The 51,757-nt window shown below is 62.9% G+C and carries 59 protein-coding genes, 1 tRNA gene and 4 pseudogenes (2 of these 64 running past the window's edge); 31 read left to right on the forward strand and 33 right to left on the reverse strand.

Annotated elements, in window-relative coordinates:
- Positions 1 to 12 (forward strand): annotated as a pseudogene (locus tag ACHMW7_RS08610) (EthD family reductase) (it extends 304 nt beyond the left edge of the window).
- 64 nt (positions 13 to 76) lie between these two features.
- Here ACHMW7_RS08610 and ACHMW7_RS08615 read toward each other — a convergent pair.
- The gene (locus ACHMW7_RS08615; RefSeq protein ID WP_395449856.1) at positions 77 to 1,075 is read right to left on the reverse strand and encodes a DUF2125 domain-containing protein; all 999 of its coding nucleotides are present in this window, start codon (positions 1,073 to 1,075) and stop codon (positions 77 to 79) included.
- A gap of 56 nt (positions 1,076 to 1,131) precedes the next feature.
- Here ACHMW7_RS08615 and ACHMW7_RS08620 point away from each other — a divergent pair, with 56 nt between their 5' ends.
- A complete protein-coding gene (locus ACHMW7_RS08620) occupies positions 1,132 to 1,656 on the forward strand; it encodes a gamma-glutamylcyclotransferase (RefSeq protein ID WP_395449857.1) in 525 nt (174 codons plus the stop codon).
- 68 nt (positions 1,657 to 1,724) lie between these two features.
- Entirely contained in the window at positions 1,725 to 2,780 is a 1,056-nt protein-coding gene (locus tag ACHMW7_RS08625) for a bifunctional transcriptional activator/DNA repair enzyme AdaA (RefSeq protein ID WP_395449858.1), read from the forward strand.
- Positions 2,781 to 2,787: 7 nt separating this feature from the next.
- On the opposite strand, the gene ACHMW7_RS08630 is transcribed toward ACHMW7_RS08625, so the two are convergent.
- The 4 genes from ACHMW7_RS08630 to ftsE form a co-directional block, all read right to left on the reverse strand.
- A complete protein-coding gene (locus ACHMW7_RS08630; protein WP_395449859.1) occupies positions 2,788 to 3,579 on the reverse strand; it encodes a lysophospholipid acyltransferase family protein in 792 nt (263 codons plus the stop codon).
- Positions 3,580 to 3,674: 95 nt separating this feature from the next.
- The gene (locus tag ACHMW7_RS08635; protein ID WP_395451291.1) at positions 3,675 to 4,382 is read right to left on the reverse strand and encodes a YdcF family protein; all 708 of its coding nucleotides are present in this window, start codon (positions 4,380 to 4,382) and stop codon (positions 3,675 to 3,677) included.
- An 83-nt stretch (positions 4,383 to 4,465) separates the two neighbouring features.
- Entirely contained in the window at positions 4,466 to 5,482 is a 1,017-nt protein-coding gene (locus ACHMW7_RS08640; protein WP_395449860.1) for a cell division protein FtsX, read from the reverse strand.
- A complete protein-coding gene (gene ftsE / locus ACHMW7_RS08645) occupies positions 5,475 to 6,134 on the reverse strand; it encodes a cell division ATP-binding protein FtsE (protein WP_067957659.1) in 660 nt (219 codons plus the stop codon). Before ftsE ends, ACHMW7_RS08640 begins: the two co-directional genes overlap by 8 nt.
- Positions 6,135 to 6,366: 232 nt before the next feature.
- Here ftsE and ACHMW7_RS08650 point away from each other — a divergent pair, with 232 nt between their 5' ends.
- The 4 genes from ACHMW7_RS08650 (at position 6,367) to ACHMW7_RS08665 (ending at position 8,016) form a co-directional block, all read left to right on the forward strand.
- Entirely contained in the window at positions 6,367 to 6,660 is a 294-nt protein-coding gene (locus tag ACHMW7_RS08650; protein ID WP_395449861.1) for a hypothetical protein, read from the forward strand.
- Positions 6,661 to 6,695: 35 nt separating this feature from the next.
- Complete coding sequence (locus ACHMW7_RS08655; protein ID WP_395449862.1) at positions 6,696 to 7,007, forward strand: hypothetical protein; 312 nt, start codon at positions 6,696 to 6,698, stop codon at positions 7,005 to 7,007.
- A 9-nt stretch (positions 7,008 to 7,016) separates the two neighbouring features.
- Positions 7,017 to 7,559, forward strand: a complete 543-nt coding sequence (hpt, locus tag ACHMW7_RS08660) for a hypoxanthine phosphoribosyltransferase (RefSeq protein WP_184773976.1) — start codon at positions 7,017 to 7,019, stop codon at positions 7,557 to 7,559.
- A gap of 61 nt (positions 7,560 to 7,620) precedes the next feature.
- Positions 7,621 to 8,016 carry a response regulator gene (locus ACHMW7_RS08665; RefSeq protein WP_395449863.1) on the forward strand — a complete coding sequence of 132 codons (396 nt, stop codon included), beginning with the start codon at positions 7,621 to 7,623 and terminating at the stop codon, positions 8,014 to 8,016.
- On the opposite strand, the gene ACHMW7_RS08670 is transcribed toward ACHMW7_RS08665, so the two are convergent.
- Positions 7,983 to 8,927, reverse strand: a complete 945-nt coding sequence (locus tag ACHMW7_RS08670) for a DMT family transporter (protein WP_395449864.1) — start codon at positions 8,925 to 8,927, stop codon at positions 7,983 to 7,985. The genes ACHMW7_RS08665 and ACHMW7_RS08670 overlap by 34 nt on opposite strands.
- Before the next feature lie 382 nt (positions 8,928 to 9,309).
- Between ACHMW7_RS08670 and ACHMW7_RS08675 the strand changes: the two genes are divergently transcribed.
- Together ACHMW7_RS08675 and ACHMW7_RS08680 are read left to right on the forward strand one after the other, a co-directional pair.
- Positions 9,310 to 10,170 (forward strand): LysR substrate-binding domain-containing protein, encoded by an 861-nt coding sequence (locus tag ACHMW7_RS08675; protein ID WP_395451292.1) that lies wholly within the window; start codon positions 9,310 to 9,312, stop codon positions 10,168 to 10,170.
- A gap of 415 nt (positions 10,171 to 10,585) precedes the next feature.
- Entirely contained in the window at positions 10,586 to 11,212 is a 627-nt protein-coding gene (locus tag ACHMW7_RS08680; RefSeq protein ID WP_395449865.1) for a glutathione S-transferase family protein, read from the forward strand.
- A gap of 285 nt (positions 11,213 to 11,497) precedes the next feature.
- Here the strand turns inward: ACHMW7_RS08680 and ACHMW7_RS08685 are convergent.
- The 4 genes and pseudogenes from ACHMW7_RS08685 to argH form a co-directional block, all read right to left on the reverse strand.
- Positions 11,498 to 14,090 (reverse strand): annotated as a pseudogene (locus ACHMW7_RS08685) (TIGR02302 family protein).
- Positions 14,091 to 14,269: 179 nt separating this feature from the next.
- On the reverse strand, positions 14,270 to 15,538 hold the full coding sequence (gene lysA / locus ACHMW7_RS08690) for a diaminopimelate decarboxylase (protein WP_395449866.1): 1,269 nt from the start codon (positions 15,536 to 15,538) through the stop codon (positions 14,270 to 14,272).
- A gap of 30 nt (positions 15,539 to 15,568) precedes the next feature.
- Positions 15,569 to 15,775: a lipoprotein gene (locus ACHMW7_RS08695; protein ID WP_395449867.1), complete on the reverse strand. Its 207-nt coding sequence runs from the start codon at positions 15,773 to 15,775 to the stop codon at positions 15,569 to 15,571.
- Between the two features lie 70 nt (positions 15,776 to 15,845).
- Positions 15,846 to 17,246: an argininosuccinate lyase gene (gene argH, locus ACHMW7_RS08700; RefSeq protein WP_395449868.1), complete on the reverse strand. Its 1,401-nt coding sequence runs from the start codon at positions 17,244 to 17,246 to the stop codon at positions 15,846 to 15,848.
- 33 nt (positions 17,247 to 17,279) lie between these two features.
- Between argH and ACHMW7_RS08705 the strand changes: the two genes are divergently transcribed.
- The 6 genes from ACHMW7_RS08705 to ACHMW7_RS08730 all read left to right on the forward strand — a co-directional run bounded on the left by ACHMW7_RS08705 (position 17,280) and on the right by ACHMW7_RS08730 (position 23,616).
- Complete coding sequence (locus tag ACHMW7_RS08705; RefSeq protein WP_395449869.1) at positions 17,280 to 17,972, forward strand: TlpA family protein disulfide reductase; 693 nt, start codon at positions 17,280 to 17,282, stop codon at positions 17,970 to 17,972.
- A 379-nt stretch (positions 17,973 to 18,351) separates the two neighbouring features.
- Positions 18,352 to 19,662: a sn-glycerol-3-phosphate ABC transporter substrate-binding protein UgpB gene (gene ugpB, locus ACHMW7_RS08710; RefSeq protein WP_395449870.1), complete on the forward strand. Its 1,311-nt coding sequence runs from the start codon at positions 18,352 to 18,354 to the stop codon at positions 19,660 to 19,662.
- A 190-nt stretch (positions 19,663 to 19,852) separates the two neighbouring features.
- Positions 19,853 to 20,737: a sn-glycerol-3-phosphate ABC transporter permease UgpA gene (gene ugpA, locus ACHMW7_RS08715; RefSeq protein ID WP_395449871.1), complete on the forward strand. Its 885-nt coding sequence runs from the start codon at positions 19,853 to 19,855 to the stop codon at positions 20,735 to 20,737.
- A gap of 40 nt (positions 20,738 to 20,777) precedes the next feature.
- On the forward strand, positions 20,778 to 21,626 hold the full coding sequence (gene ugpE, locus ACHMW7_RS08720) for a sn-glycerol-3-phosphate ABC transporter permease UgpE (RefSeq protein ID WP_395451293.1): 849 nt from the start codon (positions 20,778 to 20,780) through the stop codon (positions 21,624 to 21,626).
- A complete protein-coding gene (gene ugpC, locus ACHMW7_RS08725) occupies positions 21,626 to 22,672 on the forward strand; it encodes a sn-glycerol-3-phosphate ABC transporter ATP-binding protein UgpC (RefSeq protein WP_395449872.1) in 1,047 nt (348 codons plus the stop codon). Before ugpE ends, ugpC begins: the two co-directional genes overlap by 1 nt.
- Positions 22,673 to 22,818: 146 nt before the next feature.
- Positions 22,819 to 23,616 carry a GGDEF domain-containing protein gene (locus tag ACHMW7_RS08730; protein ID WP_395449873.1) on the forward strand — a complete coding sequence of 266 codons (798 nt, stop codon included), beginning with the start codon at positions 22,819 to 22,821 and terminating at the stop codon, positions 23,614 to 23,616.
- A gap of 43 nt (positions 23,617 to 23,659) precedes the next feature.
- On the opposite strand, the gene ACHMW7_RS08735 is transcribed toward ACHMW7_RS08730, so the two are convergent.
- The 7 genes from ACHMW7_RS08735 to ACHMW7_RS08765 form a co-directional block, all read right to left on the reverse strand.
- Complete coding sequence (locus tag ACHMW7_RS08735) at positions 23,660 to 24,541, reverse strand: 3-hydroxybutyryl-CoA dehydrogenase (protein WP_395449874.1); 882 nt, start codon at positions 24,539 to 24,541, stop codon at positions 23,660 to 23,662.
- Between the two features lie 111 nt (positions 24,542 to 24,652).
- Positions 24,653 to 25,582 (reverse strand): electron transfer flavoprotein subunit alpha/FixB family protein, encoded by a 930-nt coding sequence (locus tag ACHMW7_RS08740; RefSeq protein WP_395449875.1) that lies wholly within the window; start codon positions 25,580 to 25,582, stop codon positions 24,653 to 24,655.
- Between the two features lie 152 nt (positions 25,583 to 25,734).
- On the reverse strand, positions 25,735 to 26,484 hold the full coding sequence (locus tag ACHMW7_RS08745; protein WP_395449876.1) for an electron transfer flavoprotein subunit beta/FixA family protein: 750 nt from the start codon (positions 26,482 to 26,484) through the stop codon (positions 25,735 to 25,737).
- 222 nt (positions 26,485 to 26,706) lie between these two features.
- Positions 26,707 to 27,495: a rhomboid family intramembrane serine protease gene (locus ACHMW7_RS08750; protein WP_395449877.1), complete on the reverse strand. Its 789-nt coding sequence runs from the start codon at positions 27,493 to 27,495 to the stop codon at positions 26,707 to 26,709.
- A gap of 86 nt (positions 27,496 to 27,581) precedes the next feature.
- Positions 27,582 to 28,163 carry a cob(I)yrinic acid a,c-diamide adenosyltransferase gene (locus tag ACHMW7_RS08755; RefSeq protein WP_395449878.1) on the reverse strand — a complete coding sequence of 194 codons (582 nt, stop codon included), beginning with the start codon at positions 28,161 to 28,163 and terminating at the stop codon, positions 27,582 to 27,584.
- Between the two features lie 12 nt (positions 28,164 to 28,175).
- The gene (locus tag ACHMW7_RS08760; protein WP_395449879.1) at positions 28,176 to 28,370 is read right to left on the reverse strand and encodes a twin transmembrane helix small protein; all 195 of its coding nucleotides are present in this window, start codon (positions 28,368 to 28,370) and stop codon (positions 28,176 to 28,178) included.
- 28 nt (positions 28,371 to 28,398) lie between these two features.
- Positions 28,399 to 29,241: an SDR family oxidoreductase gene (locus ACHMW7_RS08765; RefSeq protein ID WP_395449880.1), complete on the reverse strand. Its 843-nt coding sequence runs from the start codon at positions 29,239 to 29,241 to the stop codon at positions 28,399 to 28,401.
- A 148-nt stretch (positions 29,242 to 29,389) separates the two neighbouring features.
- Here ACHMW7_RS08765 and ACHMW7_RS08770 point away from each other — a divergent pair, with 148 nt between their 5' ends.
- A complete protein-coding gene (locus ACHMW7_RS08770; protein WP_395449881.1) occupies positions 29,390 to 30,241 on the forward strand; it encodes a YihY/virulence factor BrkB family protein in 852 nt (283 codons plus the stop codon).
- Here ACHMW7_RS08770 and ACHMW7_RS08775 read toward each other — a convergent pair.
- A complete protein-coding gene (locus ACHMW7_RS08775; protein ID WP_395449882.1) occupies positions 30,201 to 31,121 on the reverse strand; it encodes a DMT family transporter in 921 nt (306 codons plus the stop codon). The two genes, ACHMW7_RS08770 and ACHMW7_RS08775, sit on opposite strands and share 41 nt — an antisense overlap.
- 198 nt (positions 31,122 to 31,319) lie before the next feature.
- Between ACHMW7_RS08775 and ACHMW7_RS08780 the strand changes: the two genes are divergently transcribed.
- A complete protein-coding gene (locus ACHMW7_RS08780; protein WP_395449883.1) occupies positions 31,320 to 31,616 on the forward strand; it encodes a hypothetical protein in 297 nt (98 codons plus the stop codon).
- Between the two features lie 403 nt (positions 31,617 to 32,019).
- Here ACHMW7_RS08780 and gluQRS read toward each other — a convergent pair whose 3' ends face one another.
- The gene (gene gluQRS / locus ACHMW7_RS08785) at positions 32,020 to 32,895 is read right to left on the reverse strand and encodes a tRNA glutamyl-Q(34) synthetase GluQRS (protein WP_395449884.1); all 876 of its coding nucleotides are present in this window, start codon (positions 32,893 to 32,895) and stop codon (positions 32,020 to 32,022) included.
- A gap of 75 nt (positions 32,896 to 32,970) precedes the next feature.
- On the opposite strand from gluQRS, the gene ACHMW7_RS08790 reads away from it, so the two are divergent.
- Both ACHMW7_RS08790 and ACHMW7_RS08795 read left to right on the forward strand, forming a co-directional pair.
- Positions 32,971 to 33,624, forward strand: coding sequence for a DNA-3-methyladenine glycosylase family protein (locus ACHMW7_RS08790; RefSeq protein ID WP_395449885.1), 654 nt, complete (start codon positions 32,971 to 32,973; stop codon positions 33,622 to 33,624).
- Between the two features lie 118 nt (positions 33,625 to 33,742).
- Positions 33,743 to 34,300 (forward strand): HNH endonuclease, encoded by a 558-nt coding sequence (locus ACHMW7_RS08795; RefSeq protein ID WP_395449886.1) that lies wholly within the window; start codon positions 33,743 to 33,745, stop codon positions 34,298 to 34,300.
- A 149-nt stretch (positions 34,301 to 34,449) separates the two neighbouring features.
- Here ACHMW7_RS08795 and ACHMW7_RS08800 read toward each other — a convergent pair whose 3' ends face one another.
- From ACHMW7_RS08800 to ACHMW7_RS08810, 3 genes are all read right to left on the reverse strand, one after another.
- Positions 34,450 to 34,965, reverse strand: a complete 516-nt coding sequence (locus tag ACHMW7_RS08800) for a disulfide bond formation protein B (RefSeq protein WP_395449887.1) — start codon at positions 34,963 to 34,965, stop codon at positions 34,450 to 34,452.
- A gap of 37 nt (positions 34,966 to 35,002) precedes the next feature.
- Positions 35,003 to 35,590: a YqaA family protein gene (locus tag ACHMW7_RS08805; protein ID WP_395449888.1), complete on the reverse strand. Its 588-nt coding sequence runs from the start codon at positions 35,588 to 35,590 to the stop codon at positions 35,003 to 35,005.
- Positions 35,591 to 35,782: 192 nt separating this feature from the next.
- A complete protein-coding gene (locus tag ACHMW7_RS08810; RefSeq protein ID WP_395449889.1) occupies positions 35,783 to 36,400 on the reverse strand; it encodes a DUF6506 family protein in 618 nt (205 codons plus the stop codon).
- A gap of 99 nt (positions 36,401 to 36,499) precedes the next feature.
- Between ACHMW7_RS08810 and ACHMW7_RS08815 the strand changes: the two genes are divergently transcribed.
- From ACHMW7_RS08815 to ACHMW7_RS08835, 5 genes and pseudogenes are all read left to right on the forward strand, one after another.
- Entirely contained in the window at positions 36,500 to 37,405 is a 906-nt protein-coding gene (locus ACHMW7_RS08815) for a LysR family transcriptional regulator (RefSeq protein WP_395449890.1), read from the forward strand.
- A gap of 163 nt (positions 37,406 to 37,568) precedes the next feature.
- Positions 37,569 to 37,654: transfer RNA gene (locus tag ACHMW7_RS08820), tRNA-Leu, on the forward strand.
- A gap of 506 nt (positions 37,655 to 38,160) precedes the next feature.
- Positions 38,161 to 38,976 (forward strand): hypothetical protein, encoded by an 816-nt coding sequence (locus ACHMW7_RS08825; protein WP_395449891.1) that lies wholly within the window; start codon positions 38,161 to 38,163, stop codon positions 38,974 to 38,976.
- A gap of 10 nt (positions 38,977 to 38,986) precedes the next feature.
- A pseudogene (locus tag ACHMW7_RS08830) lies at positions 38,987 to 39,133 on the forward strand (SOS response-associated peptidase); the annotation flags it as partial.
- Between the two features lie 301 nt (positions 39,134 to 39,434).
- On the forward strand, positions 39,435 to 40,448 hold the full coding sequence (locus ACHMW7_RS08835; protein ID WP_395449892.1) for a PAS domain S-box protein: 1,014 nt from the start codon (positions 39,435 to 39,437) through the stop codon (positions 40,446 to 40,448).
- Between the two features lie 14 nt (positions 40,449 to 40,462).
- On the opposite strand, the gene ACHMW7_RS08840 is transcribed toward ACHMW7_RS08835, so the two are convergent.
- Entirely contained in the window at positions 40,463 to 40,741 is a 279-nt protein-coding gene (locus ACHMW7_RS08840; RefSeq protein ID WP_395449893.1) for a hypothetical protein, read from the reverse strand.
- 42 nt (positions 40,742 to 40,783) lie between these two features.
- On the opposite strand from ACHMW7_RS08840, the gene ACHMW7_RS08845 reads away from it, so the two are divergent.
- Positions 40,784 to 41,140 (forward strand): hypothetical protein, encoded by a 357-nt coding sequence (locus tag ACHMW7_RS08845; protein ID WP_395449894.1) that lies wholly within the window; start codon positions 40,784 to 40,786, stop codon positions 41,138 to 41,140.
- 17 nt (positions 41,141 to 41,157) lie between these two features.
- Here the strand turns inward: ACHMW7_RS08845 and ACHMW7_RS08850 are convergent, their stop codons facing one another.
- From ACHMW7_RS08850 to ACHMW7_RS08865, 4 genes are all read right to left on the reverse strand, one after another.
- Entirely contained in the window at positions 41,158 to 41,427 is a 270-nt protein-coding gene (locus tag ACHMW7_RS08850; RefSeq protein WP_395449895.1) for a hypothetical protein, read from the reverse strand.
- An 82-nt stretch (positions 41,428 to 41,509) separates the two neighbouring features.
- Positions 41,510 to 41,962 carry a YdeI/OmpD-associated family protein gene (locus ACHMW7_RS08855; RefSeq protein WP_395449896.1) on the reverse strand — a complete coding sequence of 151 codons (453 nt, stop codon included), beginning with the start codon at positions 41,960 to 41,962 and terminating at the stop codon, positions 41,510 to 41,512.
- 209 nt (positions 41,963 to 42,171) lie between these two features.
- Complete coding sequence (locus tag ACHMW7_RS08860; RefSeq protein ID WP_395449897.1) at positions 42,172 to 42,834, reverse strand: outer membrane protein; 663 nt, start codon at positions 42,832 to 42,834, stop codon at positions 42,172 to 42,174.
- Between the two features lie 165 nt (positions 42,835 to 42,999).
- Positions 43,000 to 43,245: a hypothetical protein gene (locus tag ACHMW7_RS08865; protein WP_395449898.1), complete on the reverse strand. Its 246-nt coding sequence runs from the start codon at positions 43,243 to 43,245 to the stop codon at positions 43,000 to 43,002.
- Positions 43,246 to 43,290: 45 nt separating this feature from the next.
- Here ACHMW7_RS08865 and ACHMW7_RS08870 point away from each other — a divergent pair, with 45 nt between their 5' ends.
- The gene (locus ACHMW7_RS08870) at positions 43,291 to 43,986 is read left to right on the forward strand and encodes an SOS response-associated peptidase (protein WP_395449899.1); all 696 of its coding nucleotides are present in this window, start codon (positions 43,291 to 43,293) and stop codon (positions 43,984 to 43,986) included.
- 311 nt (positions 43,987 to 44,297) lie between these two features.
- Here ACHMW7_RS08870 and ACHMW7_RS08875 read toward each other — a convergent pair whose 3' ends face one another.
- Complete coding sequence (locus ACHMW7_RS08875) at positions 44,298 to 44,633, reverse strand: hypothetical protein (protein ID WP_395449900.1); 336 nt, start codon at positions 44,631 to 44,633, stop codon at positions 44,298 to 44,300.
- Positions 44,634 to 45,418: 785 nt separating this feature from the next.
- Positions 45,419 to 45,871 (reverse strand): DUF1905 domain-containing protein, encoded by a 453-nt coding sequence (locus ACHMW7_RS08880; RefSeq protein ID WP_395449901.1) that lies wholly within the window; start codon positions 45,869 to 45,871, stop codon positions 45,419 to 45,421.
- 121 nt (positions 45,872 to 45,992) lie between these two features.
- Here ACHMW7_RS08880 and ACHMW7_RS08885 point away from each other — a divergent pair, with 121 nt between their 5' ends.
- Both ACHMW7_RS08885 and ACHMW7_RS08890 read left to right on the forward strand, forming a co-directional pair.
- Positions 45,993 to 46,211 (forward strand): hypothetical protein, encoded by a 219-nt coding sequence (locus ACHMW7_RS08885; RefSeq protein ID WP_395449902.1) that lies wholly within the window; start codon positions 45,993 to 45,995, stop codon positions 46,209 to 46,211.
- A 459-nt stretch (positions 46,212 to 46,670) separates the two neighbouring features.
- Positions 46,671 to 47,633, forward strand: a complete 963-nt coding sequence (locus ACHMW7_RS08890; protein WP_395449903.1) for a head morphogenesis protein — start codon at positions 46,671 to 46,673, stop codon at positions 47,631 to 47,633.
- Here ACHMW7_RS08890 and ACHMW7_RS08895 read toward each other — a convergent pair.
- Positions 47,623 to 48,114: a hypothetical protein gene (locus ACHMW7_RS08895; RefSeq protein WP_395449904.1), complete on the reverse strand. Its 492-nt coding sequence runs from the start codon at positions 48,112 to 48,114 to the stop codon at positions 47,623 to 47,625. The genes ACHMW7_RS08890 and ACHMW7_RS08895 overlap by 11 nt on opposite strands.
- An 87-nt stretch (positions 48,115 to 48,201) precedes the next feature.
- Here ACHMW7_RS08895 and ACHMW7_RS08900 point away from each other — a divergent pair, with 87 nt between their 5' ends.
- On the forward strand, positions 48,202 to 48,618 hold the full coding sequence (locus ACHMW7_RS08900; RefSeq protein ID WP_395449905.1) for an HK97 gp10 family phage protein: 417 nt from the start codon (positions 48,202 to 48,204) through the stop codon (positions 48,616 to 48,618).
- Between the two features lie 385 nt (positions 48,619 to 49,003).
- A pseudogene (locus ACHMW7_RS08905) lies at positions 49,004 to 49,120 on the forward strand (hypothetical protein); the annotation flags it as partial.
- Positions 49,121 to 49,192: 72 nt separating this feature from the next.
- Here ACHMW7_RS08905 and ACHMW7_RS08910 read toward each other — a convergent pair.
- Positions 49,193 to 49,480 (reverse strand): hypothetical protein, encoded by a 288-nt coding sequence (locus tag ACHMW7_RS08910; RefSeq protein ID WP_395451491.1) that lies wholly within the window; start codon positions 49,478 to 49,480, stop codon positions 49,193 to 49,195.
- Here ACHMW7_RS08910 and ACHMW7_RS08915 point away from each other — a divergent pair.
- Positions 49,445 to 49,924, forward strand: a complete 480-nt coding sequence (locus ACHMW7_RS08915; RefSeq protein WP_395449906.1) for a hypothetical protein — start codon at positions 49,445 to 49,447, stop codon at positions 49,922 to 49,924. The two genes, ACHMW7_RS08910 and ACHMW7_RS08915, sit on opposite strands and share 36 nt — an antisense overlap.
- A 373-nt stretch (positions 49,925 to 50,297) precedes the next feature.
- On the opposite strand, the gene ACHMW7_RS08920 is transcribed toward ACHMW7_RS08915, so the two are convergent.
- Positions 50,298 to 50,933 (reverse strand): outer membrane protein, encoded by a 636-nt coding sequence (locus ACHMW7_RS08920; protein ID WP_395449907.1) that lies wholly within the window; start codon positions 50,931 to 50,933, stop codon positions 50,298 to 50,300.
- Between the two features lie 322 nt (positions 50,934 to 51,255).
- A protein-coding gene (locus ACHMW7_RS08925; RefSeq protein WP_395449908.1) for an outer membrane protein crosses the window boundary here: on the reverse strand, positions 51,256 to 51,757 show its 3' portion. The gene runs 167 nt beyond the window's last position; the window shows 502 of its 669 coding nt (coding positions 168-669); its start codon lies beyond the right edge, outside the window; the stop codon is at positions 51,256 to 51,258.

The following is a 51,757-nucleotide window of genomic DNA, read 5'->3' on the forward strand; positions in this document are numbered from 1 at the left end:
GTTGAAGGCTAGGCGTAGCCTAGGGCAGCAGGGTGCTTGTTCACATACTGCCCTACTGCCTTATTCCCCTAATCCCCTAATCCACCGCCGGCACCATGCCCAGCGGAATGAAGCCCAGCGTCGCCTTGCCCTTGACGATCTTGAGCGGCAGGGTCGGCGCGTCGCCGAGCAGAGCGAGGCCGGTAAATGCGGTCTCGAACTGCTTTTTCTGCTCGGGCATGACCTCCGACAGGATGCGCGACAGTTCGCGCGGGTTCTGGATCGTCACCTTGAGGTCGGCGTCGACCAGCCCGTCCTCGGCGACCGACCATGGGCCGCTGAGTGCGACGCCCGTCGTGCCGCCCGAGGTCAGCGTCAGCGAGCGAATGGTGCCCGACTGGCCACGCAAGGCCGGCTGTTGGCTTGCGACAAGGGCAACGCCATTGTTGAGCGTGGTGTCGGCGCTGCCGTCGAGCCTGGGCAAGGTGCGCCCGCCGATCGCCTGCGGGTCGATCTGGAGGCCGGTGAAGGTGCCGGCAAGATCGATATTGGCGCCGTTGGGGCGCAGATGCGTCTGTGTTGCCTCAGCGGTGAACAAAGGCTTGGCGACGCCGTCGATGAATGCCGCCTGAGCTGAAAGCATCTTGGTCTCGACCGAGATCCGCTCGGGCAGGGGCCGGGCGATGCGGGCGCTGGCATGCAACAGCTCCCAGTTGAACTGCAACTGCGGCAGGTCGGGCGCGGTGATCCTGAGCGGCCCGTCGATCTCGAGCACCGAGTGCATCGGCTGGTAGACCTGGGCGGCGGTGCGGAAATTGCCGGCACTGGCCGAAATCCTGCGCCCCGAATCCTCATAGTCGAGGCGGTCGCAGAACAGGCCGATGCGGAACGGAAAACCCTTGATCTCAGGGTTGGCGCATTCGAGCGACACGCCGTCGCGGTTGACGCCGGCGATCGCCTTGCGCACTTCGCTTTCGGCCTTGCCGGCGAACCAGAACCAGCCGGCGCTGTAGCCGCCGAACAAAAGCACGATGAAAACACCGAGCCAGAAGAAGCGGCGGCTGGAATTCGGTCTTGGTTGCTGACTTGACGGCATGCTTGGGCTCTCGCTAACGCGGTGATGTTCACCGCGATCACCAACAGGCTGGCGATATGGGCGATTTTTGGGTTTTTGGCTACGGTTCGCTGATGTGGCGGCCAGGTTTCGCGCATATCGAGACGCGCCGCGCCCGGTTGATGGGTTTTCGCCGCTCCTTGTGCATCCGCTCCTGGGTGCATCGCGGCACCGAGCAACGGCCTGGCCTGGTGCTCGGCCTCGACCGTGGCGGCTCCTGCGTCGGCCTCGCCTTCCGCGTGCCCGGCGATCTCAGGGACGAGGTGCTGGCCTATCTGCGCGAGCGCGAACTGGTCACCAGCGTCTATCTCGAACGCCAGCTGGCGATCCAGCTCGACCAAGGCGAAAAGGTCGAGGCGGTCTGCTACATCGCCGACCGCAAGCATCACCAATATGCCGGCAATCTCGACGCGGCACATGCCGCACAAATCGTCACCGGTGCTGTCGGCCAGTCGGGCCGCAACGAGGACTATGTGCTCACAACCGTCGCGCATCTCAAGGCGCTCGGCATTCGCGACCATTGGCTCGAAGAGGTGGCGCGGCGCATCAGTCAACAGCCCTGATGTCAGCAGGCAATATCGACGCCCGATTTTCGGCGGCGCGCCAGGCGGATTGGCGCTAAGGATTCGCCATGCTGTTCCAACGCCCCGATGACGACACGCTCTACGACGCGCTGATTGCGCGTGATGCCGGTTATGACGGCTTTGCCTATGTCGGGGTGCGCACGACCGGCATCTTCTGCCGGCTGACCTGTGCCGCGCGCAAACCCAAGCGCGACAATGTGCAGTTCTTCGACACCACCGCCGAATGCCTGCATGCCGGCTTCCGGCCTTGCCTGCGCTGCCGCCCGATGATGGGCTCAGGCGAGCCGGAGCCATTGGTGGCGATGCTTATCGAAGCGCTCGAACGCACGCCGGAGCGGCGCTGGCTCGAAGCCGACATCGTTGCCATGGGTCTCGATGCCTCGACGGTGCGTCGTGCCTTCAAGCGCCGCTTCGGCATGAGTTTCCTCGAAATGGCGCGGCTGCGCCGGCTGGGGCAGGCGGCGGAACGGCTGACATCAGGCGACAGCGTGCTCGAAACGCAGGTCGAGGCGGGTTTTGATTCCGGCAGCGGTTTTCGCGCCGCGGTGACAAGGCTGCTTGGCGAGGCGCCGGCCAAATTGCGCGGCAAGACCATGCTCAAAGCCGACTGGATCGAAACGCCGATCGGGCCGATGATCGCCATTGCCGACCAGCATGCGCTGCACATCCTCGAATTCCTCGAACGCAAGGCGCTGGCGAGCGAAGTCGCCAAGCTCAAGGCTGCCACCGGCTCGGCCATCGCCTTCGGCCGGGCGCCACCGATCGACCAGATCGAAGCCGAACTCGGTGCCTATTTCGCCGGCAATTCGGCTGCGTTCGCGACCCGGCTGGCGCCGCAAGGCACCGCCTTCGAACGCCAGGTCTGGGATGGCTTGCGGCGCATCCCGGCGGGGATCTCGGCGACCTATTCCGGCCTTGCCGCAGCGATCGGCAATCCGGCTGCGGTGCGTGCCGTCGGTCGCGCCAATGGCGCCAATCCGATCGCCATCGTCATCCCATGCCACCGCGTCGTCGGGGTCAGCGGCGATCTGACTGGTTATGGTGGTGGCCTGTGGCGCAAGCGCTGGCTGCTCGAACACGAGCGGCGGATGGCCGCTGCGTAAGCGGCCGCTAGCTGGCGACCTCTATGCCCAGTTGCTTCAGCCGCCTGGCGGCCGTCGGCGGCATCGGCGGCGGGTTCGCCGAGGTCGCTGCCTCGATCAGGAATGCGTCGCAGGCGGCCTCGGTCTCCGAGATCAGGCGCTGCATGAATTCCTCGCGCGTCAGCCCCGCCGGGATCGGCTTGAGGAAACGCGCCTTGATGGTGCCGGGGAAGCGCAGGAACTTGCGGCGCGGCCAGTACAGGCCGGCGACATGGGCGACCGGCACCACCGGCATGTTGAGCGCCTGATAAAGCTCGGCGATGCCCCATTTGTAGGCCGGCTCGTCGCCCGGGGCACGGCGGGTGCCTTCGGGATAGATGATCAGCTGGCGGTCGTTCTGCATTTCCCGGCGCGTCGCCACCACCACGGCCTTCAGTGCCGCCGAGCGCTTGCCGCGGTTGACCGGGATCATCTTCATCTTGGCGATGTACCAGCCGAAGAACGGGATCCACATCAGCTCGCGCTTGAGGATGTAGAGCGGGTCGCGCAGATAGGGGAAGAAGGCGATGGCATCCCAGAACGACTGGTGCTTGGGCGCCAGGATGAACGAGCCCTCGGGCAGGTTCTCCTGCCCGGTGATCTCGCTTTTGGTGCCGGCGATCTTTTCCTGCAGCCACAGGCTCGAACGCGCCCAGAATTTCGGCACCAGCCAGGCGCGGTGCCTTGGCGACAGGAAATAATAGGGCGTCCACAGGATCATCTGGACGATCAGGCTGACATAAAAGGCGAAGTTGAATGCCAGCGAACGGATTTGGAGCATTGGTGAGGAGCGCCTGAGGACGGGATTTCGCCGTTGGTTACACCAAGCCGTCCAAAAAGGAAAACCAGCGTCACGGCTTTTGTGCGGGCGAGCCCCTATTCGGCGGCGGCCTGGACCACGACCACGCCGTCCGCCGACGGCTTGACCGGTACGATGCCGCGGGCCAGCGCCAAAAGGTATTTGTTATATTCGGTGAACAGCACGCGGAACGCTTCCGGCTTGGTCAGCCAGCGACCGTCGTCGAGCTTGGAGTTGACGACCGGGTAGGGCTCCAGGCTGGCGTTGCGCAGCAGGCGGCCCATCTCCAGCATGCTGCGCGGCATGTGGTAGTTGTTGGTGACGAGGATGACGCGGCCATAGGCGTGGCTTTCGACCCATTTGGCGCTTTCCTCGGCATTGCCGATGGTGTCGAGCGCGGCGCGGTCGATGTCGACCCGGTTGAACAGCGACTTGTCGCTGCCGGTTGCCAGTTGCAGTTGCCGCCGTGTCGCCGACGGGTGCACGCCGCTGATCAGCAGGCGTTCGCCCTTGCCCGCCTTGAGCAGGCCAAGGGCTGCGTCAAGCCGGGCCTGGCCGCCGGTCAGGACGATGATGGCGTCGGCCTTGGCAGGGTTTGCCGGTGTGCTCAGGCCGCTGACATGGGTCGCAAACAGCGCGAAGCCGCCGGTGAAGATGAAGGCGGCGGCGACGAGGATGAACAGGATGCGGCGCAAAAAAATCAATCTCCGGCGCGGCTTGAGCCCGGCCGGGTGGAATTTCGTTGCTGAAACTGTCCCCGATGCGGCGAGCGCGTTCTGTCCCATCACGAAACCATGGTTAGGCAGGGAATGCGGCTTTTGCAGCGCCTATTTAAGCACATTCTGCAACAATGTGACATCATCCGTGATTACATCCTTTCCGGATGCTGCACGTCGATGTCGCCAAGGTAGTTGACGACGGTGATATGCGAGGTCGCAGCCGTCAGCGCCCCGATCACCGCGACGATGACAGCGACGCCGAGATAGCCGTTCACGCCGATGGCGAAGTTGCCGAACAGAGCTGTCGCCTGGTCGGCCTCAGGTGTCGCGAGATTGAGCGACGACCACCAGGAAAAGATGATGAACACGATCACCGCGGCAACCCCGCCGGCGGCAGCCCCCTTCATGCCGGTGAGCAGGAAATGGCGGCGGAACTCGCTGGCGATGAAGCCGGCTTCGGCGCCGACGAAATGCAGCACCTCGATGATGTGGCCGTTGCCGGCCATGGCGCCGCGTGTCGCAAACACCACCGACAGCACCGTGGCGGCGAGCATCAGCACCAGCACGCCGGTACCGATGGTGACAGTGGTGCGCGCCATCGCCACCAGCCGGTCGACCCAGGTGCGGTGATCGTCGAGCGTGGCGGTCGGCACCTTGGGCGTGATCGCTGCGCGCATCGCGCCAAAATCCGGTGGGCTTGCCTGGTCGATGGTGACGATCACCAGCCGCGGCACCGGCAATTCGTCGATGTTCAGCCCCGAGCCGAGCCAGGGTTCGAGCAGCCGGGCGGTCGCCTCGCGGTCGACGATCTTGGTGCTGGCGACGCCGGCGAACTCGCCGGCGATGCGGGCGGCGGTCTCGAGCGCCACCTCCATGTCGAGCCCGTCGGCCGGCTTGATCTGGATCGTTGCCTCGCGCGAAATCTGGTTCTCCCACACCGAGGCGGTGTCGCGCACCAACGTCACCGCGCCCAATGTCAGGCACGACAGGAAGGTCATGATGGCGATGACCAGCACCAAAGCGCGGCCGGCGATGTTCTGCGACGGCACGATCGGCGCGGTCTTGCGCTGCAGCCGCGGTGCCGGCTGCTGTTGTGGGCTTGCGTCTTCGAACTCGTCCTCGAACTCTTCGTCAGGGGCGCGTGCGCCAGCGGCGGCCTCAGTCATAGATGTCGAGCCTCCCGCCGGCGAGAATCATCCGTCGCGCGTCGACCTGGTCCATCAGGCCGAGATCGTGGGTGGCGATGACCACGGCGGTGCCAAGCCGGTTGAGCTCGATGAACAGCCGGAGCAGGCGCCGCGCCAGCGGCGGATCGACATTGCCGGTCGGCTCGTCGGCGAGCAGGATCTCGGGTTGTTCGATCAGCGCGCGGGCGATCGCGGCGCGCTGCTTTTCGCCGCCCGACAGCACCGGCGGCAGCACATGCATGCGCTCGCCGAGGCCGACCCACTTCAACAGCTCGGTGACGTCGGTGCGGTAGCTCGCCTCCTCGCGGCCGCGCACGCGCAGCGGCAACGCCACATTCTCATAGGTGGTCATGTGGTCGAGCAAGCGGAAATCCTGGAACACCACGCCGATGCGGCGGCGCATCAGCGGCAGTTCGGTGCGCGAGATGCGCGAGCGGTCCTTGCCGAACACGCTGATCAGGCCGCGTGTCGGCTTGAGCGACAAAAACAGCAGCCTCAGCAAGGTGGTCTTGCCGGCGCCCGACGGCCCGCTCAGGAACTGGAACGAGCGCTCGGGGATGTGGAAGGAGATGTCACGCAGGATCTCCGGTCCCATCCCATATCTGAGGCCGACATTCTCGAAGCGGATCACGTGCTACAGACCTTGAACTTACGAAACATTGGGAACTTACGAAATCCTGGGAACTTGCGAATCCATGGAGATTCATCGGGACCCTGGCTGCCCGTTTCTACGAAACGACCATGGGTCCGCATGGTTAACGGACGGTTAAGTTTCCGTCCGGGGTGGGGCGGGGTGGCACCTCGGTGGCGAAGCATTAACCATTTCCGTTTACCCCCTCTCAGCAAAATGTCTAAGGGGTCTGATGGCTGAGCAGCGGAAAGCACGCCCGGTTTCCGGCGAAATCATGACCGATGCCGGCCGCGACACATCCGCCCACAAGCCGCGCGTGGATGCTTGCGACATCATCGACGCCGATTTCGAGGATGTGACACCGCCCCATCGCCGAAACGAATCAGCTGCCGAGGTCCCACCCGTTTTTTCCAACCCGTCGGCCGATGCCGGCGGGATGGAGATGCTGCGTTCGGCATCGCGGCACCCGACGCGGGGCCTGAGCGTGGCGGGCCGGTGTTCTGGATCGCCGGTATCTCCTTGGTAGCAGTGGCGTTTTGGGTCGCCGGCGGTCATTCTGTCATGCATGCGACGGCGTTTCCGCTGTCCTGGCAGGCCCCGGACCTGCGCATCGCCGAGGTCAATTCGCGCGTCGACAGCTCCGGCCGCAAGCCGCTGCTGCTCGTCGACGGTGCTGCCTTCAATGACGGCAACAGCCCCGCAATGTTGCCGCCGATCGACATTGCGGTGACCGGCCAGGACGGCAAGATCCTGCGCTACAGGCTGGGGACATCAGCCGCTCCGGTGGCGCCGGGCGCAAGTTGGGCCTTTTCGAGCCGGCTCGACCTGCCTATGAACGGGATAAAGACCGTCACGGTCGCTTTCTCGGAATAGGATGCTGTCATGCCTGTTGTGCGCGACAAGGAAATCGAAGTGCTGTTCTCCGCCTCGGCGATCGCGCGGCGCAATCTCGAACTGGCCAAGGACATCGCGGCGCACGATTACACCGACCTTCTGGTCATCTCGGTGCTCAAGGGCTCGTTCATCTTCGCCGCCGACCTGATCCGCGCCATGCATGATGTCGGCCTGTCGCCTGAGGTCGAGTTCATCTTCATCTCGAGCTACGGTGCCGGCACCACCAGCGGCGAGGTCCGTGTTTTGCGCGACATCGACAACGAGGTCGCCGGTCGTGACGTGCTGTTGATCGACGACATCCTGGAATCGGGCAAGACGCTGAAGTTCACCCGCGAGCTGATGATGTCGCGCGGCGCCAAGAGCTGCTCGATCGCCGTGCTGCTCGACAAGCGCATGCGCCGCAAGACCGACCTCGACGCCGACTATGTCGGCTTCGACTGCCCGGATTATTTCGTCGTCGGCTACGGCATGGACGTGGCGCACGCCTTCCGCGAGCTGCCCTTCGTCGGCGTGGTCAAGGGCGAAGCCTGAACCGATCACAAATTTTGCGGCGTTCAGGAATCGTCAACCAGTCGCGGCAAATATCGCCGCCATGGCAAAACTTCTGATCGTTGAGGACGACGAGTCCGTCCGTACCCTTGCTGCCCGCGCGCTGGAGCGCGCCGGCCATCATGTCGATGTCGCTTGCGACGGCGCCGAAGGGCTGGAGCGCATCCAGGCCCGTAACGGCGGCTACGACCTCGTCGTCTCCGACATCCGCATGCCGGAGATGGACGGCATCGAGATGGCGCAACTGGCGGCGCGTTCCTATCCCGGGCTGCCGATCCTTTTGATGACCGGCTATGCCGACCAGCGCGAGCGCGCCGAAGAGCTCGACGCCATCATCATCGATGTCGTGCAAAAGCCGTTCACCCTGTCGGAGATTCGCGACCGCGTGTCGCTGGCGCTCGCGGCTCAGTCGACGGTGGCACTTGCCGGTGCTGCCTGAGGCGTCCGCGTCCCGACATTGAGCGCGAAGATACCGGCGCCGACGATCAAAAGCGCGCCGATGACCGTGCCGCCGCCGGGGACCTCGGCGAAAAACAGGAAGCCCCACAACGGCGCCCACAACAGGCCGGTATATTCGAATGTCGCCGCCTTGTTGGCCGGCGTCAGCCGGTAGGCCTGGCCGAGCAGCACCATGCCGGCAGCGGCGATGATCCCGCAGGCGCCCATCATCAGGAAGTCGCGCAGGCTTGGCCACAGCCATGGCCGCATCAGGAAATCGAGGCTGGGGTGGCCGGTCTGGTGGAAGCCGGTGGCCGAGAAGATGGCGGTGATGACGACCGCGCCGATGAGATAGGCGGCGTTCTGGTAGAAGGCCATGGTGGTGGCACTTTCGCTGACGCCGATCTTGCGCGCCATCAGCTGCGAGAAGCTGTAGAGGCCGGCCGAGACCAGCGACAGCAAGGCCGCCCATTCGAAGATGCCGGCACCCGGATTGACCATGACGATGACGCCCAGCAGGCCGACAGCGCCGGCGGCAAGGCTCTGCCACGGCACACGCTCGCCGAGATAGGGGCCGGCCATGGTCATGATCAGCAGCGGTGCGAGGAAAAACAAAGCTGCCGCAGCGGCGATCGGCAGTGCCGGGATCGCCAGGTAATAGGCGCAGTAGGACACAAACAGGATCGCCGAGCGCGTGGCGAGGAAGCGCCAGTTGGGCGAGGCCAGCGCCGCCAGGCCGACATCGCGATGCACCATCCAAAGCAGGATCGGCAGCGCCACCATGGCGCGGATCAGCAGCGCCTCGCTGACCGGGTAGGTGCCTGATACCGCCTTGATCAGCGCGTCCTGGATCGAAAACACCAGCACGCCGAGGCAAAGGCACAGGATGCCGACAAGCGTTCTGTTGTTCATGGTGTCCGAATTGCCTGTCGCATGAGGTCGCCTGGGCAATTGTAGCTGGAGATCGGGCCGAGCGAGAGCGCTTGTCGCCGCCGCCTGTTGGGCCAGCGGTCTCCGCGCGCCAGATGGCAGCGCGAAGGCCGCTGCAACACTTGAAGCTGCGCATGACCCGCGAAAATCGCCGCCGGTTGTCGGCAAGGCATGCTGGTGCCAAAAAAAACCCGCCGGCAAAGTCGCGGCGGGTGAAAGTAAGGACGGTACTTACCAGTCCGTAGCCGCATCTCTTGCAGCCACCTTCCAATGGGTAGGGCGACTATTCCTTGGCGTTTGACACGATGCAAACGAATTGGAATGATGACAGCCATTAGATTTTCTCATGACTGAAAACGTTTTCATGACGACACGCCTCGACAGCGACCTGTTGCGCACGTTCCTGGCGGTGGCCGAGAGCGGCAATTTCACCCGCGCGGCGGAGGGGGTCGGGCGCACCCAGTCGGCGATCTCCATGCAGATCAAGCGGCTCGAACAGGTTGTCGGCGACGTGCTGTTTACGCGCGGCGCGCGTGGTGTCACCCTGACCGAGCGCGGCGCCGAGCTCGTCGGCAATGCCCGCCGCATCGTCGCCCTGCTCGACGAGACCGCCTCGTCGATGCGCACGGCACCGCTGGGCGGACCGGTGCGGATCGGCATTCCCGAGGAATACGGCCAGCCCGTCCTGTCGCGGGCGCTCGGCGCCTTTGCCAAGCGCCATTCACAAGTGGAGGTGACGGTGCGGTTCGGCTATTCGGTCACCCAACTGGCCGCGCTGGCGGCAGGCGAACTCGATCTTGCCGTGGTGTTCGAATGGCAATTTCCTTCGGGCGCCGAAGTTCTGATGAATGATCCGACGGTCTGGGTCACCTCCATTCACCACAATTTGCATCTGGAGCGGCCGCTGCCGGTTGCCATGTACACGCGTCATGGCTGGTCGCGAGAATATGCGCTGCGCTCGCTCGAGCAGCGCGGCATCGACTATCGTTTTGCCTATACCAGCGACACCACCAACGGACTGTCGCTTGCCGTCACCGCCGGCCTGGCGCTGGCGCCGATGGCGCGCAGCAACATCCCTCCCGACTGCCGCGAACTGACCGAGGTCGAAGGCTTCGGCCCGATCGACACGACAAGGGTCGTCATGCATCGCAACCCGCGCGCCAACAGCGAAGCCGTCGACGCCATGGCCGACGCCATCAGGGATGCGTTTCATCAACGGCGCTGAACGCGAGCGGACCACCAGCGGGGCTAATCTCGAAACTGACCATCAGCGGCGCTGAGGAGCCTTGCCCTTGGCTCGCGCTTCTTCGCACCCCCCTCTGTCCTGCCGGACATCTCCCCCGCAAGGGGGGAGATCAGTCTCGTCTCCGCTACAGCTCATCCTGCTACGTTGTAGCTGCGAGCCCTATAGTGCTGGCGATTGGCTGCGGGGTCGTTGACAGCATGATCTCCCCCCTTGTGGGGGAGATGTCCGGCAGGACAGAGGGGGGTGGGACGGAGTGCGTCGGTGCAGGGCTGATTGCGAAACGGACCATCAGCGGGGCTGATGACGAAACTGAATCGACTTCCTGCCATGCCTCCTGACAAGATGGTGTCAGGACGGCGGTGCTATTGCGGCTGCATCAAACGAGGAGAAAGCCATGATCACCTTCTATCACGCCCCTTGGTCGCGCGCGTCCAACATGCTGTGGCTGCTCGAGGAACTCGGCGCGCCCTACAAGATCGAGTCTGTCGATATCCGTGCGCCTGGCGGGGTGCCGGAACAATACCGCGAGATCCAGCCCAACAAGAAGGTGCCGGCGATCGTCCATGACGGCGTCGTGGTCACCGAACGCGCGGCGATCTGCACCTATCTGTGCGATGTTTTCCCTCAAGCCGGCCTGGCGCCTGCCACCGGCGACAGCATGCGTGCGCCCTATCTGACCTGGCTCGTCTATGCCGATGCGGTGTTCGACCCGGTGCTGGCGGCCAAGGCGCATGGCCACGAATTCATGGGGGCCGGCTATTCCTACGGCTCGTTCAGCGAGATGGTCGCCCATCTCGAAAAGACGCTGGCCTCGCGCCCCTATATCGCCGGCGACCGCTTCACCGCGGCCGACACCCAGATCGGCGGCGGCATCAATTTCGGCATCCGCGTGTTGAAGACCTTGCCCGAGAAGCCGGTGTTCCTCGACTATGTCGAGCGCCTCGCCGCGCGCCCCGCCTTCCAGCGCGCCAGCCAGAAGGATTTTGCCATGGCGCAAGCGGCGGGCATGGTTGCGGGCTGAGGGGCGGGAGCGTCTGTAGGGCGGTGAGTGCGGTCTTGCACTTTCGGCCTCCCGCTCCGTCCCACCCCCTCTGTCCTGCCGGACATCTCCCCCGCAAGGGGGGAGATTGGTCTCGCCGCCGGCGGCGCTCATCCTGCTACGTCGTAGCTACGAGCCCCATGATGCTGGCGATTGGCTGCGGGGTCGGTGAAGGCATGATCTCCCCCCTTGCGGGGGAGATGTCCGGCAGGACAGAGGGGGGTGGGACGGAGTGCAACGGAGCAAGCAGCTCCCAGCTGCCCCCGCCTACCTCAGCTCCAACAGGCGCTCGAGATAGCTGCGTTCCAGCTCGGGGCTCAGCGCATTGCCGAGGCGCTTGCGGATGGCGTCGAGGATCTGGCGGGCGCGCTGCACGTCGATCTCGTCGGGTACCTTGGTCGAGTCGCCGAAATCGGGGCCGGTGGTGGCGCGCGGACGGCCGAGCGGATCGCGGTCGGCGTTCTGCTGACGCCCGCCTTCGCCGCTGCCGCCCTGGTCGCCCTGCATCGCCTGCATCTGCTGCATCATGTCCTGGGCGCCCTGGCGCAGCGCTTCGACGCGCGCGGCCCTGGTGGCCGACGGCACGGTCGCCTTCGCCCTTGCCGAGCGCGCCCTCGGCCTGGTTCATCGATTCACCGGCATCGCCAAAGCCTTTGCCCGGCTTGATGCCCAGGCCTTCAAGCCCCTTCATCAGCGCTTCGAGGTCCTTCTCCAGCTGGCCCTGGCCCTGCTGCAGCTGCTTCAGCGCGTCGGCGAATTCCTGCGGCGTCATCGGCCGGCCTTGGCCTTTCCCGCCCTTGTCTTGCTGCTCGCCCTGTTGCTGCTGCTGGCCGGACTCGCCATTGTCGCCGAACGGATCGCTGTTCTGGTCGCCCTGTGGCCCGCGCTGCATCTGGTCCATGCGGAAGGTCTCGTTCATCATCTCCTGCTGGCGCCGCATGATCTCGCCGAGCTTGTCCATCTGCTGGCGCATCTCGGAGTTCTGCTGGCCCTGCTGGCCCTGCTGGCGCTTGCCGGCCTGCAGATTGTTCATCATGTCCTGCAGCTGCGACAACAGCTCACGCGCCTGGTCGCGATTGCCCGACTTGGCCAGGTTCTCGATCTGGTCGAGCATGCGCTGCAGGTCGCTCTGGCGCAGTTCCTGGCCCGGCGTCTGGTTCTGGGCGTTCTGGTTCGGCTGGTTGCGTTCGGCGAACTCGCGCAAGAAGTCGTTCATCGCCTGGCGCAGTTCGGCCATCAGCTTGTCGATTTCTTCGTCGCTGGCGCCGCGTTCGAGCGCGTCCTGCAAGGCCTGCTGGGCCTGGCGCAGGCGCTTTTCCGCCGCCGAGAGGTCGCCTTCCTCGATGCCGAGCGCGACCTGCCAGAGATAGGCCACCGTCTCGCGCAGCTCATCGTCCGAGCCAGCCATCTGGAGCCGGGTGCGGGCGCTCATCAAGGCGAGATAATGCGACAGGTTGTCGATCGTATCCTCGGGCCTGAGCGTGATCGCGTCCATCAGCTCGAGCACGCGCGGCTTGGCGTTGGCGTCGAGCGCCAGCAGCCGCCGCTGCTCGATCACCGCCCGGGCCAGCGGATTGGTGAAGGGTTTTTCGGGCAGGATGATCGTCTTGGTTTCGCTTTGCGCCTCTTGCCCGGCATCATCGGTGGCATGCAAGGTCAGCTTCACCGAAGCCCCGGCCCAGACATGTTCGGTCAGGTCGCGCGTTGCCTTCACCGGCTTTTTGGCGGCACCGCGGCGTGGCAAGGACAGCGGCATTTCGGGCGGGCCGTAGAGCGGACGGGCATCCGGCGGCTGTTGTTCGGCCAGGGCGAAATCGGCCTTGGCCGAGGCTGCGCCATAATCGTCTTCGATGTTGTAGTTCAGCTCCAGCGTGCCGTTGACGGCGCGCCTGGGCTCGCCGGCAAAGCTGATCTTCGGCGGGTTGTCGGGTGTCACCGCAAAGGCCCAGCTGTTGAGCGCGTCATCGCCGGATTTCAGCGTCAGCCGGCCCGCGGCGACGAGCTTTTCGGAAAACTGGCGCACGCTGGCGACCGGTCCCGATGTCACAGGGGCGGCAGGGTCGGCTTTCTGGCCCATCGGCGCGATGTCGCGCGCAACACCCGCAGCATCGGTGAAACCAAGCGTTTCGTCGCCGGCCCCGCCGGTGACGCGCAGCGACAATTCGCTGCCCTCGGGCACGTTGATGACGGCAGCGTCCTTGCCGGCGTCGGCGGTCAGGAAGATCGGCGCCTTGCCGGTATAGGTCGGTGGCGTCACCCAGGCGTCGATGCGCGGCGCAATGGCATCGCGCACGGCATGCGCCTTGAAGCCATCGCCAAGCCGCCCGCCGGCCGGGCCGAAGGAAAAGGCAAAGGCGCAGACAAACAGCAAGGCAGCGACTGCCCGCAGCGCCCAGGGGTCGCGCTCGGGCACACGCGTCTGCGGCAGGTCGCCGCCCAGCGTGCCGAGCCGTTCGGCCATGCGTTTCTGGTGCTCGCGCCACAAGGCGTCGGCGAAGCTGTCGGGCCTCCCCGAGGGACGGTCGGTCTGGACCTGGACCGGCGTGTGCAGCAGCTGGTTGGCGCGTTCGAGCCGGCTGTCGATCTCGGCCCATTCAGGCAGGCGGAAAAAGCGCAAGGGATATAGCGAGGCAAGCCCGGCGATGCCGAAGGCTGCGACCAGCGAAAGCCGCGCCATGTCGGGCAGAAGGCGAAACAGGCCGAGCCAGGACAGGCTGACAAACAGGCTGGCGACGACGATCAGCGGCAGCACAAGCGGCCAGCCGCGCTCGACGACCATGGCCGCTGCGATGGCCAGGCGTGTCCGGCCCAGGCTTGCGGCGAGCTTGCGGTGCAGCGCTGGTCTTGTCGGTTCCGTCATCGGCCCTTCCGCATGGGTGGCGCGGGATGCGGCCCACCTGCCTCTGGCAGAATAACATCAATCACGGCGAAGGCGAGGCGACCAACGTAATCGTGAAGCTCAACGCGCAGCACTTCCAGAGGAAGCGCAAGGAACGCCGTAGAATTCCCGATCCATGTCCTGAGGAGTTGGCCCGACCGTCAGGCGAGCCAGTCGGGCACCGAATCGAGCCCGATCAGCTCGTCATAGCTCTGGCGCTTGCGCACGACATGGAAACGCTCGCCGTCGACGAGCACTTCGGGGACCAGAAGCCGGGTGTTGTAGGTGCCGGCCTGGACCGCGCCATAGGCGCCGGCGGTGCCGACGGCGATCAGGTCGCCGGCCTTGAGCCTGGGCAGCTCGCGGTCGAGGCCGAGATAGTCGCCGGTTTCACAGACCGGGCCGACGATGTCGACATTCATCCGCGGCGCATCGGCTGCCGGCTGCACCACCGGGCGGATGTCGTGATAGGCGTCGTAGAGCGTCGGCCGGATCAGGTCGTTCATCGCCGCGTCGACGATCAGGAAGTTCTTGGCGTCGCCTTCCTTCACGAAGATGACTTCCGAAACCAGGATGCCGGCATTGCCGACGATCAGCCGGCCCGGCTCGAACATCACCTTGAGGCCGAGCTTGCCGACATGCTTGTGCACGATCCGGGCGTAGGCATCAGGCAAGGGTGGCGGGTTGTTGTCGGTCTTGTAGGGAATGCCGAGGCCGCCGCCGAGATCGACATGGTCGATGGCGTGGCCGTCGGCCTTCAGCGTCTCGACCAGCTCGGCCATCAGCGCAAAGGCATCGTCGAAAGGCTGCAGCTCGGTGATCTGGCTGCCGATATGCATGTCGATGCCTGTTACCTTGATGCCGGGCAAAGCGGCCGCCCGGGCATAGACCTCACGCGCCCGCTGGCGCGGAATGCCGAACTTGTTTTCGGCAAGCCCGGTCGAGATCTTCTTGTGCGTCCTGGCGTCGACGTCTGGGTTGATGCGCAGCGACACCGGCGCGGTCTTGCCGTTGGCCACCGCACGCGCCGACAAAAGTTCGAGCTCCGGCTCGGATTCGACGTTGAAGCACAAGATGCCGGCCTCAAGTGCGAAGTCCATCTCGCGCGCCGTCTTGCCGACGCCTGAGAACAGGATCTTGCTGGCCGGGATGCCGGCGGCGAGCGCGCGTCGCATCTCGCCTTCCGAAACCGTGTCGGCGCCGGCGCCGAGCCTTGCCAGCGTGGTCAGCACGGCCTGGTTCGAATTGGCCTTGAGCGCGTAGCAGACCAGCGCGTCGAGATCGGCGAATGCCTTGGAGAAGACCTGGAAATGGCGCGTCAGGGTCGCGGTCGAATAGCAGTAGAACGGGGTGCCGACAGCAGCGGCGATATCGGTCAGCGCCACATCTTCGGCGTAGAGGACGCCGTCACGATAGTCGAAATGGTTCACGGCAGCATGCTTTCGAAAGGTGAGTGCGGCTCAAAGCAGCGGGTCGAGGATGAAAGGCTTGTCTTCGACCGGTTTCACCGGGGCGGGGCCAACAGGCTGGCCGGCCTTTTGCGCATCCTTTTGCGCCTGCACGGCGGCGTCATAAGGCGTGTCGAGGTCGCCCTTGCGGCCGCAGGCCGAAACCATGCCGACCGCCGCCATCAGCCCGAGCGTCACCAAAATCCTGCCAGCGGTCATGACCCATCCATCCGAGAAAATTTCCCCGCCGCTTGTAGCGGAGATTCTTGGGCTTTGCACCCCGGCTCAATCAAGCTTTCGTCAGTCTCTTCTTCCAGTAACGGATCTGTTTCTTCACTTCGACAGGTGCTGTGCCGCCAAACGAGGTCCGGCTCTTGACCGAGTTCTGCACCGACAGCACCGAAAAGATATCGGAGGTGATGCCGGCATGGATCGACTGGAGCTCGTCGAGCGCAAGCTTTTCGAGCCCGAGCTTCTTGCTTTCGGCCAAAGCCACGGCACGGCCGGTGACATGGTGCGCCTCGCGGAAGGGCAGGCCGATCTCGCGCACCAGCCAGTCGGCAAGGTCGGTCGCGGTCGAGTAGCCCGAGCCGGCGGCCTTTTTCATCGCCTGGTCGTTGATCGCAATGTCGCCGACCATGCCGGTCATCGCCGCCAGCATCAGGTCGAGCGTCTCGGCGGCGTCGAACACCGCTTCCTTGTCTTCCTGCATGTCCTTGGAATAGGTCAGCGGCAGGCCCTTCATCACGGTCAACAGCCCGATCAGGTGGCCGTTGACGCGGCCGGTCTTGGCGCGCACCAGCTCGGCGGCATCGGGGTTCTTCTTCTGCGGCATGATCGACGAGCCGGTGGAGAAGGAATCCGACAGGCGCACGAAGCCGAATTGCGGCGTCGACCAGATGACGATCTCTTCGGCAAGCCGCGACATGTGGGTGGCGCAGATCGCAGCGATCGACAGGAATTCGAGCGCGTAGTCGCGGTCCGACACGCTGTCGAGCGAGTTGCGGGTCGGCTCGCGGAAGCCGAGCGCCTTGGCGGTCTGGAAGCGGTCGATCGGGAAGCCGGTGCCGGCAAGGGCTGCGGCCCCGAGCGGGCTTTCGTTCATGCGCTCGATGGCGTCGCGGACGCGGCTCAGGTCACGCGCGAACATCTCGACATAGGCCATGCAATGGTGGCCGAAGGTCACCGGCTGGGCCGTCTGCAGATGGGTGAAGCCGGGCATGACGGTTGCGGCGTGCTGCTCGGCGCGTTCGAGGAAGGCGGCGATCAGCCCCTTCAGCGCTTCAGCGACGCGGTGGAACTCGTCCTTGACCCAGAGCCGGAAGTCGACGGCAACCTGGTCGTTGCGCGAACGCGCGGTGTGCAGGCGCCCGGCGGCCGGGCCGATCAGCTCGGCCAGGCGCGACTCGATGTTCATGTGGATGTCTTCGAGCCGGGTCGAAAAGGCGAAGCTGCCGGCTTCGATTTCTCGCAGGATCGTGTTCAGCCCGTGAGCGATTTTCTGTTGATCGTCAGCCGAAATAATGCCCGTTTCCGCCAGCATCTCGGAGTGGGCGACGGAACCTCTGATATCCTGGGCGTAGAGCTTCTTGTCGAAGCCGATCGAGGCGTTGATCGCCTCCATGATCGCCGCCGGGCCCGAGGCAAAACGTCCGCCCCACATCTGGTTGCTGGCCTTCTTGTCGCTCATCGTGATACCCGGGCTCCGGAGAAAATTGATTAGATGTCGGACCGCAGAAAAATGTTTCCAGCCCCACGCCATATCCTGGTTGCCGCCGTTGCGGGCGTGATCGCCGGCGCGGTCGCGGTATATGTCAGCACGACCCGTCCTGGCAACAACACGCCGTCACCGACCGTCGCTGCCGACACCACGGCTGTGAGCCCCGACGACAAGCTGTGCGCGGCGAAGGCTGAAAAGGCCAAGGCTGTCGGTGCCGCCGCCACCGGCCAGGTCGCGGCGATGACGCCGGCCGATCCGCCGCAGTCGCTGAAGACGCTCGCCTTCAACGATCCCGAGGGCAAGCCGATGACCATTGCCGACCATGCCGGGCGCACGCTTCTGGTCAATCTGTGGGCGACCTGGTGCGCGCCGTGCCGTGCCGAAATGCCGGCACTCGATGCGCTCGAGCGCGAGATGGGCGGCGAGGAATTCGAGGTCGTGGCGATCAATGTCGACACCGGCGACGACACCAAGCCGAAGAAGTTCCTCGAAGAAACCGGCGTCGCTTCGCTCGGTCACTACCGCGACAACACGCTTGGCGTGTTCAACGATCTGAAGAAGCGCGGGCTGGCTCTCGGCCTGCCGGTGACGCTTCTGATCGACGGCGAAGGCTGCCTGCTCGCCAATATGAACGGCCCGGCCGAATGGGCCAGCCCCGACGCCAAGAAGCTGATCGAGGCCGCACTGGCCAAATAAGGGCCCCAATAAGGCCTGCGTATCCACACACGTTTGTTGCCGCGCGACTGCAATTCCAGATTGCACCGCTGGGGCCGCCATCTTCGCGGTTTTCTTCCGCGAAGGGTGGCTAGCGGCATATCCATTCCATTTCTGGCCTTTCATTAGCCGGCATTGCCAGCAGTTGACCGGCAGGTGAGACGGGTCTCATTCCAGGCAAATTGCTTTCGTTTTTTACAAAAGCGAAAGCAAGTCATCAGGTTGTGGCGAAAGCGAAATCGAAGCGCGCCAAATGCGACCTTCATACGATCGCTACAAAACTGTTGTCGCGCTGTCATAATCCGACAATACTGGTCCTTGCGGAACTAAACATTTCGCCAACCAGAACGGGAGCGAGACGATGAAGACCCTAGGCTTCGCGGCCGGAGTTGCCGCCACCATGACGCTGTTGTCCAGCACCTCCGCCTTCGCGGTCACCGAGATCTCATGGTGGCATGCCATGACCGGCGCGAACAACGAGGTCGTCAACCAGCTTTCCAAGGAATTCAACGAGAGCCAGAGCGACTACAAGATCGTTCCGGTTTTCAAGGGCACCTATCCCGAGACGCTGAACGCCGGCATCGCCGCCTTCCGCGCCAAGCAGCCGCCTGCGATCATGCAGGTCTTCGATGCCGGCACCGGCACGATGATGGGTGCCGAAGGCGCCATCAAGCCGGTCGCCGACATCCTGTCGATGGGCGGCCAGGCCTTCGACAAGAGCCAGTATCTGCCGGGCATCGTCGCTTATTATTCGAAGCCCGACGGCACCATGCTGTCGTTCCCCTACAATTCGTCGTCGCCGATCCTCTATTACAACAAGGACATCTTCCAGAAGGCCGGCCTCGACGTCGACAACCCGCCCAAGACCTGGGGCGAGGTCTGGGATGCCGCCAAGAAGATCAAGTCGAGCGGTGCTGCCCCTTGCGGCTTCACCTCGACCTGGCTGACCTGGATCCACACCGAAAATTTCGCCGCCTGGAACAACCTCTCCTATGGCAGCAATGAAAACGGCATCGGCGGCACCGATGTCGAGCTCAAGATCAATGCGCCGGCCTTCGTCAAGCACTTCCAGGAGCTCGCCGACCTCGCCAAGGACGGCACCTTCAAATATGGCGGCCGCACGTCTGAGGCCAAGCAGATCTTCCTCGCCGGCGAATGCGGCATCTTCACCGAATCCTCCGGCGGTCTCGGCGACATCGTCAAGTCGGGCATGAACTACGGCACCGGCCAGCTGCCTTACGAGGCTGACGCAGCCGGTGCACCGCAAAACACCATCCCCGGTGGCGCGTCGCTGTGGGTCTTTGCCGGCCTGCCCGACGAGCAGTACAAGGGTGTCGCCGCCTTCTTCAACTTCCTGTCGCAGACGCCGATCCAGGCCCGCCTGCACCAGGTATCGGGCTATCTGCCAGTGACGCTCGCCGCTTATGAAGAAACCAAGAAGTCGGGCTTCTACGACAAGAACCCGGCCCGCGAGATCCCGATCAAGCAGATGATGGGCAAGGCCCCGACCGAAAACTCGAAGGGCGTGCGCCTCGTCAACCTGCCGCAGGTCCGCGACATCGAAAACGAAGAGCTCGAAAAGATGCTCGCCGGCCAGCAGACCGCCCAGCAGGCGCTCGACAACACGGTCGCGCGCGGCAACAAGGCGATCCAGGAAGCGATCGGCAACTGAGCCGGACGCTCTGCTCGGAATTGCCCCTCACCCTTACCCTCTCCCCGTGAAAAACGGGGAGAGGGGGGCGTCCACGTTCCCGCTTGTCCCTTCTCCCCGTTCTTCACGGGGAGAAGGTGCCGGCCCTTCGATACGCTCAGGAGCGGATGAGGGGCGGCACCAACGCCTGACGTCAGTCACGAGGCCCTCATTGTCCCCACGCGTCGTCTTTCCCAACAAGATCCTGCCCTATCTGCTGGTCGCGCCGCAGCTGGCGATCACGCTGGTGTTCTTCTACTGGCCGGCCAGCCAGGCGCTGCGCCAGTCGATGCTGCGCGAGGACCCGTTCGGCCTGTCGTCGAAATTCGTCTGGTTCGACAATTTCAAGAAGGTGCTGTCGGACCCCAATTACCTCAACTCGATCAAGGTCACGGCGATCTTTTCGATCTCGGTGGCGGCGGTCGCCATGGGCACCGCATTGCTGCTCGCCGTCATGGCCGAGAAGGTGGTGCGCAGCCGCGGCCTCTACCGCACGCTGATGATCTGGCCCTATGCGGTGGCGCCCGCCATTGCCGGCATGTTGTGGCTGTTTTTGTTCAACCCGTCGATCGGCTCGCTCGCTTACGGCCTGCGCTGGCTCGGCATCAACTGGGACCCGCTGCTCGATGGCGAGCAGGCGATGGCGCTGGTGGTGGCGGCAGCGTCGTGGAAGCAGATCAGCTACAATTTCCTGTTTTTCGTCGCCGGCCTGCAGGCGATCCCCAAGACGCTGATCGAGGCGGCGGCGATCGACGGCGCCGGCGAAAACAAGCGCTTCTGGACCATCGTCTTTCCGCTGCTGGCGCCGACCACCTTCTTTTTGCTGGTGGTCAACACCGTATACGCCTTCTTCGACACCTTCGGCATCATCCACGCCGTGACCGGCGGCGGGCCGGGCAAGGCGACCGAGACGCTGGTCTACAAGGTCTACAATGACGGCTTCGTCAATCTGATCCTCGGCGACTCGGCGGCACAGTCGGTGATCCTGATGGTCATCGTCATCGCACTGACCGCGATCCAGTTCCGCTATGTCGAAAAGAAGGTGCATTATGGCTGAGCCGAAAGCCCTTGCGCCTGTAAGCGGCCACGACAAGCTGATGATCGGCCAGTCGGTCACAGGCATCTATGTCGCGCATGCCATCCTGATCCTCGGCATCGTCATCGTGGCGTTCCCGATCTACTACACTTTCGTTGCCTCGACCCATTCGCTGCAGACCATCCTGCGGCCGCCGCTGCCGCTGTTGCCCGGCGACCGGTTCCTCGAAAACTATGCCGAGGCGCTGTTCGGCGGGGTCGGGCGCATCGGCGGGGTCAGTGTCGCGACACTTCTGCTCAACACCACCATCGTTGCGCTTGGCATCGCCATCGGCAAGATCATCATTTCCCTGCTGTCGGCCTATGCCATCGTGTTCTTCCGCTTTCCGCTGCGGATGACGTTCTTCTGGCTGATCTTCATCACGCTGATGCTGCCGGTCGAGGTCCGCATCCTGCCGACCTACAAGGTGATGGTCGATCTCGGCCTGATCGACACCTATACCGGGCTGATCGTGCCGCTGATCGCCTCGGCGACGGCGACACTGCTGTTCCGCCAGTTCTTCCTGACCATCCCGGGCGAGCTGGTCGAGGCGGCGCGTGTCGATGGCGCCGGCCCGTGGCGCTTCTTCTGGGATATCCTGCTGCCGCTGTCGCGTACCAACATCGCGGCTTTGTTCGTCATCCTGTTCATCTATGGCTGGACACAATATCTGTGGCCGCTGCTCGTCACCAACCGCAACGACATGAACACCATCGTCATTGCGCTCAGGAAGATGATCTCGTTTGCCGATGCCGATACCGAATGGCATCTGGTGATGGTCACTTCCATGCTGGCCATCGTGCCGCCGATCCTGGTCGTTGTGCTGATGCAACGCTGGTTCGTCCGCGGCCTCGTCGATACGGAGAAATAATGGCAACCGTCGATCTCAAGGACGTCAGGAAGATCTATGCCGGCGGGGTCGAGGCGGTGAAGGGCGTGTCCATCGCCATTCCCGACAAGGCGCTGTGCGTGCTCGTCGGCCCCTCGGGCTGCGGCAAGTCCACGCTTTTGCGCATGATCGCCGGGCTCGAGACCATCTCGGCCGGCACCTGCTCGATCGACGGCAAGGTGGTCAATGCCATCGGCCCGACCGAGCGCGACATCGCCATGGTGTTCCAGAACTATGCGCTCTACCCGCATATGAAGGTCTACGACAATATGGCCTATGGCCTGCGCAATCGCGGCATGCCCAAGGACGAAGTCGACAAGCGTGTGCGCGGCACGGCGCAGACGCTGGAGCTCGAGCATCTGCTCGAGCGGCGGCCGCGCGAATTGTCGGGCGGGCAGCGCCAGCGTGTCGCCATGGGCCGCGCCATCGTGCGCAACCCCAAGGTGTTTTTGTTCGACGAGCCGCTGTCCAACCTCGATGCCAAGCTGCGTGGCCAGATGCGCGTCGAGATCAAGAGCCTGCAGCGCAAGCTCGGCGTCACCTCGGTCTATGTCACCCACGACCAGCTCGAGGCGATGACCCTGGCCGACGTTCTGGTGGTGATGAATGCCGGGCTGGTCGAACAGCTCGGCGCGCCGCTCGACATCTATGAAAAGCCGGCTTCGACCTTTGTCGCTTCCTTCATCGGCGCACCGCCGATGAACCTCCTGCCGCTGCGCGGCGGCCAGCTCGAAGACGCCATCACGCTGCCGACTGTTTCAGGCAATGCCGCAACGATCGGCTTCCGGCCCGAGGACTGCGAGGTCGGCGCCGATGGCGCGACCTCGACCGATGGCCTCAGGCTGATGGCCAGGGTCGAGGGCGTCGAACCGGTGGGGGCGGAGAGTTTCCTCTATTGCGCGGCCGGTGGCGGCAAGATCGTCGTGCGGGTCGCCGGCCGCACCGAAGTGCTGGTTGGCGACCAGCTGCCGATCTTTGCCCGGCGCGAAAAGCTGCATTTCTTCGGCAGCGACGGCAAACGGGTCTGAGCCGGCTTTGTTTGCGCCCCTGAGCCTGTCGGGCGACCGGTCAACCGCAACTCGTAGCAGCGATCGCTCGAATTTGACGACCGGTGCTAACCTCCTGTTCATGCCGCACGACCAAAGATCGCGGCAGGATCCAGGAGGTGGCGGCATTGTTCGCATCGTTGAAGAAGCTTTCGCCGCAGGCGTGGCTGCAACTGGCCGGCTGGACCGTGTTCGGCACGCTTGGCTGCGTTGCGGTCTCGCTCATCGTGACCGTGGCGCTGTTTCGCAATGCCGGCGCCGAAATGCTCGACCTCGCGCTGGTCGAGGCCACCGTGGTGCCGATCCTTCTGGCCGCGCCTTTGTTTTTCTACCTGACGCTCAAGCTGCGTGAACTGGCTGTCGTCAACCACAAGCTGGTGGTTGCCGCATCGACCGACGCGCTGACCGCCTGCCTCAACCGCGGTGCCTTTTCGAGCCGGGTCAACGCCGTGCTTGCCCGCGAGATCGTGCGCCGGCGTTCCATGGGCGCGCTTTTGGTCATCGATGCCGATCACTTCAAGTCGGTCAACGACCGCTTCGGCCATGCCGAGGGCGACACGGCGCTGCGCATGATCGTTGCGGCGATCCAGCCCTGCCTACGCAGCGACGACATGCTTGGCCGCCTCGGCGGCGAGGAGTTCGCGGTGTTTTTGCCGGGGGCGTCACCGGTCAGCGCCGCCGACATCGCCGAGCGCATCCGCCGCTCGGTGGCCGAAGCACCGTTCCAGCCCGGTGGCACGAACCACCGGCTGACGGTCAGCGTCGGCGGCGCGGTGTTCGACCGGCCGGTGATGTTCGACGACCTGTTCCGTGTCGCCGACCTGCATCTTTACGAAGCCAAGGGCGCGGGGCGCAACCGCGTCGAACTCGCGCCGATGCCGTCGGAGCTGACACCAAGCTGGTATCACACCGGACTTCCGAACTGAGGCGCCAGGCTGTCGGCGGGCGAAGCGTCCGCCGCTACGCGGTTCAGCGCGTCGGAACCGGGTGCTCGCCGCGATAGTCGTAGAAACCGCGCCCGGTCTTGCGGCCGAGCCAGCCGGCTTCGACATATTTGACCAGCAGCGGGCAGGGGCGGTATTTCGAGTCCGACAGGCCGTCATGCAGCACCTGCATGATCGACAGGCAAGTGTCGAGGCCGATGAAGTCGGCGAGCTGCAGCGGTCCCATCGGATGGTTGGCGCCGAGCTTCATGGCGGTGTCGATGGCTTCGACCGTGCCGACGCCCTCGTAGAGCGTGTAGATCGCCTCGTTGATCATCGGCAACAGGATGCGGTTGACGATGAAGGCCGGGAAATCCTCCGACACCGTCACGGTCTTGTCGAGATTGCGGACATAGGACTTGGCCAGCTCGAAGGTCTTGTCTTCGGTGGCGATGCCGCGCACCAGCTCGACAAGCTTCATCACCGGCACCGGGTTCATGAAGTGGATGCCGATGAAACGTTCGGGGCGGTCGGTCTGGGCGGCCAGCCGGGTGATCGAGATCGACGAGGTGTTGGTGGCGAGGATCGCCTCGGGGTTGAGCTGCGGACACAGCTGCGCATAGATCTTGCGCTTGATGGTCTCGTCTTCGGTCGCCGCCTCGATGACAAGGTCGGCACTGGCAAGGTCGGCCATCGCCGGCGCCGACGAGATGCGGGCCATGGCGTCCTTGCGGGCCTGGTCCTCGAGCTTGCCCGAGGCGACCTGGCGCGCCAGGTTGCCGTTGATGGTGGCGATGCCCTTTTCGATGCGGTCGGGCGACACGTCGTAAAGCAGCACGCTGTAGCCGGCCAGCGCCGAGACATGCGCAATTCCGCCGCCCATCTGGCCAGCGCCGACAATGCCGATCGTCTCGATCTTACCCGTCATCACACCTATCCCGTCGCCGTCTTTTTTGGTTTTGTGCAATGCAAACTAAATGGCCGGGGTAGCACTCGTCTACCCCGGCCATCATATTTTAATCCCGCACTCGTTTAGGCGTCAAAGCGCCTTTTCGAGTTCCGGCAGGATGACGAACAGGTCGCCGACGATGCCGTAGTCGGCAACCTGGAAGATCGGCGCTTCCTCGTCCTTGTTGATGGCGACGATGACCTTGGAGTCCTTCATGCCGGCGAGGTGCTGGATCGCACCCGAAATGCCGCAGGCGATGTAGAGGTCAGGCGCCACGACCTTGCCGGTCTGGCCGACCTGCCAGTCATTGGGGGCGTAGCCGGCGTCGACGGCAGCGCGGGAGGCGCCGACGGCGGCGCCGAGCTTGTCGGCAACCGGCAGGATGACTTCCTGGAACTTCTCCGCCGAACCAAGCGCGCGGCCACCCGAGATGATGATCTTGGCCGAGGTCAGCTCCGGACGATCGCTCGCCGACAGCTTGTTTTCGACAAAGCTCGACAGGCCGGGATTGGCGGCGGCGGCAACGGTCTCGATCGCGGCCGAACCGCCTTCAGGGGCGGCCTGGAACGAGGCGGTGCGCACGGTGATGACCTTCTTGGCGCCTGGTGCCTGCACCGTCTGGATGGCGTTGCCGGCATAGATCGGACGCTTGAAGGTGTCGGCCGAGACGACCTCGATGATCTCCGAGACCTGGGCGACGTCGAGCAGGGCTGCGACGCGCGGGGCGACGTTCTTGCCGGTCGAGGTCGCAGCCGCAATGATGGTGTCGTAGTTGCCGGCGAGGCCAACGACCAGTGCCGCCATCGGCTCGGCCAGGCGCTCGGTCAGTTCGTCGGCTTCGGCAAGCAGGACCTTGCGCACGCCCTTGAGCTTGGCGGCTGCGTCGGCGGCTGCCTTGGCGCCCTTGCCGGCAACCAGCACGTCGATGTCGGAACCGATCTTGAGCGCTGCCGACAAGGCCTTGGCGGTCTGGTCGGAGAGCGAAGCGTTGTCGTGTTCGGCGATGAGGAGAATTGCCATTTCTTTATCCCTTAATTCATCAGGTGCCTGATTTGAGGTCAGGCCGTGGCGAAAATGGTGACGTCCGAGAACCGGAGCGGAGCGTACTTCAGTACGTGAGCACCGGCGAGCGGAGGACGGCGCCATTTGCAGCCCGGCCTCACCTTAAATCCTCAGAGCACGCCGGCTTCGTTCCGGAGCTTGTCGACCAGCTCAGCTGCGGTCTTGACCTTGATGCCTGCCTTGCGGCCACCCGGCTCCTCGGTCTTCAGCACCTTGAGGCGCGCAGTCACGTCGGCACCGAAATCGGCGGCCGACTTTTCGTCGAGCGGCTTCTTCTTGGCCTTCATGATGTTGGGCAGCGAGGCATAACGCGGCTGGTTGAGGCGCAGGTCGACCGTCACGATCGCCGGCATCTTGAGCGAAACCGTCTGCAGGCCGCCATCGACTTCGCGCGTCACATTGGCGGTGTCGCCTGTGAGTTCGATCTTCGAGGCAAAGGTGCCCTGGGCCCAGCCGAGCAGGGCGGCCAGCATCTGGCCGGTCTGGTTGGAATCGTCGTCGATCGCCTGCTTGCCGAGCAGCACCAGGCCGGGCTTCTCAGCCTCGACCACGCCCTTCAGCACCTTGGCGACGCCGAGCGGCTCGACGGCTTCGTCGACCTTGACCAGGATGGCGCGGTCGGCACCCATGGCGAGTGCGGTGCGCAACGTTTCCTGGGCCTGGGCCGGTCCGATCGAAACGACGACGATCTCTTCGACCTTGCCGGCTTCCTTGAGGCGGATCGCCTCTTCGACCGCGATCTCGTCGAACGGGTTCATCGCCATCTTGACGTTGGCGAGCTCGACGCCCGAGCCGTCCGATTTCACGCGCACCTTCACGTTCGCATCGACAACCCGCTTGACCGGGACGAGAACTTTCATGGGCTGGTACCTCTCTGAACAGCGATAGTGTGCGCGCTATAGCAGCGCTGGGGGCCACGCAATTGTCGATTGCCGACATATTGGGCGGAAAAACAGACTTGATCTCGCGCTTTTGGTGGCGGGAGGGCTGCCGCAAGCGGCGGGACCGTAGTTGTGGCTGACGTTAGCGTCAATATCTGCTTGAAGCTCAAATCGTTTGAAACAGACCGGGCCCAGCGGCCTTTATTGCCGGCCCCAGCGCGTCGTCGGCTGGGCGGTTGGGGGCTCTGGCGTCGCCGGCTCCGGCATGGCGGGTGCCTCGGCCTTTTCGGGGTTCGGCACGGCCTCCTCGGCGTCGGCAAACAGCGGCACGTCGCGGCGGCGCAGGATCAGCACCAGCACCGCACCGGCAACGATGCCGCCGACATGGGCTGCCCAGCTGACTTCGTCGTCGCCGCCGATGGCGATCATCAGGAACTGGAAGCAGACCCACAGGATCAGCGGGATCCAGGCCGGAATGCGCAGCGGGATACGGGCGAAAGCCAGCACCCACACCTTCACCCGGGGGTAGAGGATCAGATAGGCGGCGACGATGCCGGCAATGGCACCCGACGCGCCGATCAGCGGCATCTGCGAATCCGGCAGGATCAGCCCGTGCAGGAAGGCGCCGGCGACGGCGCACAGCAGGTAGAACACCAGGAAGCGGAAATGGCCGAGCGCGTCTTCGACATTGTCGCCGAACACCCACAAAAACAGCATGTTGCCGCCGAGATGGAAGATGTCGCCATGCAGGAAGGAATAGGTGATGTAGCTGAGCTTCTCCGGAATGATGATCAGATCAGGCGACAGCTCGGCAATGTCATGCACGACCGAGGGGATGTAGCCGAGCCCGAGCACGGTCGCGGTGGCAAACTCCTCGCCGCCGACCGAGGTCAGCAGATAGACGATGACGTTGATGGCGATCAGGCCAAGGGTGACATATTGCAGCCTGATGTGGCGCAGATGGTTCGAATCATAAAGCGGAATGAACATGCGGCTCGCTTCCGCCCCCCCGGCGATGGCATCGACCCGAACCGGTTTCGGCAGGTACGATGCGCGAATTCAAATTACTCGGCTGATCAGCGGTTCTTGCCGGGAACCCATAGCACATCGGCTTTTCCGTTGTCATTGACCACACGCGCGGCAACAAACAGCAGGTCGGACACGCGGTTGATGTAGCGGATGCCCTCTCGGTTGACGTGCTCGTCTTCGTCCTGCGCCAGCGCCACCATGACCCGCTCGGCGCGCCGCGCGACGGTGCGGGCAAGATGCAGTGCGGCTGCTGCCGGCGAGCCGCCATTGAGCACGAAGGAACGCAGCGGTTCGAGACCGGCGTTGAGCGCGTCGATGTCGGCCTCGATGCGGGCGGTCTGGCTGGCGATGATGCGCAAAGGCTCGTAGCCCAGGTCCTTGCCGGTGTCGGGCGTCGACAGATCGGCACCGAGGTCGAACATGTCGTTTTGGATACGGTAAAGCATGGCGTCGATGTCGGGATGGGCTGACGCCGTATGCACCCGCGCCAGGCCGATGCAGGCATTGGCTTCGTCGACGGCACCATAGGCCTCGACGCGCAGATCCGATTTCAGCCGCCTTTCGCCCGAGCCGAGGCCGGTCGTGCCGTCGTCGCCGGTGCGGGTGTAGATCTTGTTGAGCTTGACCATCGCTGCGCCCCCTCAGCCGCCGCGGGTGAAATAGAGCGTCAAAAGGATGAACACCAGCGCCACCGCCTGCAGCAGCACACGCGCCTGCATCAGCTTGTTGGAGGCGTTGCCGGAGCCGCCGCGCAGAAGATTGACCAGGCCGCGGATCAAGACGACGACCACGGCGAACATGAAGACGACGGCGAGGATGTTGAAGACGGTAGCCATTTGGGTATCCAGTTCAGTCGGCGGCCGGTCAGGCTTGGCGGGCCAGTATTCTGTAGAGCAGCGCGGCGGGCAATATCCGCTTGAGCACGACGCCGATTCTCGCGGGCGTGGTGACAACATAATGCGGACGCGGGCGCGGCGACAGCAGGGCGTGCCGCAATACCGCATGCACCGCTTCGGGCCCGAGTTTCAGCCGCGATTTCGAACCGCCGCCCGACAGCCTGGCGAGCTGGGCGCGATAGGCCTGGTGGTGCGGCGAATGCTCATGGTCGATGTAGCGCAGGAACCAGTCGAGCCCGTTGCTGGCGATCTTCGAGCGGATCGGGCCAGGCTCGATCATCGCGACATGGATGCCGCTGCCCGCGAGCTCTTGGCGCAGGCACAGCATCAGCCCTTCGAGCGCATGCTTGGAGGCGGCATAGGCGCCACGGAACGGCACCGGCGTCAGCCCGAGGATCGACGAGCAGTTGACGATGCGGCCATGGCCCTGGCTGCGCATGACAGGCACGATGCGGCGGGTGAGGTCGTGCCAGCCGAAGAAATTGGCCTCGAACTGGTCGCGCAAAGCTGCCATCGGCAGGTCCTCGACCGCACCCGGCTGGGCATGGGCGCCATTGTTGAACAGCGCATCGAGCCTGCCGCCGGTGCGTTCGAGCACGGTTTTGACAAGCGTTTCGATCGATTGCGGCTCGGCATAATCGAGATACAGCGCTTCCAGCCCGTCGGCTTCCAGTGCTGCCAGATCTTGTGGTTTGCGGGCGGTGGCAAAGACGCGCCAGCCTTCGGCATGCAGCGCGCGGGCGCAATGCGCGCCGATGCCCGACGACGCGCCGGTCACGATTACAGTGCGTAACTCGTTGATCGGGTTCACGTCGCTGCCGCCACTTTATCAAACCTGCGCAGCGTGCCTGCCGAAAGTCTTGCCGATTTTCGGGCCGATGCGCTACTTGCCAACTGGGGCAAAGCCTTCCCATATTCGCGCCCTGGAAACAATCGGACGGAGCGGTAAACTGGACCTGATGCGCAGGATCGTCGCCACAAGGCGCGTGCTCTTTGACGCAGCCGGTCATTTTCACGACGACGACGGCTGGGCGATGGCCAGTCATCTCGCCATCTCGGCGCTGATGGCGCTGTTTCCGTTCCTGATCTTCGCCACCACGCTGGCCAGCTTCCTCGGCGCCGACGCCTTTGCCGAAACGGCGGTGCATCTGGTCTTCGACACCTGGCCCGACCAGATCGCAGCACCGATCGCGCGTGAAGTGGTCAACGTGCTCACCGTGCCGCGCACCGACCTTCTGACCTACGGTGTCGTGCTTGCCGCCTATTTCGCCTCCAACGGCGTCGAGGCGCTGCGCACCTCGCTCAACCGCGCCTATCGCATCACCGAGACCCGCAGCTTCTGGTTCCGGCGCATCCAGAGCATCTTCTTCGTGTTGATCGCCACGATCAGCTTCGTTGCCATCTCGGTGCTTCTGGTGTTCGCGCCGATCATCGCGCGCATCCTCGAAGCCAAGTTCGAATGGATCCAGCCCTATATGGGCACCATCACCGTGTGGCGCTTCACCATCGCCTCTGGTGTCATCGTCTTTGGCCTGTTTGCCGTGCATATGTGGCTGCCGGCCGGCCGGCGCCGCTTCTTGAGCATCATCCCCGGCATCGTCTTCACCCTGGTCGCCTGGGTCGTCGGCTCGACGATCTTCGCCGCCTATCTCGACACGTTTTCGTCCTACGTCACCACCTATGCCGGGCTTGCCTCGATCATGATCGCGGTGGTGTTCCTCTACATCGTCTCGGCGATCTTCATCCTTGGCGGCGAATTCAATGCCGCGATCAGCCGCTATCTCGAGGCCCGCGCCCGCGTGCCCGGCTGAGCCGTGGCCGGCCCGGCTGAGCCGTGGCCAGGCCGACGCCGAGCGTGGCAATGGCCATGCCGACAAGCTGGATCGCCGACAATTGCTCGCCAAACAGCGCCCAGGCGATGACGGCGGTGACCGACGGCACGAGGTAGAACAGCGAGGCGACCTTCGACATGGCGCCGTCGCGGATCATCACCATCAACAGGAAGATCGCGCCGATCGACAGCACGAAGACCAGCCAGGCCATGGCGAAGATCAGCTCGCCATTGACCGTCATCTGTTGCGTCTCGAAGACCAGCGAGGCAACCGTCATCAGGATCGCTGCGCCGACATATTGCCAGAACGTGCCCGTCACCAGGTCGCCTGACGCGCCGACACGTTTCTGCCAGATGGTGCCGGCGCTGATGCCGGCCATGGCGATGACCGATGCGGTCAGCGTCTGCCAGGTCACGCCGCCGCCGAGTGTGCCGAGCTTGGGCGACAAGACGATGACCACGCCGACAAAGCCGACAGCCAGCCCGACCCAATGGCGCGGCTTGATCTCTTCGCCCAAAAGCTTGCCGGCCAAAATGGCGGTGACCAGCGGCTGCAGCCCGGCGATGAGCGCCGACAGGCCTGCCGGCAGGCCCTGGTGGATCGCCCAGAACACGCCGCCGAGATAGACCCCGTGCAGCAGCATGCCGATCAGCACGGCGTGCAGCGCAGCCCGCCGCGGCAACCGGCGCGAGCCGAGCGCCAGCATGACGGCGCCGAGCAGCAGGAAGGCGAGCACGAAGCGCACGGCAAGGAAGGTGAACGGCTCGGCCCAGGGCATGGCGTAACGCGCGCCGATGAAGCCGGTCGCCCACAACAGCACGAAGGTGGCGGGGATCAGCCGCTTGGGAGAGGACGTCATGACACACCGGGCGTTGCCGGACGCCGCGCCCGGAAAGGAAGTTTACCGGGATCGCTCTAATGCCGAATATTCGAACAAGCAAAATGAAACGATTGATCCATAGATTCATCGGACCTGATCCGACCACCCGATCCGGATGACTTTTGCCCGGGAGGCGGCCCGGCAGAACTGCACAGTCGGCCTGTGAAAGGACCGCGCATGTTGTGGAATCTCGACCCGGGCTGGTTGATGATGGCGATCGCCTTCGTCGCCGTCATGGCGTTCTTCTTTGGCGCTGCACTCGACGCCATCATGAAGGACGACGGCTTCGGCCCCATCGGCAACATGCTGCTGTTCACCGCCGGCTTCTTCGGTGCGGTGGTGGTCGCCAACAGCTATGGCATCACATTGCGCAATCTGCACGTCGCCGTCGCCTGGGGGCTTGGCGGTGCCTTTGTCTTCATCAGCGTGCTGGCGTTGATCAAGGCGGGCATCGCCCGGATGCTGCAGCCTTAGGCCTTCACCGTCTCGGGCGTTTCACCGGCCTCGCGCAAGGCGGCGAGGCCGGTGTCGCGCGTGCCGACTGCGTCTGGTCGTCGCCGGTAACGGCATGGATCCCCGACCCTCGCCGCTCGCTTTGCTCGCTCACGAGGTCGAGGATGACGACCGTTTTGAGCTTCGCCGCCAACCACCAACGCAGCTTTCCAACACATGCGAACACGCATCGCGTCTGCCAGCAGCCAATGTCGACGATTGGCACAAGGTCGACGATTGGCAGAGGCGCGCCCCGCAATCCGTCATCCTCGACCTCGTGAGCGAGCAAAGCGAGCGGAGAGTGTCGGGGATCGATGCCGTGACCCACGTGAAGCCCGTGCCGGTGCCATGCTGACGCCGCATCAGGCGCCGGGCTGCAAGCAAACTAAAATCCCAGCATCGCCTTGACCGTCGCAGGCGTCTCACCGGCCTGCCGCAAGGCGGCAAGGCCAGTGTCGCGCTGGCTTTTCGACAGCTTGCGCCCGTCCGGGCCGAGCACCAGCCGGTGATGAAAATAGCTCGGTTGCGCAAGACCCAGCAGCTGCTGCAGCAGCCGCTGCAGCGAAGTCGCGAAATAGAGGTCCTTGCCGCGCACGACGTGGCTGATGCCCTGCAATGCGTCGTCGACCACCACCGACACATGATAGCTGGTCGGGATCTCGCGCCTGGCAATGACGACGTCGCCCCATTGCCGCGGGTCGGCGGCGATCTCGGTGGTGGTCGCCATGTCCTCGCTGGTCCATTCGCGCCAGCTGAGCGGAGCTTGCAGCCGCGACAGCGCCTGTGCCGTATCGAGCCGCCAGGCAAAGGGTGTCCCGGCATCGATGCGGCGCCGGCGCTCGCGTGCCGACAAATGCTTGTCCGCGCCGGGATAAAGCGGTGCGCCGTCGGGGTCGCGCGGCCAGCTTTGGCCTGATGCCTCATGCGCGATGATCGCGGCGCGGATGTCGCCGCGGCTCATGAAGGCGGGATAGACAAGTTCGTCCGCCTTCAGCTGTTCGAGCGCTTGTTCATACAGGGCGAAATGCTCCGACTGGCGCCGCACCGGCTCTTCGAAAGCGATGCCGAGCCAGGCCAGGTCGCTGCGGATCGCGGCTTCGAATTCAGGCGTGCAGCGGGTGACGTCGATGTCTTCGATGCGCAGCAACAGCCGGCCGCCGACACGGGCCGCCATGTCCTGGTTGGTCAGCGCCGACAGGGCGTGGCCGAGATGCAGCTCGCCATTGGGGCTGGGCGCGAAACGAAAGACAGGAGCCGTCATGAGCGTCGCTTGTGCCGGATTGAAGATTTGCCTTGGCGATTGCTACGTTGCCCGCCGCAACCTAACAAGAGACGCATGCGCCGCATCACCAATCTCGACGACGTCCATTTCGGCCTCGATGCGCTGTGCGCGCTCGATCCGCGCCTGCAAGTGGTGCGCGGCCTGGCCGGCGAGGTGCCACTCAGGCTGACCGAACCGGGCTTTGCCAGCCTGGCATCGATCGTCGTTTCGCAGCAGGTGTCGACGGCGAGTGCGAAGGCGATCTTCGGCCGTTTCACCACGCTGGTCGATCCGCTGACCCCGCAGGCCCTGCTTGGTGCCGGCGAGGATGTGTTCCGTCAGGCCGGCCTGTCCCGGCCCAAGCAGCGCACGCTTTTGGCAGTGGCCAAGGCGGCCGCCGACGGCCTCGACCTCGACGGGCTGTGCCGGCTCGACGCCCAGGAGGCGATGGCAGCACTGGTCGCCATTCCCGGCATCGGGGCCTGGACGGCGGAGGTCTACCTGCTGTTTGCCGCCGGCCATCCCGACATTTTCCCGGCCCGCGATGTCGCGCTGCAATCGGCCGTCGGCCATGCGCTCGGCATCGATCCGCGCCCCGGCGAGAAGGCACTGATTCGGCTTGCCGAATCATGGGCGCCGTGGCGAGGGGTCGCATCGCGGCTGTTCTGGGCGTATTATCGCCAGACCCGTGGTCGCGATGGCGCGCCGCCGGCCGGAAATCCTGCCTGAATCCGCAAAATCGCGGATTTTTGAGCAGATATATGACCGACCAGACGCTTCACATTCCTGTCACCTCGGGCTTACAGTATTCGCGCCGTTAGGTTCGAGGACCAAGGAGGTAGTGGAAGTGACGGTTGCCGTGTCTCCGGATGGGCTCCCAGCACTAGTGCTGAATGCGGATTATCGTCCGCTCAGCTACTACCCCTTGTCGTTGTGGTCCTGGCAGGACGCGATCAAGGCGGTGTTCCTCGACCGCGTCAACATCGTCGCCGAATACGACCACGCCGTCTCCTCGCCGACCTTCTCGATGAAGCTGCCCAGCGTCGTCAGCCTGAAGCATTATGTGAAGCCGTCGCGTTATCCCGCCTTCACCCGCTTCAACGTGTTCTTGCGCGACCGCTTCCAGTGCCAGTATTGCGGCACGCCGGAAGATCTGACCTTCGACCACGTCATCCCGCGCCACAGCGGCGGCGCAACGACATGGGAAAACGTCGTTGCCGCCTGCTCGCCGTGCAATCTGAGGAAGGGCGGCATGATGCCGGCACAGGCCAAGATGTGGCCGCTGCAAAAGCCGTTCCAGCCGACGGTGCACGACCTGCACAACAATGGCCGGCTGTTTCCGCCCAACCACCTGCACGAAAGCTGGATGGATTATCTCTACTGGGATGTCGAGCTGGAGCCGTAGAGTTCACCGATAATTTGCCGGGCCGGCCGACTGACGCGGTTTTCTCCGCTTCCGGTGCTCACGGACTTATGTCCGCTGCGCTCCGGTTCTCGAAAACCACGCCATTCGACTGACGAATTCTTGGCGAACTCTGCTCGGGGCTGCTTTGCTCAGGCTTTGCTGAACGCGCCGCGCAGGGCAACGACCGCCAGAAACGCGCTGGCGAGCACGTTCCAGCCGGCGAAGGACAGGCCGAGCACGCGCAGGGCGGCGTCCTCGCAGCGTGGCGGCACGACATTGTTGAGCACGTCGAGCAGGCCCTTGCCGCCGGTGTCGATGGTGCCGGAGACCGCGGCACAGTCGGTCGGGCCGGCCCACCAGCGCCATTCGACGCCGGCATGGTAGCCGCCGAGATAAAGCCCGTAGAGCATCAGCAGCCCGCCGACGGCGAGCAAAACGCGGGTCAGCCAGGCCGGTCCGTGCAAGGCGGACGACAGTGCCGCCAGCGCCATCAGCGGCACGCCGACATAATAGGGCGTGCGCTGCTCGAGGCAGAGCTTGCAGGGCAGGTAGCCGCCAATGTGCTGGAAGCCGAGTGCCGTGCCGACGACGGCAGCCATGGCGATGGTCAGGAAGAGTGCGGTCAGCGTCTGGCTGCGGCCGGTCGGGGAGGCGAGGGAGGTCATTGTCTGGTGCCCAGCTGTTGTTACCGGCATGTGCCGTTCAGTGCAGGTATCTGACGAGAAGATAGAGCAAAATGAGGGCAGCGGCGGCAAGGCTGGCCAAAAGCCCGAGGCGCTTTTCGATGAAATGCCGGATCGGCTCGCCATAGCTGCGCAGCAGCCAGGCCAGAAACAGGAAGCGCGCGCCACGCGCGATGATCGCCGAGACGATGAACCAGCCGAGCGGGAAGCCGATGACGCCCGACAGGATGGTCACCACCTTGATCGGCGGCAGGTGCGCCAGGCCCGAGGTCACCAGCATCAACAGGATGATGCCGGTGCCCGAGGACAGCTTGAGCGCTTCGAACTCGTCATATTTGCCGTAGAATTCGAGCACCGGCTTGGCCACCGTCTCGAAGGCGTAGTGGCCGATATACCAGCCGGCGATGCCGCCCAGCACCGAAGCGACAGTGGCGACGATGGCGTAGCGATAGGCCTTGTCGGGCCGCGACAGCGCCATCGGCAGATAAAGCACGTCGGCCGGCACCAGAAAGATCGAGCTTTCGACAAAGGCGATGAAGGCCAGCCACCATTCGGCGGATTTCCTTGCCGCAAGCGACAAGGTCCAGTCGTAGAGTCGGCGAAGCATCAGGCCCCCTTGAGATGTGCGCAGCCTGTTTAGGAAGAATTGCTGTGGCGCACAATGGTTAGGGCATTCACGAATGTGAAAGCCGGGGCGAGCGCTGCATTGTGTCGCGTCCCCGGCGCATGGCGGATCGTCATGCGTGCTTCAAGCAGACATCGACGACGGCGGCGCGCCGCGGCCGCCTGTCATGTCGGGTCAGGCCGCGCGGCCGGTCGCTGCGCGCTGGGCCGGCTGCAAGGCGTCGAGCGCGAAGCTGCCTATGCCCACAGGCGCCAGCCCGTCGACAGCCCGGATGATCTCGGCGGCGTCCTCGCTCGAAAACCCGCCATAAAGCTCGATCAGGCCAAAGCCTGATTGCGCCAGGTCGGCTGCGACCTTCGCGGCCGCCGCGCCGTCGGGCACGCGGATGAAATGTGTTTCCAGTGGCGGAAACACAGTCACCATTCGCTCCTGGTCGGCTTCGGCGTCGCGCTTGAGGATGATGAAGGCGGCGAGCGGCGGCTTGCCGTCGATGAAGGCCTGGTTGTAGGCAGCCGCCGGCTGCAGCGATTCGATGCCGAAGGTCACCGAGCTCACCTTGACGTCGGGGCCGACGACGGCTGCCACCCTGGGCCGCCAGGCCGGCGAGATGCCGCCGCACAATTCGATCAGCCTGGCCCCGCGTGCGGCGAGTTCATGCGCCACCCCAGGTGCCTGCATCGGGTCGCCCAGGGCGACGATGGTGATCTTGCCGTCCGGCGTGTCGAGCACGCTGCGGTCGATGCTCGGGTCGGCACCTGGTGCTTCGTAGATGAGGGCCTTGTCGATACGCATGATGACGTCCTTGCCTTTGTTCGATGGCCCAGCTTGCGACAAAGTACCGATCTTGGTAATTGCGATAGTTCTGCATTCACTGATCGAAGAAATCGAACTGTGCTCGACAAGCTGACGCTGGACCAGATGCGGACCTTTGTTGCCGTCGTCGAAGGCGGCAGCTTTCGCGCCGGGGCGGTGCGGCTGTCGCGGGTGCAGTCGGCGATCAGCCATGCCATCGGCACTCTCGAGGCCGAGCTCAAGGTGGCGCTGTTCACCCGCACCGGGCGCAAGCCCGAACTGACCGCCGAGGGCCAGGCGCTGCTGACCGATGCCAGGGCGATCCTGATCAAGGTCGACGCCATGCGCGCCCGGGCGCGCGGGCTCGGTCAGGGCCTCGAGTTGTCGCTTGCCATAGCGGTCGATCCGGTTGTTGCGCCCGCCATGCTGGCCGGCGCGCTAAACGACCTGCTGAAGGAATATCCCTCGCTTGGCGTTGCGATGAAGACCTTGCCGATGCGCGCGGCCCTGCACGCGCTGGTCAACCGCCAGTGCATGCTGGCGCTCACCACCGACACGACGCGCGACAGCCTTGTCGAGGCCGAGCGTCTCGGCCCGTCACAGCCCTTTGTCGCCGTCTGCGCGCCGCATCACCCGCTGGCGACGGCACCCGCCGCCGGCTGGTCGGCGGTCGCTTTGTCGGAGCATCTGCAGATCGTCGTCAGCGATCCCTCGCCGCTGAGCGAGGGGCTCGATTTCGGCGTGCTGTCGCCCGGCACCTGGCGCGTCAGCGACCTCGCCAGCAAGCTGGCGCTGATTGAGGCCGGCATCGGCTGGGGCAACCTGCCGCTTTGGCTGGTCGAAGGCGCTCTCTCGCGCGGCACGCTCGTCCGCGTCGCTGCCGCGGCGCTCGGCGCGCAGGCTGAGACGGCGTTGACCGCTTACCTGCTCTGGCGCGTCGACCAGCCGCTCGGCCCCGCCGCGCGTCATCTGCGCCAGCGGCTTAAGGTCCGTTTCGGCGGCTAGCCGTGCTGCCGGCGATCCGGTCGCGGCGGCGGGCCCGATCGCTGTTGCCTGGCTGCGGCAATAAACCGTGTTGCCGCATGAAGTTGCGCAAAGACACGTCTGCCCTGTTGACGGCGGGTAGCCCGACCGTATAGTCCGCGACCATTCTGTCCGTTCAGGGCAGGCCCCTATGGCGGAATTGGTAGACGCGCTCGAACTCAAAATCGAGTTCCGCAAGGAGTGCTGGTTCGATCCCGGCTAGGGGCACCATCCCATCTCAACGGCACTGATATCAAAGGCGAGTTTGGCTTCGTGTCCGCTGTGCGCGGTCGTGCCCGACAACATTTGGGTGGTCAACGCGCAGCCCAGCGGAGACGAGCTGCGTTTGACCATTGTACGGCAATGCGCGCGCGATCCGCCCTTGGCTAGCCAGCATGCATGCCGCGCCGCCTGCATGTGGACCTCCCTCAGCCACCCGATGAGATCGGAAGGGCATATCCATTTCGCGATTGCCAGCCGAGCGGCTTTTTCGTCTTGGGAACATGTGCGGGCAGACATGACGCACCCGACTTGGCGCCTGCCCCTCTGATCCGCGCGAAGCTTCGCCTCGGCAGCGCCTTAGCGAAACCTTCCACGTTGCGCAGTTCAATCATCGGTCCAGCATTGTCAGTTTAAAAGAACCTACTAACATGACGAGGCGTTGTGAAGTTCAGGCGAGTGCTTCTGAAGCTAAGGACTTGATGTAGATTTGCCGCAAGACATCATGGGAGGGGGAAATGCACGAATTGAAGTCTATGGTAATTTTCCTGAGTGCTTTGTCAGCTGGATGTGCGTCTGTTCCGCGACTACCCAATGAATATGGCGTCCTAAGAATATCAGATATTGTCGACAACATACGATGCGAGATCAAGGAAGGGAGGCAATCCGCAACTTTCTTAAAGGAAAGAGGTGGCTGGAACGCTGCGGTCGACTTGTCATTGAACGTTGTGTCTGATGCAGGTGGCGGATTCGGAGGTGTAAATGAGGTACCATACACGCCTCAATTGTTGACACTTACCCTAAATACTAACGTCAAAGGATCCGCTGACAGAACCGTTGGATTTGTATTTACAACTGATCTTGGCCTTGAGGATGGCATTGACTGTGCTCCTATAGAGACGCGCCGCCATAAGAATTCAAGACTCGTGGGTGATCTGGGCATCACGTCCTGGCTTCTGCAGCTGCAGAATATCTACGCAGAAACACAGGCCCGCCCCGACAAGGTGTCTTACACCTTGCAATTTATGGTGGAGCAAAGCGCAGATTCATCGATCAAGATCACAAAGATACCTTTCAACGAGTCGCAAGCGAATTTGGGTTTTTCGCTCAAGGGCTCGTGGAAGGATGTTAACAAGATGTCGATCATTTTCGCGCCGAAGCCCAATGCACCCAAGGCTGCCCCAGTATCGCCCCCGAAGCCAGCAACGAAGCCGGCGCCGGGCGTGAAACCAAAATCCGCAACACCGCCGCCGCCAGCCGTAGACCCAAGCCAAAGGCAGCGCTTGCTCGATGATTTGCAGCTGCAGATAATCCAGCAACGGCTGGATCTCTGAGCACCGTACAATGGCCGGCGGGCGAGGGGCTTCATGGTCGTGGAGCCCCTCTGCTTGGCAAAAGCAGGCGAGCACCGGGCGCCCGCCGCCGGTCAACGCCCGTTGCGAGACGATTGCCACCAGTGATTTGTTCATGCGCGCTTATGCCTGCAGGCGCTGCCTGATCCCGATCGATGGCTATTTCGAGTGGAAGGTCGGTTCGCCGAAGAACGACACGCCCGACATTCTCGACCGATTGCGGGTCGATCCCGGCTCCGGCCGCGCGACATCGGTCTTACTAGGCCGCATGTCCGGGCCGCATCCATCCATTCGACGACGCGAGCCATTGCTGCGTGCGGGTCGTTCGTGCCGGACGTTACCAGCAATGGAACCCCAGCGTGGCATTTCCGCTTTATGGCTATCTGGCGTTTTTGTTTTGAGAGCCCTCGCCCAGAAAAAACGACATGATAAGGTTGGTGATGAATTCCGCTCCCCCTCCGTCGCCGACACAGGCAAATGCCGATGCTTATCTGGCAGCCATCATCGATTCGTCATTCGACGCGATCATCAGCAAAGACCTGAACAGTATCATCACGACCTGGAATCCTGCCGCAGAACGCATGTTTGGCTATGCGGCGTCGGAAGCAATAGGCAGGTCAATTCTGATGCTGATCCCCGAACGCCTTCAGGGCGAGGAAGCGGATATCATTGCAAGGGTCCGCCGTGGCGAGCGGGTCGCGAGTTATGAAACGACCCGGCGCAGGAAAGACGGCTCGACGATTTTTGTCTCGCTGACCGTGTCGCCCATCCGCGCCATCGACGGCGTCACCATTGTCGGCGCCTCGAAGATTGCGCGGGATATTACAGCTGCCAAGGAAAATGAACGCCGCATTCGATTGCTCATGCGCGAGCTTAATCATCGTGTCAAAAACCAGTTCGCCGTCATCTTGTCGGTGATCCGTGAAACCAAACAGCGTTCCGGCGACCCCAACGAGTTCGAGCGATCGGTGCGCGAGCGCATTGTTGGGCTTGCGCGGTCGCACGACCTGTTGGTGAACACCGAATGGTCGGGCGCGGATCTGGCCGCTCTGGTCAAGGATCAATTGGGGCCGTTTGGTCACGAAGAACGCGTCAAGATTGCCGGGCCCGCGGTGATGATGCCAGCGAACGCCATCCAACCGCTCGGAATGGCTTTTCACGAGCTCGGCACGAACTCAGCCAAATACGGCGCGCTTAGCGGGGAAGGTGGCGAAATCTCCGTTACCTGGCAGCTCAGCAGCGACGATGCAGGCAACAGCTCGATCACGCTGGTTTGGGAAGAGATCTGTTCGTCCGTTGACGGTGGAGCGGATGAGCCACGCAAAGGCTTCGGCAGTGTGGTGTTGAAACGCGTGACGCCAGATTCGCTCAATGGCAAGGCCAGCTTCGAGCGACTTGCAGGTGGCATCAGATGGACACTCGAGGCGCCCATAACGCCTGACGATGGCAACTGACCGGCTGCCTCGGGTCATTCCATGTCGGGCACTTCACCGTGTTGGTACAGGATCGTCGGCTCGCCATAGGCGCCAATGGCCGGGTTGGCCTCCCGGCTCCATGCAATCACGCCTCCGGTCATCCTGGCGCCCGTGGCATTCGCCGCCACAGCGGACATTGCGAGCGCAGTGCTCGCCAGCTTGCGCAAAAGTGCTCGTAGATACTGCTGGGCGTTTTGCGCGGTGCGAGTGGATTTTTCATGCCCATAGTTTAGCGTGATGTGGAAACGACTCCGCAAGGACACGCCTGGCATACTCGATCCAGTCTAGCGCGCCCAAGCAACAAGTGTGGCCAAATGAAGATAGCAGCCCTCGCTCTACCCGTCGCGACTGTGCTTGCACTTATTGCCGGCGTCACCGCCAGCTCGGCGTTGGTGGAAACAAAACTGGTCTACGGCCCGCTGCTGTCAGACGCCAACAACGCCTGGTACGCTTGCCTGTTCAGCGCAGCCTCAGCAGCTGCGGACAAATTTGCATCCGCGCCGGAAATAGCAGAATCGGCTCTGTCAGCATGTCTTGATGGTGAGGACATTGTCAGGGAGGCGATGTCCAACAGCACGGTTGATTTCTTTTCGGTCGAAGCTCAGATCGAACGGATCAAGGGACAGTTCCGTGACGCTGTGGCATGGGATTTGGCGCATCCGAAGAAATGAAGGAGCCTCAGGGGCCGTCATTCCATGTCGGGCACTTCACCAGACTGATAGAGGATCGTCGGTTCGCCATAGGCGCCAATGGCCGGGTTGGCCTCCCGGCTCCATGCAATCACGCCGGCATGATGGTCCTCGATCATCTTGGCCAGGCGAATGGCGGCATGCTCGCTCTGCATCTGGCGGGGATCAAACGCCGGCTGAAGGTCGCCTTCGTCGCCGCGATTGAAAGCTGCCACGACGATCAGCTTCGGCATCTTCTGTTCGGGCAGGATGTGACCCGTGTTCGACATCGTGGTGGTTTCCTGGTGTCGCTTCAGTCCAGCAGGCTCGGTGCTGACGCCCTTGGATGAGCGCGATGTGCATTGTAGCTCATCAGGCTTTACGCAGCTGCACCTCTTTCAAACCAGCAATCAGCTTGCCGATGCGGCGCTCCCGAACGTCTGCGCTTTTGGCGTCCTCAATCGTTTTGACGTGCTTTTGCCGAAGCCCGAAAGGCAGGCGATCGAAGGACGTCCTGGCTTGCGTAGAATCATCGAGCGCATCGGCCAAGTCGGCGGGTTCAACGACCTCCCTTGGCGCCGCGTCGAGTTCGACATCGATTTCGACGATATCGCCTTCGCTGATCCCAGCTGCGGCGCGATGGGCCGCGCTGATCCCTATCAGCCGCTTCCCCCGCATTGCGGCCACCCTGCTGCGCCAGGAGTGACCATTGATGGTAATTGTCACGGGCGGGCGACCCTTGGGACCGAGCGCCTGCATAATTTCATCGGGAACCTCGACGCCTGTCGCGTTTCCGGAAGGAATGACTAGCGCCTGGAACTTCATCTAACGATCACCTGCAACGTCAACCCAATCGCACCAGTAGCTCTTCCAGCGAGGCGGTGAAAGTGTCGCCGGCCACCATAAATTTCGTCGAGCGTTTCCTGGTACGGCCAACCGCCCCGCTGGCTCCGGCCGGCGGGGCTTTTTTTGTTGGGCGCAAACAAAAACCCCGGCGCGATGCCGGGGCTTGAGAGGTTCAGGCGGGCTGCCGCTCAGAACTTGTAGGCGACGCCGAGCTTGAAATCGTGCGTCTGGACCTTGTGCTCCATCTCACAGCCGCCGCCGCAATATTCCAAGGTCTTGGAACCGTAATAGGAGAAGGCATATTCGCCGCGCAGAAACAGCTTTTCTGTCAGCTTCACGTCTGCGCCGACGCCAACGACACCGCCAAAGAGCGACGCATCGCGTTCGGCCCCGCTGCCGGGGAAGAGGGTTTGCAACTGAGTGGCGGTGACGCCAACCGCGAGGTAAGGCAGAATGTCGCCCATGTCGACGCCGACACGCCCGCGCAACGCGCCGTAAAGACCGAGCTTGGTTTCCATTGTACCGGGCCCAGGAACGCCGGTGTCGGTATTGTTCTTGAACCGGTAGCCGAGTTCGCCGTCGATGCCGTAGACGAAGTTGGACGATTGCCAATTGTAACCGCCGAAAACGGCGAGGCTTGGCGACCAGAAATTCCTGGTCACTTCGGTGCCGGTGTCCATCTTGTGATGAACGAGGGTGCCGGCGCCAAGAACGCCTGCATAACCACCAGCCCAGTTGAAGGCAGGCGCAACCATCGCCTCAGGCGCAGGCTCGTTGACAGCAACGTCAGCGGCAAGCGCGCTACCGGCAGCGGCAAACAGCAATGTCGAAGCGAGAAGAATCGTTTTCATGGCAGCCCCTGGCGCTCAATTGCCGGGGATCATATCCACTTGCCGTTGCATTGAAAGTTAACCGCCTGCGCGCGGGGCGTGCTTTGCCGGGTTCCGTGGCCGAACGGTCACACATTTCTAATATAAGGATCTGTCTGATATAAGGACTGGCGGCCGTCGCCAGCCTCACTCCATGGCAGGCACGTCGCCGACCTGGTAGAGGATCGTCGGTTCGCCATATTCGCCAATGGCTGGGTTCACCTCGCGAACCCAGGCGATCACGCCGGCATGATGGTCCTCGATCGTCTTGGCCAGCCTGACCGCCGCATCTTTGCTTTGCATTTCCCTGGGATCGAATGCCGGCCGGAGCCCACCTTCGTCGTCCCTGTCGAAGGCTGCGACCACGATCAGTTTGGCAGAGCGATCGTTCACGGCGGCACACTTGCTCCGGTCAGGAATTCGCAGCTAAATTCTACCATGTGCGGCCGCGTCTTTGTCAAATCGACCCTTGCCGAGATGGTGCGCAGCTTCGGCTTCGCCGATCCTGCCGCCGTCGGTGCGCTCGACAACAGCTTTCCCCGCTACAATGGCGCCCCGAGCCTGACATATCCTGTTATCGTCCAGGACGAGGCCCTGACGGGCAGCGCGATGTTCGTCTCGGCGAAGTGGGGGCTGGTCCCGTCCTGGCAGAAGCAGGCGAGCACCGGGCGCCCGCCGCCGGTCAACGCCCGTTGCGAGACGATTGCCACCAGTGGTTTGTTCAAGCGCGCCTATGCCTCCAGGCGCTGCCTGATCCCGATCGACGGCTATTTCGAGTGGCAGGACATTCACGGCACCGGCAAGGAAAAGCAGCCCTATGCCATTGCCATGAAGGACGGTTCGCCCTTCGCCCTGGCCGGCATCTTCGACATCCGGCGCGATCCGGCGAGCGGCGAACTCAGCCGCAGCTTCTGCGTCGTCACCTGCCCGCCCAATGAACTGATGGCGACGATCCATGACCGCATGCCGGTGATCCTGGCGCCGGCGGACTATGCCAGGTGGATCGGGCCGGAAGCCGATCCTTCGGATCTCATGAGACCGTTTCCATCCGAACTGATGACGATGTGGAAGATCGGGCGCAAGGTCGGGTCACCGAAGAACGACACGCCCGACATTTTAGATCCCGTTCAGTAATGCCGGCGAATGGCTTCTTCGTACGCGATTGCTGATATCGCACGCCAGAGTGCACCGTTGTCCGCCCCTTGGCGGGAACTGTTCTGGCGCAAGAAGTGGTTCTGCTCCCCGGCGGCGCAACAACTAAGCGTATGCCGCCGAATTGACGCCCAGCACGGCTGCTGGCAGATTTGCAACCCTTGCAGGTTCTTTGCCAGGAGACGTTGGACAGCAACGCTGAGCTGCTGGAGCGCACGGCAACGCCCCGAACCGTCAGGTGCTCTAGCAGCGAGGCCTGTCGCGAATTCGCCCTCCGGGCAGGCCTTCGCGTTTCAATCCATAAGCAACACCAAGCCCGGATATAGTCTCTTGAGATTTGGCAGCGACCGTTCCTGCCATACCATGTTGCTATTGCCCCGAACGACCATCCGCACTTCAGGATGATTTCGGGCCTCAAGCACCAATTTTGCCAGAATATTCCTGCCTTGCGAGTTGAGGAATTCGAGGTCGGACAGATGTACCGTGATAGCTGGCGGCCTGGAGATCAGGAGATCCCGTACCAGTGACGTAATCTCTGGGGCGGCATTGTTCTCCAGACGCATGACCCCACTGAAATATAGATCAGTCCCTTCAGCCCAAACACTATATTCGTCAGTCTTGATATCCATAGGATGCGCCTTCAAAACGCCTGATAATCTACAAATACCAGATCCTTGTACCTGCTGCATCTTATACAACAGATTGGCATGAATCAGCAGAATTGAGCCAAATGTATCGTTTTCGCTTAGGTCGCCGGCACCAAAACCGCGACCACTGTCGCGTGGCGAAGTTTCTCTTCGCCTTTTAGATGCTTCGCGACTATGTGCAGGACCGGGTGAACCGGTACCGCAGCCTTATTGCCGGCGCCTATCAAAGCTGGTTCCGCTGGCCAACGATGGGCCGCAGCTTGCGCGCGTCGGCTATACCTGCCGCAAGCGCACGCGGCTGAAGATCAGGCGTCTTATGTAGATCCATCCGGCGCATGCCGGTGTGGTGAGAGGAATGACGCGCCGTCCGGGCCGAAGCGAGCATCTGGACGCGGTGCTGCAGGCCGGCCGGTCGATCGACTGCCGTGGGCGCGACCTGGGGCTTTTGCCGCGTCGTGATGTTTGACGTCGGCCCCGCCAAAGGCGCGTTCGTCTTTTTTGCCCGGCCTTCCTGAGCTGCCGGAACGCGTGGGGCAGTTCCGTCGGCACTCACTGGCACCGTGATCCGGCGGGAGAAGATTGCCATCCTTCGCGCCATAGATGGAGTCAGCTGTCGCGAAGGAGCAGGGCGACGCTCGGGAACACGAGGAAGCTAGTCGACGATCTTGAACGAAACAGGGGCGCCATCGGCAAGCTCTTTGGTGTGGGAATAGATCGAGCCTGTGTAGCTGATCCAATCTCGCCATGAGCAGACCCAGACATTCTCATCAGACTTTACGCAGGTGCACGTCTTTCAAACCAGCAATCAGTTTGCCGATGCGGCGCTCCCGAACTTCGGCGCTTTTGGCGACCTCAATCGTTTTGACGTGCTTTTGCCGAAGCCCGAAAGGCAGGCGATCGAAGGAGGTCCTGGCTTGCGTACAATCATTGAGCGCATCGGCCAAGTCGGCGGGTTCAGCGACCTCCCTTGGCGCCACGTCGAGTTCGACATCGATTTCGACGATATCGCCTTCGCTGATCCCAGCTGCGGCGCGATGGGCCGCGCTGATCCCTATCAGCCGCTGCCCTCGCATTGCGGCCACCCTGCTGCGCCAGGAGTGACCATTGATGGTAATTGTCACGGGCGGGCGGCCCTTGGGACCGAGCGCCTGCATAATTTCATCGGGAACCTCGACGCCTGTCGCGTTTCCGGAAGGAATGACCAGCGCCTGGAACTTCATCTTACGATCACCTGCAAGGTCAACCCAATCGCACCAGTAGCTCTTCCAGCGAGGCGGTGAAAGTGTCGCCGGCCACCATAAATTTCGTCGAGCGTTCCTGGTCAAAGACGGACTGAGCCCGATGGCGCGGGACGTCGCCGATTGCGACGAATGTGAACAGCTGATCAATCGAAAAGCAAGGCGATCGGCTATTGCCCGGGTGACGTTCGCTGTTCCGACGGTTGAACCACAGATCACTGACAAGCTCGTCATCGATGGCGCCGAGCGTGTAATCACCAACCTGACGCCGATACCGCCGGCAGGGACTGTGGTCGCCTACAAGGCTTGGTGCGCGGGTTAGTTTGCTGGCGGTGCCCCACATATTTTGTATGTGACGACCTGAAGCGCATGGGTAGCGGGTTTGGAGAGGTAGCCGGGATCTGACCTAATCTCTCGCATCACGCTGTCGTACAAGACCCTGGCAGTCATGCCAGCATCGTAAAGGCACTTGGCTCGATGCATTGTCAGGCGATTTCCAACGTCATCGTTGAGGGCATAGTCCTCAACAATGTAATTTGCGGCGCCCCATACAAAGCCAAGCCCGTACATTTCATTGTCTTGGAGTAGCTCTGCCCCTGTTTTTGCATAGGTATTTGAGCTCTGAAGAATGAGCATCGCCAAGGTAACACTCAGACACCGAAGCATCGTCTTCATCCCCCCATTTTGATGTGGCGCCGTCCCAATGCTTAAACGCCTATCACCTCGCGAGCGGCTGGAACAGCTTGTCTCCGACCTCATGCCATTGCTGCGCGCTGCCTTCATGGACGCGATCGACGATATCAGGTCGAACATCGTTCTGCGCCGTATCGTGGAGCGTCTGGAGCGTGGCGACATCAATGGCGCTATCGCCGCCATGCATCTCGACGAGGCGGCATTCCGTCCCCTCGATGAGGCTATCCGGCAGGCATTCAACGGCGGCGGTGTTGCCACAATCGAGCAGATGCCGACGCTGCGTGACCCGAACGGCCACCAGATCGTCATCCGGTGGGATGCGCGGAACCTGGCCGCCGAGGAATGGCTGCGCGAACATAGTGCAACGCTGGTCAGCAACATCATCGCCGATCAGCAGGCCGCAATTCGCTCGGCTCTGTCCGAAGGGCTTGCCCGGGGCGACAATCCGACCAAGAGCGCGCTGGACATCGTGGGGCGGGTCAACCGCGTCACAGGTAAACGAGAAGGGGGCATCCTCGGCCTTACGGCTCAGCAGGCCGCCTATGTCGATAGAGCGCGCCAGGAGCTGCTCTCTGGCGATCCTGTGGCCATGCGCAACTATCTGGAGCGCGCCCGTCGGGACAAGCGCTTCGACAGGACCATTCTCAAGGTGCTGAACGAAGGCAAGCCCCTGCCGGCTGACGCGGTGGCCAGGATCGTTGGCAGGTATTCGGATGGGCTCTTGAAGCTCAGGGCCGACACGATCGCCCTGCATGAGACCTTCTCGGCGCTCGGCGCTGCCCGCGACATCGCATTCCGCCAGCAGATCGAGGCGGGCAGGGTGCAGGCCCAGCACATCACCAAGACTTGGCGCCACACTCCGCAGGAACATCCTCGCGCGCAGCATGTGGCCATGCAGGGACAGGTGGTGCCGTTCGATCAGTCGTTCACCGCACCGGATGGTACACTGATCCGGTATCCGCATGCTCCGGGCACGCCTTCGCGCCACACGATCGGCTGCAAGTGCTTCGCCGAGTACAAGATCGACTATGTTGCTAAGCTCACGGGATGATCGGCTTCTCTACGAAACCACACCAACTCGCTATCTGATCCTCGGCTAGGTGGTACGTGATTACTGCCTCTGCGCGCAGATAGAACATGATGATTTGCAACCGAGCGCCTCCGTCCTCGTGAGCGACACAAAAGTCGGCAACCTTGGAGCCCGACATGTTGCGAAGCATGAAGGAAGCGCGAACGTGATAACCGTAGTAGGGGCTGAAGGTTCGCCCAAAATCTCGACAGATCGTCCCCAGAAGATCGATCTCGCGAAACGGGGGCTTTTCAGCTTCGACTTGTTTCGACGCCTCTGTCAGAAACACACAAAGGTTCTTGGCTTCACTGGGGTCGATAAGGTCCTCGGTGTTCTCACGGTCATGGCTCAAGAGATAGAGGAATTCCCCATCTTTCTGCACTGCGCTGAACGTCATGATCGGCTTGAGAGCCGGGATGATCGTGATGGTGTCGATGACGTCGTACTGCCTAGTACCCCACATGCCGAAGGTCTCATCAACAACTCGATATTGTCAGCAGCGCTGAGATTTTCGTTGCGGTCAATCGAGAAATTCAACAGAGGCACACGCGTGGGCAGCTTTTCAACGACGGTCGGTCAGTGGGCCCAGAAAGTCGAAGGTGCGGTTGAGGCGGTGTTCAAGGAAGCCGCCCAAGAGTTGGTGTCGCAACTGAACCAACTGGTACCAGTCGGTGAAACGGGCTTCCTCAGGGCGTCTCTGATGGCGTCCACAACAGCTATGCCAACGCTAACCCGAGCCAATCCGGGCATTTCAGTGCCGGCCGATCTCGGGGATATCCTGCTCGTGATCAACAGCGCCGATCTCGGCGACACGATCTATCTCGGCTACACCGCCAACTACGCTGCTTTCGTGCATTTTGGTGCACAGGGCAGGACACCGCGGCCTTGGGTGACGATGGTCGCCCAGCGGTGGGAAATGATCGTCGCCGAGAAGGCGCGTGATGTGAAAGCAAGGTTAGGGCTGTAGACCGTCCCCTTGAGTATACTTCGATGCTGGTCCTATGCTGCATCTATGGCTCAAAGTGACGCTTACCTTTGTCGCGTATGTGGTTTCGATAACTATCCGGACGCCCCTTGGGGTGCAGACGGCGACATGCCTTCGAATAACATCTGCCCCTGCTGTGGGGTCGAATTTGGATACGACGACGATGGTGATCCAGATTTTCTAAGTCGTCGCCGTGAGCATTGGGTTGTCGCTGAGAAGTGCCGCTGGAACATGCCAAGGCTCAAGCCGGTGCAATGGAGCGCGAAAAGCCAGCTGCTTTCTGTTCCAGTTCGGTTTCTCCACGAGCGGGATAAACAATTGATTGCGGGTTTGCCCTGACCGGGAACCCGCGCCAGGACCATATCTCATGCCATCAATCGAAACCTCGATCTGGCTCGCGTTCAAGGCGAGGGCGCAGGCGCTTGTCCTGTCGCCCGTTCTGCCAGTGGCCTGGCCGAATGAGCGCTTCAGCAAGCCGCCCGGCGGCTATCTCAGGGTCACGCATATCCCGAATGTGAGCCGACGGCTGTTCCTGGCATCGTCGGGGTCTGCTCCATCAATCGAGAACCTTCACGGAGGCCGTCTGGATCTTGCCTTCATACAAAACAAATCGACGTCCAGGGGCAAGCCGTTCCTGAGGTGCGCCCGGGGCCAGAAACCGAGCAGTGGTGCCGTTCGGATGAATCTCAAGCACGATGCTCCAGGCCTGTGGTGGTGGCCACTCGACATCTTCCTCGAACCGGGCAACCGTCGAATAGGTTCCGGCGTTGGGCCCTGAAACGGTGACAGAATATTCGCGCAGATGTCGATGATGAAAATAGTCAGGGTTGAAGCAGAGGTTCATGTTTTTGAAGGCGCATCGGATCTCACCAATCCGATAGCGATCGGCATTGCCTTCTCCGACGGATCGATGGCGCGCATCCGCTGTTCAGGGGACGGAGAAAGTGTGACGGTGGACAATGAGGCACTCCAGGGACCTGCGAATTGGGGCGAGTTCGGTGGAGCTGAATTGTGCAGTCTAGCCGATCACGTGGCACCCGGTATCTTCGGGGCAGAAATTGTTGCTGTCTTTGACATTGTCGATGGTCATGGGGTCGATGGTCATGGGGTCGATGGTCGTGGGCATTTCATCGGTGTTGCTCTGCACAATGAAAGCGATGTCATGTTCTGCGTCTGGAACTACGGCGACGAGTTGCACTATGGCGAGGCTGCGAAGTTGCTGGCGCAGGATTGGGAGGCATTGCCTGGCTTCCAGCCGCGTGCCGGCGATGGCCGACGCCAGAACTGAAAATCTTGATTTGGGTTCGCAGCCGCCTCACCGTCAGCAGGCCCAAGCCTGCGAAGCGAGGGCGGGAAAACTTCGTAGTAGGCCACGCGGCTTTCGGGCCGCCTTTTTCATGTCAGCCATTGAAAAGGAGAAGCCAGGCGGTTCGCGGGCTTTCTTGCGAGCATCCTTTTTCGTTGGCACTTCGCCCGTCCAATCTCAGGCGCATGTTCTGGCCGTTGCAGCGGATGGCGGCGCCCACTGCTTGGTTCAAGCCGTTCGCTAGGGCCTTTGACATTCTTGTTAACCCGCCGCCGTGCGTCGCGGGGCTTTTTGCTCTCACGCGCACGCGCAAAAACCCCGGCGCGCGGCCGGGGTTTGGCATGGCTGTGGCGAACTAGAATCTGTAGCTCGCGCCGAGGCGCACGACGTGGATGTTGTTGTCGAAGTCGTATCTGAAGGTTTCGCCGCCAGTCTCGAACGATCCCTGGCTGTCCTGAAGGTCGACATACAGATATTCGGCGCGAAGCGACCAGTTGTCGGTGAGGGCATATTGCGCACCCGCACCGACGGTCCAGCCGGCGACGGTATCGTCGGCGACGGCGTGGTTGTCCTGGCTGCCGTCGTTGTCGTCATAGCTGCTCTTGACGTGGCCAAAGGCGACACCGCCGGTGACGAAGGGCAAGAAGCGGTCGATCGCATATCCCAGGCGGGCGCGGGTCGTGCCGAACCAGTCGATGCTGGTCGAGAAGCTCTCATTGGAGCCCGGGATCATCGCGTTGGCGACGGTGTTGTCGATGTCGGCGCCGGTGATATCCGCCTCGACGCCATAAACCAGTTGGCCCGACTGCCAGACATAGCCGGCATGAACGCCGCCGAGGAAACCGTTCGCATTGAATTTGAACTTGGTGTCGTCAAAAACCGAGAAGGAATAGTCGTCCAGCTCGGTAACAGTGGTGCGGCCGCCGCCATAGCCGAGATGTATGCCGGCATAACCGCCAGTCCAGACGAACCCGGCGGGCGCTGCGGACAAGGCCTCCGAAGCTGCGGATTGCATGCACATGGCGAATGGCAAGGACGTCGCAAGCAGCATCACAAATGATGCTTTGCGGATGGAGGTCATTGTGGTGAATTGCATTGTGAATTGCATGGCTTGCCCCAGATCATTGCTCTTGTCGAGCGAACAGGGCAGCGTTCGCGATACATGTTGGCGACTATCACGGACGCTGCGGCAAGGCAAGATCGGCTGATCTTCCGCCGTCACCGTATCGTTCTTCCCGCCCCGCCGCCTGACGGGGTTTTTGGCGTTTCAGGCACAGACAAAACCCCGGCGCGCGGCCGGGGTCTTGTGCGGATCAGAACCTGTAGGCGACGCCGAGGCGGATGTCGTGGGTGGTGATGTCGGTCGAATATGCCTCGTCTGCCGGCTGGGTCACGAAATCATGCGTGCCATAGTCGGCATAACGATATTCGCCGCGCAGGGTCCAGTTGTCGGTCAGCGCATACTCCGTGCCGACGCCCAGGGTCCAGCCGACAAGGCTTTCATCGGCGCTGCTGTAGGCATCGCCCTGATTGTATTCATCGAAACTGAATCTGGCGAAAGCGACGCCGCCGCTGACATAGGGCAGCAGGCGGTCGATGGCGTAGCCGAGCCGCAGCCGGGCCGAGCCGGTGAGGTCGATCCTTGTCGCCGCCGAATAGCTGCCATCGCCGGGCGCCAGGGTCTGGTCCTTGAGGCCGCCCCAGGCAATATCGGCCTCGACGCCCAGCACCAGGCGGTTGGCGAACTGCTTGCTGTAGCCGGCGTAGATGCCGCCAAGCAAGCCGTCGGGATCGTGACTGTAGTCGTAACTGTCG

This window comes from Aminobacter sp. UC22_36, assembly GCF_044056035.1.
Classification (GTDB): domain Bacteria; phylum Pseudomonadota; class Alphaproteobacteria; order Rhizobiales; family Rhizobiaceae; genus Aminobacter.

What these genes read in the sequence shown, in the direction of transcription:
- ACHMW7_RS08615 (WP_395449856.1), bottom strand. Translation starts at nt 1,075, where the DNA reads ATGCCGTCAAGTCAGCAACCAAGACCGAATTCCAGCCGCCGCTTCTTC.
- ACHMW7_RS08620 (WP_395449857.1), top strand. Translation starts at nt 1,132, where the DNA reads ATGGGCGATTTTTGGGTTTTTGGCTACGGTTCGCTGATGTGGCGGCCA.
- ACHMW7_RS08625 (WP_395449858.1), top strand. Translation starts at nt 1,725, where the DNA reads ATGCTGTTCCAACGCCCCGATGACGACACGCTCTACGACGCGCTGATT.
- ACHMW7_RS08630 (WP_395449859.1), bottom strand. Translation starts at nt 3,579, where the DNA reads ATGCTCCAAATCCGTTCGCTGGCATTCAACTTCGCCTTTTATGTCAGC.
- ACHMW7_RS08635 (WP_395451291.1), bottom strand. Translation starts at nt 4,382, where the DNA reads ATGGGACAGAACGCGCTCGCCGCATCGGGGACAGTTTCAGCAACGAAA.
- ACHMW7_RS08640 (WP_395449860.1), bottom strand. Translation starts at nt 5,482, where the DNA reads ATGACTGAGGCCGCCGCTGGCGCACGCGCCCCTGACGAAGAGTTCGAG.
- ACHMW7_RS08650 (WP_395449861.1), top strand. Translation starts at nt 6,367, where the DNA reads ATGGCTGAGCAGCGGAAAGCACGCCCGGTTTCCGGCGAAATCATGACC.
- ACHMW7_RS08655 (WP_395449862.1), top strand. Translation starts at nt 6,696, where the DNA reads ATGCATGCGACGGCGTTTCCGCTGTCCTGGCAGGCCCCGGACCTGCGC.
- hpt (WP_184773976.1), top strand. Translation starts at nt 7,017, where the DNA reads ATGCCTGTTGTGCGCGACAAGGAAATCGAAGTGCTGTTCTCCGCCTCG.
- ACHMW7_RS08665 (WP_395449863.1), top strand. Translation starts at nt 7,621, where the DNA reads ATGGCAAAACTTCTGATCGTTGAGGACGACGAGTCCGTCCGTACCCTT.
- ACHMW7_RS08670 (WP_395449864.1), bottom strand. Translation starts at nt 8,927, where the DNA reads ATGAACAACAGAACGCTTGTCGGCATCCTGTGCCTTTGCCTCGGCGTG.
- ACHMW7_RS08675 (WP_395451292.1), top strand. Translation starts at nt 9,310, where the DNA reads ATGACGACACGCCTCGACAGCGACCTGTTGCGCACGTTCCTGGCGGTG.
- ACHMW7_RS08680 (WP_395449865.1), top strand. Translation starts at nt 10,586, where the DNA reads ATGATCACCTTCTATCACGCCCCTTGGTCGCGCGCGTCCAACATGCTG.
- ACHMW7_RS08695 (WP_395449867.1), bottom strand. Translation starts at nt 15,775, where the DNA reads ATGACCGCTGGCAGGATTTTGGTGACGCTCGGGCTGATGGCGGCGGTC.
- argH (WP_395449868.1), bottom strand. Translation starts at nt 17,246, where the DNA reads ATGAGCGACAAGAAGGCCAGCAACCAGATGTGGGGCGGACGTTTTGCC.
- ACHMW7_RS08705 (WP_395449869.1), top strand. Translation starts at nt 17,280, where the DNA reads ATGTCGGACCGCAGAAAAATGTTTCCAGCCCCACGCCATATCCTGGTT.
- ugpB (WP_395449870.1), top strand. Translation starts at nt 18,352, where the DNA reads ATGAAGACCCTAGGCTTCGCGGCCGGAGTTGCCGCCACCATGACGCTG.
- ugpE (WP_395451293.1), top strand. Translation starts at nt 20,778, where the DNA reads ATGATCGGCCAGTCGGTCACAGGCATCTATGTCGCGCATGCCATCCTG.
- ugpC (WP_395449872.1), top strand. Translation starts at nt 21,626, where the DNA reads ATGGCAACCGTCGATCTCAAGGACGTCAGGAAGATCTATGCCGGCGGG.
- ACHMW7_RS08735 (WP_395449874.1), bottom strand. Translation starts at nt 24,541, where the DNA reads ATGACGGGTAAGATCGAGACGATCGGCATTGTCGGCGCTGGCCAGATG.
- ACHMW7_RS08740 (WP_395449875.1), bottom strand. Translation starts at nt 25,582, where the DNA reads ATGGCAATTCTCCTCATCGCCGAACACGACAACGCTTCGCTCTCCGAC.
- ACHMW7_RS08745 (WP_395449876.1), bottom strand. Translation starts at nt 26,484, where the DNA reads ATGAAAGTTCTCGTCCCGGTCAAGCGGGTTGTCGATGCGAACGTGAAG.
- ACHMW7_RS08750 (WP_395449877.1), bottom strand. Translation starts at nt 27,495, where the DNA reads ATGTTCATTCCGCTTTATGATTCGAACCATCTGCGCCACATCAGGCTG.
- ACHMW7_RS08755 (WP_395449878.1), bottom strand. Translation starts at nt 28,163, where the DNA reads ATGGTCAAGCTCAACAAGATCTACACCCGCACCGGCGACGACGGCACG.
- ACHMW7_RS08760 (WP_395449879.1), bottom strand. Translation starts at nt 28,370, where the DNA reads ATGGCTACCGTCTTCAACATCCTCGCCGTCGTCTTCATGTTCGCCGTG.
- ACHMW7_RS08770 (WP_395449881.1), top strand. Translation starts at nt 29,390, where the DNA reads ATGCGCAGGATCGTCGCCACAAGGCGCGTGCTCTTTGACGCAGCCGGT.
- ACHMW7_RS08775 (WP_395449882.1), bottom strand. Translation starts at nt 31,121, where the DNA reads ATGACGTCCTCTCCCAAGCGGCTGATCCCCGCCACCTTCGTGCTGTTG.
- ACHMW7_RS08780 (WP_395449883.1), top strand. Translation starts at nt 31,320, where the DNA reads ATGTTGTGGAATCTCGACCCGGGCTGGTTGATGATGGCGATCGCCTTC.
- gluQRS (WP_395449884.1), bottom strand. Translation starts at nt 32,895, where the DNA reads ATGACGGCTCCTGTCTTTCGTTTCGCGCCCAGCCCCAATGGCGAGCTG.
- ACHMW7_RS08790 (WP_395449885.1), top strand. Translation starts at nt 32,971, where the DNA reads ATGCGCCGCATCACCAATCTCGACGACGTCCATTTCGGCCTCGATGCG.
- ACHMW7_RS08800 (WP_395449887.1), bottom strand. Translation starts at nt 34,965, where the DNA reads ATGACCTCCCTCGCCTCCCCGACCGGCCGCAGCCAGACGCTGACCGCA.
- ACHMW7_RS08805 (WP_395449888.1), bottom strand. Translation starts at nt 35,590, where the DNA reads ATGCTTCGCCGACTCTACGACTGGACCTTGTCGCTTGCGGCAAGGAAA.
- ACHMW7_RS08810 (WP_395449889.1), bottom strand. Translation starts at nt 36,400, where the DNA reads ATGCGTATCGACAAGGCCCTCATCTACGAAGCACCAGGTGCCGACCCG.
- ACHMW7_RS08825 (WP_395449891.1), top strand. Translation starts at nt 38,161, where the DNA reads ATGCACGAATTGAAGTCTATGGTAATTTTCCTGAGTGCTTTGTCAGCT.
- ACHMW7_RS08835 (WP_395449892.1), top strand. Translation starts at nt 39,435, where the DNA reads ATGAATTCCGCTCCCCCTCCGTCGCCGACACAGGCAAATGCCGATGCT.
- ACHMW7_RS08840 (WP_395449893.1), bottom strand. Translation starts at nt 40,741, where the DNA reads ATGCCAGGCGTGTCCTTGCGGAGTCGTTTCCACATCACGCTAAACTAT.
- ACHMW7_RS08845 (WP_395449894.1), top strand. Translation starts at nt 40,784, where the DNA reads ATGAAGATAGCAGCCCTCGCTCTACCCGTCGCGACTGTGCTTGCACTT.
- ACHMW7_RS08850 (WP_395449895.1), bottom strand. Translation starts at nt 41,427, where the DNA reads ATGTCGAACACGGGTCACATCCTGCCCGAACAGAAGATGCCGAAGCTG.
- ACHMW7_RS08855 (WP_395449896.1), bottom strand. Translation starts at nt 41,962, where the DNA reads ATGAAGTTCCAGGCGCTAGTCATTCCTTCCGGAAACGCGACAGGCGTC.
- ACHMW7_RS08860 (WP_395449897.1), bottom strand. Translation starts at nt 42,834, where the DNA reads ATGAAAACGATTCTTCTCGCTTCGACATTGCTGTTTGCCGCTGCCGGT.
- ACHMW7_RS08870 (WP_395449899.1), top strand. Translation starts at nt 43,291, where the DNA reads ATGTGCGGCCGCGTCTTTGTCAAATCGACCCTTGCCGAGATGGTGCGC.
- ACHMW7_RS08875 (WP_395449900.1), bottom strand. Translation starts at nt 44,633, where the DNA reads ATGGATATCAAGACTGACGAATATAGTGTTTGGGCTGAAGGGACTGAT.
- ACHMW7_RS08880 (WP_395449901.1), bottom strand. Translation starts at nt 45,871, where the DNA reads ATGAAGTTCCAGGCGCTGGTCATTCCTTCCGGAAACGCGACAGGCGTC.
- ACHMW7_RS08885 (WP_395449902.1), top strand. Translation starts at nt 45,993, where the DNA reads ATGGCGCGGGACGTCGCCGATTGCGACGAATGTGAACAGCTGATCAAT.
- ACHMW7_RS08890 (WP_395449903.1), top strand. Translation starts at nt 46,671, where the DNA reads ATGGACGCGATCGACGATATCAGGTCGAACATCGTTCTGCGCCGTATC.
- ACHMW7_RS08895 (WP_395449904.1), bottom strand. Translation starts at nt 48,114, where the DNA reads ATGTGGGGTACTAGGCAGTACGACGTCATCGACACCATCACGATCATC.
- ACHMW7_RS08915 (WP_395449906.1), top strand. Translation starts at nt 49,445, where the DNA reads ATGATGAAAATAGTCAGGGTTGAAGCAGAGGTTCATGTTTTTGAAGGC.
- ACHMW7_RS08910 (WP_395451491.1), bottom strand. Translation starts at nt 49,480, where the DNA reads ATGAACCTCTGCTTCAACCCTGACTATTTTCATCATCGACATCTGCGC.